At 68.1% G+C, this 56732-nt stretch carries 52 protein-coding genes, 2 tRNA genes and 3 pseudogenes (1 of these 57 running past the window's edge); 29 read left to right on the top strand and 28 right to left on the bottom strand.

Annotation, left to right across the window (positions count from 1 at the left end; all coding sequences use genetic code 11):
* The 10 genes from E1295_RS14765 to E1295_RS14725 all read left to right on the top strand — a co-directional run.
* Nucleotides 1-910, top strand: the 3' portion of a protein-coding gene (locus E1295_RS14765) for a phytanoyl-CoA dioxygenase family protein (RefSeq protein ID WP_132630835.1). It extends 206 nt beyond the left edge of the window; the window shows 910 of its 1116 coding nt (coding positions 207-1116); its start codon lies off the left edge, out of view; the stop codon is at nucleotides 908-910.
* 109 nt (nucleotides 911-1019) lie between these two features.
* Nucleotides 1020-1148 (top strand): hypothetical protein, encoded by a 129-nt coding sequence (locus tag E1295_RS51830; protein WP_281284741.1) that lies wholly within the window; start codon nucleotides 1020-1022, stop codon nucleotides 1146-1148.
* An 85-nt stretch (nucleotides 1149-1233) separates the two neighbouring features.
* The gene (locus E1295_RS14760; RefSeq protein ID WP_132630834.1) at nucleotides 1234-2568 is read left to right on the top strand and encodes an MFS transporter; all 1335 of its coding nucleotides are present in this window, start codon (nucleotides 1234-1236) and stop codon (nucleotides 2566-2568) included.
* A gap of 2 nt (nucleotides 2569-2570) precedes the next feature.
* Nucleotides 2571-3908 carry a tetratricopeptide repeat protein gene (locus E1295_RS14755; RefSeq protein WP_132630833.1) on the top strand — a complete coding sequence of 446 codons (1338 nt, stop codon included), beginning with the start codon at nucleotides 2571-2573 and terminating at the stop codon, nucleotides 3906-3908.
* Nucleotides 3905-5182: a tetratricopeptide repeat protein gene (locus E1295_RS14750; protein ID WP_166427232.1), complete on the top strand. Its 1278-nt coding sequence runs from the start codon at nucleotides 3905-3907 to the stop codon at nucleotides 5180-5182. The genes E1295_RS14755 and E1295_RS14750 overlap by 4 nt, the downstream gene beginning before the upstream one ends.
* 88 nt (nucleotides 5183-5270) lie before the next feature.
* Nucleotides 5271-6392 carry an aKG-HExxH-type peptide beta-hydroxylase gene (locus tag E1295_RS14745; RefSeq protein ID WP_166427231.1) on the top strand — a complete coding sequence of 374 codons (1122 nt, stop codon included), beginning with the start codon at nucleotides 5271-5273 and terminating at the stop codon, nucleotides 6390-6392.
* A gap of 1 nt (nucleotide 6393) precedes the next feature.
* Nucleotides 6394-7629, top strand: coding sequence for an aKG-HExxH-type peptide beta-hydroxylase (locus E1295_RS14740; protein ID WP_166427230.1), 1236 nt, complete (start codon nucleotides 6394-6396; stop codon nucleotides 7627-7629).
* Nucleotides 7630-7645: 16 nt separating this feature from the next.
* Nucleotides 7646-8740: a HesA/MoeB/ThiF family protein gene (locus E1295_RS14735; RefSeq protein ID WP_132630829.1), complete on the top strand. Its 1095-nt coding sequence runs from the start codon at nucleotides 7646-7648 to the stop codon at nucleotides 8738-8740.
* A complete protein-coding gene (locus E1295_RS14730) occupies nucleotides 8737-11397 on the top strand; it encodes a hypothetical protein (RefSeq protein ID WP_132630828.1) in 2661 nt (886 codons plus the stop codon). Before E1295_RS14735 ends, E1295_RS14730 begins: the two co-directional genes overlap by 4 nt.
* A 196-nt stretch (nucleotides 11398-11593) precedes the next feature.
* Nucleotides 11594-12106 carry a flavin reductase family protein gene (locus E1295_RS14725; protein WP_132630827.1) on the top strand — a complete coding sequence of 171 codons (513 nt, stop codon included), beginning with the start codon at nucleotides 11594-11596 and terminating at the stop codon, nucleotides 12104-12106.
* A 424-nt stretch (nucleotides 12107-12530) separates the two neighbouring features.
* Here the strand turns inward: E1295_RS14725 and E1295_RS14715 are convergent, their stop codons facing one another.
* The 6 genes from E1295_RS14715 to E1295_RS14685 all read right to left on the bottom strand — a co-directional run bounded on the left by E1295_RS14715 (nucleotide 12531) and on the right by E1295_RS14685 (nucleotide 16896).
* Nucleotides 12531-13463: a hypothetical protein gene (locus E1295_RS14715; RefSeq protein ID WP_132630826.1), complete on the bottom strand. Its 933-nt coding sequence runs from the start codon at nucleotides 13461-13463 to the stop codon at nucleotides 12531-12533.
* A 103-nt stretch (nucleotides 13464-13566) separates the two neighbouring features.
* Complete coding sequence (locus tag E1295_RS14710) at nucleotides 13567-13788, bottom strand: hypothetical protein (RefSeq protein WP_132630825.1); 222 nt, start codon at nucleotides 13786-13788, stop codon at nucleotides 13567-13569.
* A gap of 203 nt (nucleotides 13789-13991) precedes the next feature.
* On the bottom strand, nucleotides 13992-14729 hold the full coding sequence (gene istB / locus E1295_RS14705; protein ID WP_281284740.1) for an IS21-like element helper ATPase IstB: 738 nt from the start codon (nucleotides 14727-14729) through the stop codon (nucleotides 13992-13994).
* Nucleotides 14730-15092: 363 nt separating this feature from the next.
* Complete coding sequence (locus E1295_RS14695) at nucleotides 15093-15554, bottom strand: SRPBCC family protein (protein WP_132630824.1); 462 nt, start codon at nucleotides 15552-15554, stop codon at nucleotides 15093-15095.
* 13 nt (nucleotides 15555-15567) lie between these two features.
* Nucleotides 15568-15960, bottom strand: a complete 393-nt coding sequence (locus tag E1295_RS14690; protein WP_132630823.1) for a VOC family protein — start codon at nucleotides 15958-15960, stop codon at nucleotides 15568-15570.
* A gap of 258 nt (nucleotides 15961-16218) precedes the next feature.
* Nucleotides 16219-16896: a TetR/AcrR family transcriptional regulator gene (locus E1295_RS14685; RefSeq protein ID WP_166427228.1), complete on the bottom strand. Its 678-nt coding sequence runs from the start codon at nucleotides 16894-16896 to the stop codon at nucleotides 16219-16221.
* Nucleotides 16897-17062: 166 nt separating this feature from the next.
* On the opposite strand from E1295_RS14685, the gene E1295_RS14680 reads away from it, so the two are divergent.
* The gene (locus tag E1295_RS14680; protein ID WP_132630821.1) at nucleotides 17063-18241 is read left to right on the top strand and encodes a cytochrome P450; all 1179 of its coding nucleotides are present in this window, start codon (nucleotides 17063-17065) and stop codon (nucleotides 18239-18241) included.
* Nucleotides 18242-18653: 412 nt separating this feature from the next.
* On the opposite strand, the gene E1295_RS48695 is transcribed toward E1295_RS14680, so the two are convergent.
* Nucleotides 18654-18947: an acyl-CoA-like ligand-binding transcription factor gene (locus tag E1295_RS48695; protein ID WP_281284743.1), complete on the bottom strand. Its 294-nt coding sequence runs from the start codon at nucleotides 18945-18947 to the stop codon at nucleotides 18654-18656.
* A 154-nt stretch (nucleotides 18948-19101) separates the two neighbouring features.
* A pseudogene (locus E1295_RS52425) lies at nucleotides 19102-19215 on the bottom strand (TetR family transcriptional regulator); the annotation flags it as partial.
* A 44-nt stretch (nucleotides 19216-19259) separates the two neighbouring features.
* Here E1295_RS52425 and E1295_RS51825 point away from each other — a divergent pair.
* Nucleotides 19260-19715: an SDR family NAD(P)-dependent oxidoreductase gene (locus E1295_RS51825; protein WP_181957994.1), complete on the top strand. Its 456-nt coding sequence runs from the start codon at nucleotides 19260-19262 to the stop codon at nucleotides 19713-19715.
* Nucleotides 19716-19752: 37 nt separating this feature from the next.
* On the opposite strand, the gene E1295_RS14665 is transcribed toward E1295_RS51825, so the two are convergent.
* Nucleotides 19753-20961, bottom strand: a complete 1209-nt coding sequence (locus tag E1295_RS14665; protein ID WP_132630818.1) for a cytochrome P450 — start codon at nucleotides 20959-20961, stop codon at nucleotides 19753-19755.
* 327 nt (nucleotides 20962-21288) lie between these two features.
* A complete protein-coding gene (locus E1295_RS14660) occupies nucleotides 21289-22410 on the bottom strand; it encodes a hypothetical protein (protein WP_132630817.1) in 1122 nt (373 codons plus the stop codon).
* Between the two features lie 291 nt (nucleotides 22411-22701).
* Between E1295_RS14660 and E1295_RS14655 the strand changes: the two genes are divergently transcribed.
* On the top strand, nucleotides 22702-23358 hold the full coding sequence (locus E1295_RS14655) for a TetR/AcrR family transcriptional regulator (RefSeq protein ID WP_166427226.1): 657 nt from the start codon (nucleotides 22702-22704) through the stop codon (nucleotides 23356-23358).
* A 67-nt stretch (nucleotides 23359-23425) separates the two neighbouring features.
* On the opposite strand, the gene E1295_RS14650 is transcribed toward E1295_RS14655, so the two are convergent.
* Nucleotides 23426-23803: a transposase gene (locus E1295_RS14650; RefSeq protein WP_342775870.1), complete on the bottom strand. Its 378-nt coding sequence runs from the start codon at nucleotides 23801-23803 to the stop codon at nucleotides 23426-23428.
* A gap of 42 nt (nucleotides 23804-23845) precedes the next feature.
* Nucleotides 23846-24202 carry a winged helix-turn-helix transcriptional regulator gene (locus E1295_RS14645; protein ID WP_132630814.1) on the bottom strand — a complete coding sequence of 119 codons (357 nt, stop codon included), beginning with the start codon at nucleotides 24200-24202 and terminating at the stop codon, nucleotides 23846-23848.
* Nucleotides 24203-24354: 152 nt separating this feature from the next.
* Here E1295_RS14645 and E1295_RS14640 point away from each other — a divergent pair, with 152 nt between their 5' ends.
* Nucleotides 24355-25245 carry an NAD(P)-dependent oxidoreductase gene (locus E1295_RS14640; RefSeq protein ID WP_132630813.1) on the top strand — a complete coding sequence of 297 codons (891 nt, stop codon included), beginning with the start codon at nucleotides 24355-24357 and terminating at the stop codon, nucleotides 25243-25245.
* 11 nt (nucleotides 25246-25256) lie between these two features.
* Here the strand turns inward: E1295_RS14640 and E1295_RS14635 are convergent, their stop codons facing one another.
* Nucleotides 25257-25838, bottom strand: a complete 582-nt coding sequence (locus E1295_RS14635) for a TetR/AcrR family transcriptional regulator (RefSeq protein ID WP_132630812.1) — start codon at nucleotides 25836-25838, stop codon at nucleotides 25257-25259.
* A 91-nt stretch (nucleotides 25839-25929) separates the two neighbouring features.
* Here E1295_RS14635 and E1295_RS14630 point away from each other — a divergent pair, with 91 nt between their 5' ends.
* The gene (locus E1295_RS14630; RefSeq protein WP_132630811.1) at nucleotides 25930-26790 is read left to right on the top strand and encodes an NAD(P)-dependent oxidoreductase; all 861 of its coding nucleotides are present in this window, start codon (nucleotides 25930-25932) and stop codon (nucleotides 26788-26790) included.
* Nucleotides 26791-27233: 443 nt separating this feature from the next.
* Here E1295_RS14630 and E1295_RS14625 read toward each other — a convergent pair whose 3' ends face one another.
* From E1295_RS14625 to E1295_RS14615, 3 genes are all read right to left on the bottom strand, one after another.
* Complete coding sequence (locus E1295_RS14625) at nucleotides 27234-28007, bottom strand: hypothetical protein (RefSeq protein ID WP_132630810.1); 774 nt, start codon at nucleotides 28005-28007, stop codon at nucleotides 27234-27236.
* A 285-nt stretch (nucleotides 28008-28292) separates the two neighbouring features.
* Nucleotides 28293-28607: a PIN-like domain-containing protein gene (locus E1295_RS14620; protein WP_281284742.1), complete on the bottom strand. Its 315-nt coding sequence runs from the start codon at nucleotides 28605-28607 to the stop codon at nucleotides 28293-28295.
* Nucleotides 28608-28683: 76 nt separating this feature from the next.
* Nucleotides 28684-29385, bottom strand: a complete 702-nt coding sequence (locus E1295_RS14615) for a DUF433 domain-containing protein (RefSeq protein ID WP_132630809.1) — start codon at nucleotides 29383-29385, stop codon at nucleotides 28684-28686.
* A 169-nt stretch (nucleotides 29386-29554) separates the two neighbouring features.
* On the opposite strand from E1295_RS14615, the gene E1295_RS14610 reads away from it, so the two are divergent.
* Nucleotides 29555-30823, top strand: coding sequence for a recombinase family protein (locus E1295_RS14610; RefSeq protein ID WP_220448715.1), 1269 nt, complete (start codon nucleotides 29555-29557; stop codon nucleotides 30821-30823).
* Between the two features lie 26 nt (nucleotides 30824-30849).
* Here E1295_RS14610 and E1295_RS14605 read toward each other — a convergent pair.
* Nucleotides 30850-30935: transfer RNA gene (locus tag E1295_RS14605), tRNA-Leu, on the bottom strand.
* Between the two features lie 770 nt (nucleotides 30936-31705).
* On the opposite strand from E1295_RS14605, the gene E1295_RS49655 reads away from it, so the two are divergent.
* Nucleotides 31706-32077, top strand: coding sequence for a hypothetical protein (locus E1295_RS49655; RefSeq protein ID WP_181957993.1), 372 nt, complete (start codon nucleotides 31706-31708; stop codon nucleotides 32075-32077).
* A gap of 247 nt (nucleotides 32078-32324) precedes the next feature.
* On the top strand, nucleotides 32325-34217 hold the full coding sequence (locus E1295_RS50885; RefSeq protein ID WP_181957992.1) for a chaplin family protein: 1893 nt from the start codon (nucleotides 32325-32327) through the stop codon (nucleotides 34215-34217).
* Between the two features lie 225 nt (nucleotides 34218-34442).
* On the opposite strand, the gene E1295_RS14575 is transcribed toward E1295_RS50885, so the two are convergent.
* Nucleotides 34443-34628, bottom strand: coding sequence for a DUF5703 family protein (locus E1295_RS14575; RefSeq protein WP_132630807.1), 186 nt, complete (start codon nucleotides 34626-34628; stop codon nucleotides 34443-34445).
* A 190-nt stretch (nucleotides 34629-34818) separates the two neighbouring features.
* On the opposite strand from E1295_RS14575, the gene topA reads away from it, so the two are divergent.
* The 9 genes from topA (at nucleotide 34819) to E1295_RS14530 (ending at nucleotide 45397) form a co-directional block, all read left to right on the top strand.
* Nucleotides 34819-37497 (top strand): type I DNA topoisomerase, encoded by a 2679-nt coding sequence (topA, locus tag E1295_RS14570; RefSeq protein WP_132630806.1) that lies wholly within the window; start codon nucleotides 34819-34821, stop codon nucleotides 37495-37497.
* Between the two features lie 13 nt (nucleotides 37498-37510).
* Nucleotides 37511-38740: a metallophosphoesterase gene (locus tag E1295_RS14565; RefSeq protein WP_220448714.1), complete on the top strand. Its 1230-nt coding sequence runs from the start codon at nucleotides 37511-37513 to the stop codon at nucleotides 38738-38740.
* Nucleotides 38741-38815: 75 nt separating this feature from the next.
* The gene (locus E1295_RS14560) at nucleotides 38816-39373 is read left to right on the top strand and encodes a helix-turn-helix transcriptional regulator (RefSeq protein WP_132630805.1); all 558 of its coding nucleotides are present in this window, start codon (nucleotides 38816-38818) and stop codon (nucleotides 39371-39373) included.
* 141 nt (nucleotides 39374-39514) lie between these two features.
* On the top strand, nucleotides 39515-41557 hold the full coding sequence (gene tmk, locus E1295_RS14555; protein ID WP_132630804.1) for a dTMP kinase: 2043 nt from the start codon (nucleotides 39515-39517) through the stop codon (nucleotides 41555-41557).
* Nucleotides 41558-41566: 9 nt separating this feature from the next.
* Nucleotides 41567-42739 (top strand): DNA polymerase III subunit delta', encoded by a 1173-nt coding sequence (locus E1295_RS14550; protein ID WP_132630803.1) that lies wholly within the window; start codon nucleotides 41567-41569, stop codon nucleotides 42737-42739.
* Between the two features lie 51 nt (nucleotides 42740-42790).
* Nucleotides 42791-43318, top strand: a complete 528-nt coding sequence (locus E1295_RS14545) for a SigE family RNA polymerase sigma factor (RefSeq protein WP_246080040.1) — start codon at nucleotides 42791-42793, stop codon at nucleotides 43316-43318.
* Nucleotides 43315-44352: a permease-like cell division protein FtsX gene (locus E1295_RS14540; RefSeq protein WP_132630802.1), complete on the top strand. Its 1038-nt coding sequence runs from the start codon at nucleotides 43315-43317 to the stop codon at nucleotides 44350-44352. Before E1295_RS14545 ends, E1295_RS14540 begins: the two co-directional genes overlap by 4 nt.
* Nucleotides 44353-44433: 81 nt before the next feature.
* Nucleotides 44434-45267 carry a PSP1 domain-containing protein gene (locus E1295_RS14535; protein WP_425465341.1) on the top strand — a complete coding sequence of 278 codons (834 nt, stop codon included), beginning with the start codon at nucleotides 44434-44436 and terminating at the stop codon, nucleotides 45265-45267.
* A 53-nt stretch (nucleotides 45268-45320) separates the two neighbouring features.
* Nucleotides 45321-45397, top strand: a tRNA-Thr gene (locus E1295_RS14530).
* A gap of 92 nt (nucleotides 45398-45489) precedes the next feature.
* On the opposite strand, the gene E1295_RS14525 is transcribed toward E1295_RS14530, so the two are convergent.
* From E1295_RS14525 to E1295_RS14495, 7 genes and pseudogenes are all read right to left on the bottom strand, one after another.
* Entirely contained in the window at nucleotides 45490-46545 is a 1056-nt protein-coding gene (locus E1295_RS14525; RefSeq protein WP_132630801.1) for a WD40 repeat domain-containing protein, read from the bottom strand.
* 239 nt (nucleotides 46546-46784) lie between these two features.
* Complete coding sequence (locus E1295_RS14520) at nucleotides 46785-47132, bottom strand: hypothetical protein (RefSeq protein ID WP_132630800.1); 348 nt, start codon at nucleotides 47130-47132, stop codon at nucleotides 46785-46787.
* A 4-nt stretch (nucleotides 47133-47136) separates the two neighbouring features.
* Entirely contained in the window at nucleotides 47137-47589 is a 453-nt protein-coding gene (locus E1295_RS14515) for a hypothetical protein (protein ID WP_132630799.1), read from the bottom strand.
* An 84-nt stretch (nucleotides 47590-47673) separates the two neighbouring features.
* Nucleotides 47674-48021, bottom strand: a pseudogene (locus tag E1295_RS14510) (integrase core domain-containing protein); the annotation flags it as partial.
* A 511-nt stretch (nucleotides 48022-48532) separates the two neighbouring features.
* Entirely contained in the window at nucleotides 48533-50455 is a 1923-nt protein-coding gene (locus tag E1295_RS14505; protein ID WP_246080039.1) for a glycoside hydrolase family 71 protein, read from the bottom strand.
* Nucleotides 50456-51387: 932 nt separating this feature from the next.
* Complete coding sequence (locus tag E1295_RS14500) at nucleotides 51388-53505, bottom strand: NACHT domain-containing protein (RefSeq protein ID WP_132630796.1); 2118 nt, start codon at nucleotides 53503-53505, stop codon at nucleotides 51388-51390.
* Nucleotides 53506-53718: 213 nt separating this feature from the next.
* Nucleotides 53719-54033, bottom strand: a complete 315-nt coding sequence (locus tag E1295_RS14495) for a winged helix-turn-helix transcriptional regulator (protein WP_132630795.1) — start codon at nucleotides 54031-54033, stop codon at nucleotides 53719-53721.
* A 38-nt stretch (nucleotides 54034-54071) separates the two neighbouring features.
* On the opposite strand from E1295_RS14495, the pseudogene E1295_RS14490 reads away from it, so the two are divergent.
* Nucleotides 54072-54389: pseudogene (locus E1295_RS14490) on the top strand (SDR family NAD(P)-dependent oxidoreductase); the annotation flags it as partial.
* A 42-nt stretch (nucleotides 54390-54431) separates the two neighbouring features.
* Here E1295_RS14490 and E1295_RS14485 read toward each other — a convergent pair.
* The 3 genes from E1295_RS14485 to E1295_RS14475 all read right to left on the bottom strand — a co-directional run bounded on the left by E1295_RS14485 (nucleotide 54432) and on the right by E1295_RS14475 (nucleotide 56013).
* Nucleotides 54432-54836, bottom strand: coding sequence for a hypothetical protein (locus tag E1295_RS14485; RefSeq protein WP_132630793.1), 405 nt, complete (start codon nucleotides 54834-54836; stop codon nucleotides 54432-54434).
* Between the two features lie 37 nt (nucleotides 54837-54873).
* The gene (locus E1295_RS14480; RefSeq protein WP_132630792.1) at nucleotides 54874-55317 is read right to left on the bottom strand and encodes a hypothetical protein; all 444 of its coding nucleotides are present in this window, start codon (nucleotides 55315-55317) and stop codon (nucleotides 54874-54876) included.
* Nucleotides 55318-55524: 207 nt separating this feature from the next.
* On the bottom strand, nucleotides 55525-56013 hold the full coding sequence (locus E1295_RS14475; protein WP_132630791.1) for an SRPBCC family protein: 489 nt from the start codon (nucleotides 56011-56013) through the stop codon (nucleotides 55525-55527).
* Nucleotides 56014-56076: 63 nt separating this feature from the next.
* Here E1295_RS14475 and E1295_RS14470 point away from each other — a divergent pair, with 63 nt between their 5' ends.
* Complete coding sequence (locus E1295_RS14470; protein WP_132630790.1) at nucleotides 56077-56667, top strand: TetR/AcrR family transcriptional regulator; 591 nt, start codon at nucleotides 56077-56079, stop codon at nucleotides 56665-56667.
* The last annotated feature ends 65 nt before the right edge of the window (nucleotides 56668-56732 follow it).

Below are 56732 nucleotides of genomic sequence, written 5' to 3'. Positions count from 1 at the left end.
CTCGGACGCCGACCGGCGGATGTACAGCGACCTGTTCATGTGGAAGTACAGTGACGCCTTCCGCGACTTCGCCTACCAATCCCCGGCGGCCAGGATCGCCGCCCAGGTGATGCACACGGAGCGGGTCAACTTCCTCGGCGACCACATGTTCAGAAAGGACGCCGGCTGCGAGATCTTGACGAACTGGCACACGGACGAAATCGCCTGGCCGGTCGCGGGAAAGCAGGCCATGAACATCTGGCTGGCCTGTGACGAGGCCACGGCTCACAGTAGCGCCCTGCAGTTCATCCGCGGCTCGCACCTGTGGGAGTCCGCCCGCGCGACCCGCCTGTCCGGGACCATCGGTGACGACCGGGTCAAGGCCGCCCTTGAAAAGCTGGGCTGGAAGCCGTCGGAAGGGCTGGACCTTTCGCAGGTCGAGCAGCCCGTGACGATGCGGTCGGTCATCCGGGCCGCCTTCCACGGCGTCCATCGCCGACTGGAGGAGGAGATGTCGTGCGCGCCGCTGTCGAACGGCCAGACCGGATGGGTCTCGATCGAGGCCCATCGCGACGAGCTCCCGATCGTGAGCTGGGACGTGGAGCCAGGTGATGCGCTGATCTTCAGCCTGCGGACGCTGCACTACTCGACGGGGAACGCCAGCGAGACGGGAACCCGGCGCGCGCTCGCCACGCGTTGGCTGGGTGACGACGCCCGGTACGCCCCGACCATGGGCAACCTGCCCTTCTTCTGGAGGCATGGCCTGCGGCCGGGTGACAAGTTCAGCGGGCCGCTCTTCCCGCGAATCCTGCCCGGCGTGATTCCGGGCGAGGGCGCTGACCGGTTCGCGGGCCCGGAGGAGGCCGACCCGCAGGTCGCCTTTGAGGACCTGCAGGCCCGTGCCGAGTGGGAGAACGAGGCTTCGGCCTGACGCACGCGTCGACCCTCTGGGGCGATGCGGCCACGGACACCGGCACCCCCGTGCTAGCCGGTGCGTGTCGGTTGCATGAAAGAAAGTCCCGACAACAAAGGAGAAACACATGGATCAGGGCGCTCTCAGCACCAAGACGGAGATCGCGACCGAGGCCGCGCTGACCTCCTCCGAGGAGCAGCTTCTCGAGGAGTTCGGCACGTTGCTCTCGGCCGAGTACAACTACATGACGCTCTGACGCTGAGCCGGCGCGGGCGGCCTGTCCGCCGCCCGCGCCGGTCCGAGCCCCGTCCCTCTCCCTCCACCCTCGCGAGGACGTGCGAATGACATCGCCTTCACAGAAATCCGAAGCCGAGCCCGGCTCGGAGGCCGCCGGGCAGACAGGGCAGGAAAGCCTGAACGGGCAGGGAGGGCTGGGCGAGGTTTCGTACCGCAAGCTTCTGCGTAACGTCCCCTTCGTCCTGTTGTGGTTGACGCTGGCGCAGTCTGCGCTCGGCGACCAGTTCTTCAAGGTGGGTGTGCCTTGGCACACGACGCAGCAGTTCGGGGATGTGTTCGATGGCGCGCTCGTCGGGATGGCAATGGCCCTGCCGCTCACGATCTTCGGCCTGTGCAGCGGTGTCCTGGTCGACCGCTTCAACCGCTTCGGGCTCCTGCTCGGGGCCGACCTCGTGCGCATGACGATCACCGGCGCCATCGCGGCCTTCATGGCCGCCTCCATGCTGGACCTGCCGGGGTTGCTCGCCGGCGTCATCCTGCTGACCGTGCCGAGCACGCTCTACATGCCCGCTGTGCAGACCATCGTGCCTCGGCTGGCCGGGGGTCACGTGCCGACCATCGCGCGCATGGATGCGTTGCTGCTGGGCAGCGCAACGACGATGACGGTGCTCGGCCCTTCGATCACGGGCCTGGCGTTGACCGTTGTACCACTCTCGGCCCTGCTCGGGATCGACGCCGCCACCTTTGGGATCGCTGCTCTTTTGATCGTGGCCATTCGCGTGAAGGCCGGCGGCGAGGTGCTCCGCCCGACGGCCGCCAAGCCGTCGCGTTCGCTGAAGGGCATCCTGTCCGCCGTCCGCGAAGGGTTGCGGTTCATCATGACGGAACCGGCGCTACGGGCCCAGTTCCTTGTCTATCCAGCGCTCGACGGCGCCCAGTACAGCATCGTGTTCATCCTGCCCGGGTTCCTGCTTTCGTACGGGGACGGCGGGACCGTACTGTTCGGCGTGGCCGTGGCGGCGATCGGCATCGGCCGGGTCGTCGGGATGTTCACCGTCACCCACACTTTCCTGCTCCGCAGACGCGGGCTCGTCTTCGTCGGCAACTTCTTCGTCCAGGGACTGGCGATCCTCGTGATGTGCCTCGGGTCCGATGCGTGGCTGGCGCCGCCGGCCATGTTCTTCGTGGGGTTGCCCGCGGGCATGGCGACGGTGTCGATCAGCACGTACGTGCAGAGTGTCGTGCCAGAACAGATGCGGGGCCGGGTCTTCGCCTCGATCGCCTCGCTGAGCAGCGCCGCGATGCCGGTCGCGCCGCTCCTGTTCGGACTGGTGGCCACGTCGGCGTCGGCGAGCGTGTCCCTGATGTGCATCGCCGCGACGTTCATCCTCGGCTCCGTTTATTTGATGACCCAGCGCAAAGTACGGGAGGTGCTCTGATCATGGCGGCCGTTCCCGCGAGACCGACGTACTTCACGGTTTCCGGCGGCGCGGAACCCGAGGTGCCGGGCCTGCCGACCAGGTGGGACCTGTGGCTGCTCAGCCCGTACTTCGGTTTGCACCGCCCCGGTGCCTGTTCCCTGCACACGGCCGGCGTGCTCGAGGCGTACGACGACCTCGATCGCGACGCTCCCGCCTCCCCTCTCCAACTCCATACCCCTCGAGGATTTCGTAGGGCCATTGCCCGCGGCGCCGGGCGGCCCGACCTCGATCACGATGACCCGTGCGGACTACCGCGTGACCATTGGACCTCTGACTGGTCCCGCCTGGTGAACCTGTACGGAAACGTGCCAGAGCTGAGCGGCGAACAGCGCTTCCGGCTGGGAGTACTGTTGTGCGCGCTGGACCTGGACGCGGCGGCGCTGCGCATGCTCCCGTCGCCCGATGCCGCAAGCGTCACCACCGATCCCCTCGCGGCCAAGACGGCCATGAAACGCGGCCATGCCCTGTCGAGAGCGCGGCCGGGACCGGAGACGGAGAACGCCGATCGCCGGATCCTCGCGTCGATCGCCCGGTCCACCGCCCTGCCGGCCCGCATATGCCTGACCGCCACCCTCACGCTGCTCGTGAAGGCGGCACGGGGCAGGGCACCGGACCTGGACGCCGTCCAGGAACTGCGCGAGCTGTCGGCGACGCACGTCGGCGCGCTCGACCGGGACGACACTCCCATGGGCCTGCTGCTGCGCAGCACCTATTGGCGGGCGGTCAGCTACGAGCCGTTCCTGCGTGGCAACCACGCGCGTACCGCACACGAACTGGACGCGGCCGAGGAATTCGCCCGCCAGGGAGTGGAAGAACGTCCCGGCATGCTCTTGTTCCGCCAGAATTTGCACCCGCTGCTGGAGACCAGGAGCCGTGCCGCCCGTGAGCGCGGTGATCTGGACGTGGCCGTGGCGTACGCGACCGAGCTCACAGAACTCGACCCCTACGACGGCAAGGTGCACTACAACCTTGGCACGACCCGCCGGGCGTGCGGCGATCACGAAGGCGCGCTCACGGCCTTCCGTCACGCCGTGACACTTGGCCTGCCATACGCCCATCGTGCGCGCGTGGCCGTCGCACAGTGTCTGGAGGCGCTCGGCGACCTCCCGTCCGCACTCGCGGAGTACGTCGAGGCCGTAAGGGCCAATCCCGCCGACCACCGGGCGGCTGACGGGGCCAGGCGCCTGGCCTCCCGTACCGGGCGGCCGGAGGTCCTGGACTGGCATCACGGATGGCTTATGGCCTGGCGTCGGCGACTGGCCCAGGGGAACCCCCACGTTTCCGGGAGGAGCGCGTGACGGTGATCGACCTCGACCTCATCCCGACCGTGCACCCGGTCCGCGCGTACCTGGACCTCGGCGGTTCCGGGGGCGCCCTGCACAACCGCATCCTGGCCCACCTCGCCGCGGCGACGGCCGCGGGTGAGCAGGTCACGGCAGTATTCCAGAGCAACCCTGTCGCAGGGCTGCGCGAGCGGGTCGTGCGCGAGAGCAGGCTGGACGCGTACGCGGCGCGGACTCCTGAACGGCTGGTGGAGGAGCTGCGGAGCCCGCGCTGGCAGCGGCTGTGCGAGCGTCTGGCCGGCTGGGACGACCATCCCCCGCACCTCCGATCGCTGCTGGTGAACGTGCTCATCCGGCTGGGCTTCTACGGCGAGGCGGACAAACGCCTGCGCGATCTTCCGCTCGACAGGCCGCTCGACGACGTGGAGGTGTCGCTGGTCCTGCAGAGGGCCATCGCCGTCTACAAGAGTGACAGGGGGGCGGACGAGCGTGCTCTCGGCCTGCTCCGCCACGCCTACGAACAGGCCGTTTCACCGCGTTCCCGGCTCGTGGCGGCGATGGCGATCACGGTCCATCACGCACGGGTGGACCGCGACGCGCGGGCGGTAGGCCATTGGGCCGGCCGGGCGCTGACGGACCTGGCCGCGTTCGACGGGGCCGAGGGCGACGACGTGATCCTGCGCAGCGCGGCGCTGCGCGCGTGCAGCTTCGCGCCGTTCTTCGACCGTCGGCTCGATGAGGCGACCGAGATGCTCGCGCGGTGTGAGGAACTCGCGAGATCCGCGCCCGGCGATACCGTCGAACGCCGCCTGGCCAGAGACGAGAATCTGCGCGCGGTGCTGGAGACCCGCAGCAGGGAGGCGGCCGGTCGGGGTGAGACCGAGTTGTCCCTGCAACGCATGCACGACCTCATCGCGCTCGACCCCGCCGACAGCAGGGCGCACCGCGACCTCGGCTACGCCCTGTTCAAGCTGGAGCGCTTCGCGCAGGCGCTGGTCTCGTTCCGTACCGCGGCCCGGCTCGGATCCCCCTTCGCGGCGGTCTCATGGACGCTCGTGGCCCACTGCCACCTGCGCCTGGACGACACCGACGCGGCCCTGGACGCGCTGATGACCGCGATTGACATCGACCCGTGCTCCATCACCGCGCTGCGGGGCGTCCTGCGCGTCACCGAACGGCATGGTGACGGTCATTTGCGGGCCTGGGCGTGCGAGCGGCTGAACCGGCTGCCCGATCCACCGTCTCCCGACAGTTTCAGTATGTCGATCAAGGAAGAGAGCCATGTATAACGCCGGGCCATCAGTACTGTCCTGCGTCACCGACGGCGATCACCACCAGCATGCGGCCTGGGACAAACGGCGCACAGCCCTCACGTCCGTGACCAGGGCGCTGAGCGCGCGCCTGCCGGCCGGCGCCGGCGAACGCCTGATGCTGTCGATCACCCTGTTCGACCAGCTTTCCCCCGAGGGGCAGCGTGACGTCGTCAAGGCGCCGCTCTTCGGCTACTGGTGGCATCGCCTGTCCGTGCTCTATCGGGAGGCACGGTGGGAGCCGCTTGAGCGATGGTCCGCGCACCTGCCGCGCTTCCTCATACGCCCGCTGCTGACCGAGCGGATCCCCTTCAGCGGTGTCGTCCTCCCGGCCGGAGACGACGGCCACCTCTGGCTGCCGGGCATGTACTGGCGGATACGCGTGGACGCACCTACGGTCATCGCCTCCTCGCACGCCGGTCGCCTGGAACTGGCCGGCGGCGTCCGCGTCACCCGCCTGGCGTTGGCCGAGACACCTCCGGACGCCGAGCCCCTGGAACGGCTGCCCGGCGACATCCTGGTGTCGGGTGATGACCCGTGGGTCGCCGACTACCTCCACCGGGCCAACGCGAACAGCTCTGCCGAGGGCGGGCTGGGTGACGTGTCCGTGGCCAAGGCGTCCGAGGCGGTGTCCGACCTGGCCGACGCCATGGCCAGGGTCGACAGCGTGTGGCCGGAGATGGCGGGGGAGATCCGCGCCATCGTCCAGCAGATCGTCCCGATCCACAGCCAGGACACCATGGCCTTCAGCAACACGGCGCTGGACGGGCTGCTGTTCATCAGGACCGACCTGGCGGACCCTGTCGTGGCGACCGAGCGCCTGATCCACGAGACGAGCCACCTGCGGCTCAACGCCGTGTTCACGCTGAGCCCCTTCCACGACCACCCGCCGTCCGACCGGCTGCACTCGCCGTACAGGAAAACCCCCAGGCCCGTGGACGGCCTGGTGCACGGCGCGTTCGTCTTCGCCCGCATAGCGGAGTTTCATGATCGGGCGCGACGCGTGTCCGACAGCCCTGCCTGGTCACGGCGATTGCGCGAGGTCCTGGAACTGCAGGCGGAAGCGCTCGACCTGATCGACTCGTCGGTCCGGCTCACGCCGTTCGGCCGGGCGCAGTGTGATGACTTCCGCCGTTCCGCGGACACGATCACGTCCGCTCTCACTTCCGACCAGGAGATTGGACTATGACATGTCAGTGACGTCTCACACCACGACGGACCTGCTCGCGGTGAACGACTTCGAAGGCCGTGACCTCCTCGGCGCCTACCATGACCGGCTTGCCACCGGTGTGATGCGGGTGCTGCCGAAACTTCTCGACCGGGTCAGCGAGCGCGGTGCCGCGGGCATCGATCTGTGGTGGGAGATTTTCCACCAGCTGCCGGAGGAGACGCGGGCCTCGATCGTCGGCGGCCCGCTGTTCTCCAGCTGGTGGAGCAAGGTGCGCGCCGCCGTGGCGGCTCGCCGTACGGGTGAGCTCGAAGACCTCCTGGAGCATTTCGGGCGCTTCCTGTGTGTCGCGGCTATCCGCCAGAACACTCTCCCCGACCAGCCGGTACGCCTGCCGCTCCTCGGCCACGGTGAGCTCCGCCTCCCCGGTCACCCCGGGCATTTCACGCTCCCAGGAGAACCGGCGACACACGTGACCGTGACGCACGAGGGCTCCTCCATCCGGCTCACGGCTGGCGGCACCACCTCGGACGTGGCCACCGCGCCCTTCCTCGCCGGAGTCGGAGAGGCGTCGCTGTCCTTCCACCCGCACGTCGTGCTGCGCCACGGGACGGAGGTGGACGCCACCGATCCCTGGCTGACGCGCTTCATGGAGTCCCAGAACGCCAAGAGCGCCATCCCTGGCTACCCGCAGCGCGACCTGGCCCCCTTCGACCCGGTGGACACGGCCACCAGGGACGCCCTCGACCGCGCCGTGGACCTGCTCGACGATGTCTGTGACGCGTTCGCCTCCGAGTTCCGCCGGTACATCGCCCTCGTGGTCCCCATACGCAGCAACCTGGTCTCGACCTTCACCGACACGGGCTTCTTCGGTGCGCTGTTCATGAGCGAGCACATCGCGCCGTTCTCCGACCCCCTGATCACCGCCGAACACATCCTGCACGAGACCAGCCATCACCGCCTAACCCTCCTCCTGGAGCAGGATCCGGTCATGGCGCAGGCAGATGAGGGCCTGGTCGACTCGCCGTGGCGTGAGGATCCCCGTCCCATGCACCAGATTCTGCACGGCACGTTCGTGTTCGCCAGGATCGCCCAGTTTCACCGGCGGTTAGCCGATCATGACGAGCGCGCCGCCCGCCGCTACCAGGTAGTGCTCGGCGACCTCAGGAAGGGGATCGACCTCCTGCTCGCCCGGACGACACCGACATCGCGTGGCGAGCGGCTTTACAGCGAGATGTGCAGGATCGCCGCAGCGTAGGAGGGCGTACGCGATCATGACAACAGGGAATACGACCGCGTGGCGGCTCCGAGGACGCGTGCAACTGCTGCCGATGCCGGAGTCGCTGGTCCTGCGCCTGGGCCAGAGGACGCTCCGCATCGCCCCGTTCGCCGAGCGGGAAGAGCAGATCATGCACCTGCTGGCCGAAGGCGTCACGGACGGTGAACACCGGCTGTCCGGTGACGGTGGCCGGGCACAGGAGATATTCAACCTGTGCCGGGACGCGGGATTTCTCGAGACCGCTCCGAGCGACACCGGTCTCACTGACGCCGACCTGGCGCGGTACGACCGCACCCTGCACTACTTCTCCGAGTTCGAAACGGCCTGCGGGCCCTCACGCCACGAGCGCCTGCGGGGCCTCCTCGGCGCCCGCGTCGTCGTCGTCGGCTCCGGCGGTATGGGCAGCTGGCTTCTGTACGGCCTGGCCTGCTGCGGCGTGGGTGAACTGGTCGTCGTCGATCCGGATGTGGTGGAGGCGTCCAATCTCAACCGATCGATCCTGTTCGACGAGGCGGACATCGGCCGGCCGAAGGTGGAGGCTGCGCAGGAACGGCTGCGCCGGTTCGCCCCTCGCTGCCGGGTCCGTCCCGTACAGGCCACCGTCACGGACGCGGGCTCGATCGCCGGGCTGGTCGCGGAGGCGGACCTTGTCGTCGGCGCCGCCGACCAACCAGTATGGCTCATCCGGCAGTGGCTCGCCGAGGCCTGCCGCGCGGCGGGCCGGCCGCTCCTGCACCCCAGCGGCCTGCGGGTTGGCCCCTTCTACCTACCAGGTCAGAGCGCCTGCCCCATGTGCGAATGGGCCGTGCAGGCCGAGGCCAGCCCCGACTTCCCCTCCGTCGTGGAACGGCTGCGGCGTCTGCCCCGGGGCACCTCCGGCAGCCTCGCGCCGTGGGCCAGCGTGACGGCCAGTGTGGCGACCATGGAAGTCCTCCGCTATCTGGGCCGGCTCGGCCCGCCCGTCACCGTGAACGCCTTGTGGGAGTGGAGGCCGGACAGCACCTCCGCCATCCGGCCGCTGCGGCCGCACCCCGGCTGCCCCGTCTGCGGTGGTGAAGGCCGTGACGGCACTGGTCAGGAGGACTTGTGAGTGCCGCGCAATCACGGGGGTTCACGCTCCAGGCCGCCCGCGCCCTACCCGCCGGAACTGTCGCGCTCTACACGCATGCGGCCACCGGCCTGCGGCACGTCCACGTGAACACCCCGGCCGACGGTTTCGCGGTGGCACTGGCCTTCGCCACGCCAACCGATGAACACGCCGGTGTGCCGCACATGCTGGAGCACTGGATGGGCTGCGGCTCGCGCGACCACCCCGACCGGCACCTGTTCCCGTCGCTGCTGGCCGCGGGAAACGTCTCCTTCCTCAACGCGTTCACCGGCCCTGATCACCTGTGCCTGATGGCCGCCACGCCGTCGCGGGAGATGGCCGGAGTCCTGGCCTCCGTACTGACGGACAGCGCCTTCCGCCCTCTCCTCGACGACCACGCGTTCGCCGAGGAGGCGATCTCGGTCGATGGCGGGGCGGTGAGGGGTGTCGTCTGGGCTGAGGCGAACGCGCGGGCCGGCGATCCTCGTCCGACCACGGTGGACGCCGCGGCCCGCGTCCTGTACGCGCCTGCCGCTTTCCGAGCGCTGCGCGCCCAGGGCAACGATCCTCATGAACTCCTCCAAGTCAGAGCGGAGGACGCCCGCCGCTACCACGCCGCGTACATCCGGCCGGAGCGGGCCTGGCTCCTCACCGTGGGTTCGATCTCCGCATCGTGCTTCCACCGAACTGTGATCCTCGATCGGCCCGCGAACTCGGGCCCGCTCCCGCCCGCCGTGCCCCCGGTACCCGAGCTGGCGCCCCGGATCCGCCGCAGAGACACGGGCACGGCCCCGCACGCCGTGGTGGCCGTGCCGCTGGAGCGGACGGCGGACGAGGGTTCTGTCATGCGGGCCCAGATCCTCGCCCAGACGATGATCCGCGACGACCGCTCGGACCTGCGCGGCGTGTTCGCCCGTCACGGCGGGGTCGGCATCTCGCCCGCCACCGGCGTGCACACGCACTACCCGCACACCATCTTGACGGCTGGCGCGATCTGCCCTCAGAGAATGGAGCCCATGCCGGTCCTGTCCGACCTCGCAGAGGTCCTGGCAGGGTCGCCCTTCGGCCCGGACGCGATTCGCGCGACGGCCCGCGCTGTCCTGCTTGACCTGCGGGACAGAAGCGGCAGGACGAGCCCGCCGGAGCCGTGGGAGGTACGACTAGTACTCGACGCGGTGGGCCCGATCGTCCACGGCGCGGACGTTCTCGGCGCGGTCGACAGAGAACGCCACGTCCAAGAGGTGATCGACGACCCCGACCGGGTTCTCGCGCTCCTGCCCGGTGACGCGTCACGCTTCGCTCGCCTGACTCCCGCCGGCCACACGAGCCCACCCGCGCCCCGCCACACGAGCTCGCCCGCGACCGGCCGTGCGAGCCTGCCCGCGCCCCGCCACACGAGCCTGCCCGCGACCGGCCGTGCGAGTCCGCCTGAGCCAGACTGGGCGACCCCGTCCGCGCGCGCCCGGGCGACGGCCGGGGCCTCCTTGACACGGCTGCTGACGATGGTAACCGAGGCGCCGGCACCGTGCGGGCCAAGCCGCGTTGACGACGAGCTTGACGTGTGGAACTGGCGGACAGACACCCAGGGCGTCGACCACGCCGTGATTGACATCGTGCTCAACGGGCTGCCGGACACCATGCTCCCGACGGTGAAGAGCGTCGGTGCCCTGTTCGCGGCACAGCGCTGGCGTAGTGTGGTCGAACCAGTCGTGCGCGCGGCGGGCGGTGACGTGGACCGGTACGACGCGCGGTTGCGCATCACCGTCACCCACCACGCGGAAGACGCCTCGGACGTCCGCGCGTGGGTGCGGCAACGGCTGTCGTACTTGGAGAACGCCCCCGATCAGGCAGTCCAGGCATGTCAACGGGCAGGGCGGCGGGCCGGCGGGCCGGCGGCGGCGCGGCGCCCGCACGACGCGGCCGTGGCTCAGGTGTCGGGCTCGGCCGCCGCGCTATACCTGGTCCGCCACGCGCCCGCCGCCGTTGATCAGGACACCGTCGCGGAACTGCTGAGATACCTGGCGACGCAGCCCCGTACGATCGTCATCACCGGTGACCTGACCGGACCGGACGAGAGGGAAGCGTGGAGGGAACTCGGCACCACCTGCCGCGCCCTGCCGCCGGACCGGCTCGATCCGCTGAAACCAGACGACACCGTAGTGATGGCTCCGGGCGGCGCGGTGCTCGCCTTTGAAGGAGCGGAGGCCGTGCAGCGCGGATCCGCGGCGGAGATCGTCACCGCCTGCCTTCTCCGCCGCCGCCTCTACGGCACCGTTCGGGCCCTCGGCGCGCACGGGAGCCGCGTCGAACCGATCTGGTGGCTCGGCGCCATGACGATCGCGTACGTGGGCACCCCAGACGCGCACCGCGCGCTCGCCCAGGTGATGGACGCCGTCAAATGCGCGGCTGAACCCAGCGGGTCCGAGATAAGCGCCGCGAGATCCGCGGCGTGCAACGCACTAGTACGCACCCCGCCCCTGGCCACCAGGGCGGCCGACGCCTTGGCGGACGACGAAAGCCGCGCGGCGCTCGCGACCGGCATCGACGCGGTGGGCACAGGCGAGGTCCGCGCCTGCCTGACCCGCTGGTCGGCGAGCCGGCCCGCGATCGTCATCGGGGCGCCGGGTGGCCAGGCCAAGGAACCCTCGGAGAGCAGATGATCCTGACCGAAAGACTTCCGCGTGTAGGAAAACGCGTTCGGTACCGCCCTGCTGGACGACCTGCGGGATCAGATGGCAGGGCTGACCGGTCGCGCGCTGATCAAGGTCAGTCCCGACGCCGTCCATCGCGGGGGACCAGGGCTTACCTGGCATCGCCGGCTCATCTCCTACGCCAGATCGCAGACAGGTTCGCCTCATGACCAGCGCTCTCGAGATGGGGGCGGCGGGCCGGGGGAGCTGTCCCAGTGAGGCGGTCAAATCCGCCTTCTCTCGCCTACCCAGCGGGGTCTGCGTGGTGACAGCGAAAGCCGGGGGTGCTCTGGCCGGGATGACGATGACCTCGATCACCCCGCTCACCTTGTCCCCTCCGCGATTAGCCCTATGCTTCGGCGACGGCTCGGGGACGTTCGCAGTCATCAGGTCAGGCGCCCGTTTCGCGGTGAACGTGCTCACGTCCGACCAGCGGGAGACGGCGAGCACGTTCGCGGGCACGGGACGGGAGAAGTTCGAAGATGCGGAGCTGGCCGAGGTGGAGGGCTGTCCGGTGCTGGCCCACGCCCACGCCGTTTTTCTGTGCACATTGGAGAACCACATGCGGGTGGGGGACCACACCATCGTGGTCGCCCTCGTGCAGGTCGCGCTCGGCGGCAATGGCGAGCCGCTGCTCCGTCACAACCGGCGTTACGGCACCTTCCTGGCCGGCCGCTGATCGGAGGCAGGCGGGACATCCCGCATATAAGGCAGATCGTGGCAGCGATCGAAACCGCCGTCCGTGTGATTTTGCTGGTGAGTAGCAGCAGCGTTTGTCGGTCAGTTTGGGCAGCACTCGGGGGCTGATCGGGTTTGGAATGTCGGTGAGAAGTAGCAGCACCCCGGAGGCTCGACGGCGACCCGAGCAAGCCATAGTGCCGGGCCCGCCCAGTCGGGCGCGGCGGCGTCTTCCCAGCCGGTGCGGACGGCGTCCGAGGCGGGGGATGAGCCCTAGGTCGGGGGATGAGGCGAGCTGCTGGGCGAACCCTTCGGAGGAGCCCGGCCAGCGACCCTCCTCGACCAAAGCGGCCGGCGGGCGCCTGTTCGGGGGCGGGTTGGTGAAGAGCGGTCAGGAAGACGGCCCGCCCGTTTTTCTTCCCGGTTCAGTCGTGGGGGAAGCAGACTCTGGAGTGAAGGCGAAGGGGGCGGCCGGGTGGGAGAGGCGGTTTCAGCAACTCGTCCACTGGGACGCCGGTCCAGTCGATGGACGTGGTCTCGGGGTTCTCGTGGAGACGAGCGTTCAGGTCGTACTTGGCAATGGGGTGGCCGGGGCGGTGGATGTGCAGGGTCAGCTCCGCACCCTCATCGTCCAGGTCTTCACCGGTCAGGCAGTCGGATCGGGAGCCGGTGTTGGGGCCGGGGCCGAGGGCGGCGGCCAGGTGCGTGCGAACGTCGGCGACGGAGGTGAACAGGACGAGGGCGTCCTCCCATTCGTTGTTGTTGATCCAGTAGGCGCTGCGCAGTAGCGCGAAGGCGTGGCGGGGGTGGCTCGTCTCGCTCTGAGGCCCTTCAGCGGGCGGAGCATGAAGGTAGGAGAGGGCGGAACGGGCGCAATGGTCGTCGGGTGCGCGGTGTAGGGCTTCCTGGTAGGCGGCGATTGCGGCGTTCTGGTCGCCCGTCCAGGTGAGGGCATGACCCAGGTAGAGCGGCATGAGGGCGTCGTGGGGGTCCGCAGTAAGGGCCGCCTGTGCGGTAAGGACGGCTTCCTCGGCGAGCGGACGGCTCACGCCTTTGCTGTCATGCATTCCCAACCCGTTGAGCAGCGTTCCGTCGTCATCGTCGAAATCGCAGCACACGTCCGACAGCACCACCTGCCGAAGGGCGAAGGTCGAGGCCACCGCACGCAGGATCGCAAGAGTGGCGGCAGTCTCGGCGTCTTCGTGCGGTCCCTGCTCGGCCTGGTCGCAGTGGTGGCGAGCCTGGGCGATCAGACCAGGGACCGCCTGTTCGCCGCTGAACTGCCGAAGCAGGAACTCGCATTCGGCGAGCGACCGGCCGGCCTGCAGCAGGTGGATGCGCGGATCTTGTGCGGGCATGGGACGAATTCTGCCATCGAGAGTCGTAGCGATTCCCGGTGAACGCTACGACTCGGTGTCCTGGTCATCGGGCTGCCCCACTGAAACCAGGCACTTAAGGCTTTCAGATCAGGAGGCCCAGGGTTTCGGGCGCTTCCCAGGCCGTCAGCTGCCGCTCAGGGTCGGTTTCCTCCTGCGCGTACTGGTTGATCAGTTCGACGAGGGCTTGCCGGTCCTGCTTGGGGAGGTCCTGCAGGAGAGTGATCAACGGCTGGAGCATCTTCATCGTGGCCTCCGGCGCGATGGCATCGTCTTCACTGAGATCAAGCCCGATAACGATCTCCATGAGGGCCGTGGCGCGGGTGCGTTTCGAGCGTGGTCATGGTGGGTTCCTGGCTGGTTGTGGGCGCTTCCTCGACGCTGCGACGATCGCCGCGGCTCGTCCCGCGTCAAGATCGTTCGCCCTCGGCTTCGCCTGCGGGCGCTGCGTCTTGACCCGCTCCTCCTAGCGGCAGGGCCAGGCGTTGTCGAGGAAGAGTCAGGAAAGGGTCAGCCGGTGGCCTTGCCCGCGACGGTGGCGGCGGTGGCCTGGGCGCGGGTCTGGGCCAGCCGGTAGGACTCGGTGCCGGTCTCGATGATGTTGCCGCCGTAGGTCAGGCGATCGACGATGGCCGCGCAGAGCCGCGGCTCGGTGAATGTCTTAGTCCATCCCGAAAACGACTCATTTGAGGCGATCGCGACACTGTTGGTCTCCTCCCTTTCGGTGAGAACCTGGAACAGCAGTTCGGCTCCGTGACGATCAAGCTCCATGTAGCCCAGCTCATCACTACAAAGCAGATCGACGCGGCCGTAGCGGGCAATGGTCTTGGTCAGCACCTTCTCATCGGCGGCCTCGACCAGCTCGTTGACCAGCTTGGCGGCAAGCGTGTACTTGACCTCGAACCCGGCCAACGCGGCCTCGGTGCCCAGCGCGATGAGCAGGTGCGACTTGCCCGTCCCGGAGTCGCCGATCAAACACCGCGGCAGGTGCTTGCGCACCCAATCGCAGGTCGCCAGAGAGTGGATGACGGCCGGGTCGACGTTGGGGTTGACCTCGAAATCGAACTCCCGCAGTGACTTCTGCCTCGGAAAGCTCGCCGCCTTGATCCGCCGCTCCGACGCTTTGCGAGCCCGGTAATCACATTCGGCCATCAGCAACTCGGCCAGGAAACCGAGATAGCTCATCTGATCGCGCGGGGCAGCAGCGGCCAGCTCGACGAACTGGGAGCGGATGGCCGGCAGCCGCAACCGCTGACAGGTTTGGTAGATCGAGGCTTCGGCCGCTTCCTAGGTCAGGGCACGGCGGTGAAAGGTGGTCATGGCAGCTCTCCCTCGGATGCGGGCCGGCCGCCCGGGCCGACGGCAGCGGCCGGGTATCGGGCGGCAGCTGGGCCAGCCGCCGGGTGGTCAGCGACACCACCGCAGGCTCATCCAGCCAGGCCAGCCGTTCCGGCCGGGGCGGCGGCGGACCTGGCTCCGGACTGTCGTCGGCCTGAGCGATCTTGCGGGCCTCCAGCGCGACGGCATCGGCGGTCAGCGCGCCCACTTTCAACGCGGCCTCCATCCCCGCCACCACGTGCCGATACTTTCATGCCCGGCCGGGATCTGGAATCAGGTGACGCGGTGTTCCAGGTAGTACTTGGCCTGCCGGACCTCGTCTTGCACGTCGTTGATCAGCCAGCGGCGCAGGAGTGGTTCCGCGATCCAGCGGATCCAGGGGCGGAAGTGAAAGCGCAACGTCCTGACCAGTTCGGTCCCGCCCTGGGTCGGGGTGCACACGAAGCTGGCGTCGAAGTCCGACAACAGCCGTGTCAAGCGGTTGGCCGGCGGTGGGGCCAGGACGATGTCGACCCGACGCCCGGGCGTAAGCTGCATTCGGGACACCGCGGGGGGAGCCGGCAGACCGGCCAGCCCAGGGCGGAAGCCGAATTCGCAGACGTTGTCATTGCGGTGGACCCATGTCACCGGTCGGATCTTGCGATCCACTTCGGCGTACTTCTCCGGGTCCATGACGAAGGACAGCAGGTCATCGGGGGCACAGTTGATGGTTTCCGTGACTTGCGCGATCAGCATGACTTCTCACTGTTCAGTGTGCGGGCGCGTCGCCGTAGGGGACGGTCATCAATTCCAGATTGTGGCCGTCGGGATCGACGAAGTACACACCACGACCGCCGAAGTCGTGGTTGATCTCGTTCGGCTGCTCGTGGAACGGGTCGGCGTAGTAGGCGATCTCGGCCTCGCGGATGCGCGCGAAGGCGGAGTCGAAGTGCTCGTCACTGATCAGGAACGCGTAGTGCTGGGGCTGGATCTCGTTCTCCCCGACGTCCACGTAGTCCAGGGTGACCCCGTTGGTCAGCCTTAGTGGCAGGAACGGGCCCCAGGAAGCGCCGACGGGCAGGTCCAGAATTCTCGCCAAGAACGCAGCTGATACGCCCTTGTCGCGGGCGTGCACGATGGTGTGGTTCAACTCGACGCTCATGCTCGTCCTTTCACTCCACAGTTGTTCGGATGCCAGGCCTACTGGATGTCGACGTCGCGTTCACCCACGGGCCTTATATAAACCGACTGCTGGTTTATCATACGGCATATGGCGGGCCGCGCCACAACCTCCCCACGCACGGGACAGAACACGAAGGCGGCCTCAGTACGTCGACGACCACGCTTCTCCACACGGCTTCCCAAACCTGATCAATCTGGGCTTGGGCGTCGAGACAGCGCGAGTGAGGAGAACTGGGTGTCATGTGTCGAAGGTGGCGAGCCAACCCGTAAGAATTGCGTTGTCCATCAACTGCAGGGATCCGGCCGGGGCACCTAGGGCGCGTTCAAGCACGTCACTGTAGGCGGCGAAGGTGCGCTCGATCTCCTGCCCGCCCGCTCCTTCCAGCATCATGAGGCCACCGATCTCGGTGAGGTCCTGAATCAGGGTGAGGACCACGAGGCCGGCCCGGTCGGGATAGGGCGTGCTGAACACGCCCTCCGCTACCCCGCTGCGCACGATGTCATCGAGGAGCGGGGCGAATCTGGCCGTGCCCGCCATCCGGGACTTCTGCCGTACCACGGCGTTGTCGTCGGAATACATCACCGGCAGGACCGAGGCGAGGAACTGCTGGTCCTCACCTTTCACCCGATCGAACGCTGACAGAAGTCGCTGGAGCCGCCGCAACGCCGGTCCTTCGGCCGCGGCGTCCGTCAGCACCTGCTCCCAGCGCGTCATCATTCGCTCCACCAACGCTTCGAGCAGCGCAGGCTTGGAGTCGAAGTAGTGATACAGGGCTCCCTTGGAGATGCCGAGGCCGTTCAGCACGTCCTGGATGGTCATCTGCTGGTAGCCCTTGGTGCATACCAGACGATGGGCCTCGTGGAGTATGGCCTCACGCCGCGCGGCGTAGTCCTCTTCGTTGACTGTACGTGCCACGTCACCCTCCATCAGCGAACCGACTGCCGGTTGATTTTACGCGGCGTCTGATCGGCGACGGTTGCCGTCCACCGGTCACCTCCACTAAACATAGACCGACCGAAGGTTTATTTTTAGGTGAGATTGCCGCCTTGACGACGCGGCTCTCGAGGCAGGAGACGATTCGATGAGGCCTGAGGGGACGGCCACCACGTTGCCCACGGCACGTACCGATCCTTTCGATCCGCCCGACGGGCTCGGCGGGCTGCGCCCGTTGACCAGGCTCGAGTACCCGGACGGGCACCTCGGCTGGCTGGCCGTCGGCTACACAGCGGTGCGTGCGGTGCTGTCCGACCCGCGCTTCAGCACCCGGCCCGAGCTGAAACACGAGCCCGTGACCTCAGGGCTTGGTCAGCTGGGAGCAGGTCTGGCACAGCCGGGAATGTTCGTGCACATGGACCCGCCGCGGCACACCCGCTATCGGCGGCTGCTCACCGGGCAGTTCACGCTCGCGCGGATGCGCCGGTTGCAGCCCAGGATAGAAAAGCTCACCGAAGAGCAGCTCGACGTGCTGGCGCGGCACGGATCTCCGGCGGACCTCGTAATCGGGTTCGCGGTGCCGATCCCGTCACTGGTCATCTGCGAGTTGCTCGGCGTGCCGTACGCCGATCGCGAGCGGTTCCAGCGCGACTCGGCGATCATGATGCGTGGCACGTCGGCAAGCGAGGACGTGATAAGCGCCTACACCTCCATGTACGCCTTCCTCGGCGAACTTCTCACCGCCAAGCGCGCTGCGCCGACCGGCGACCTGATCAGCGACCTGCTGGCCACTGAGGAACTGACCGACGAAGAGCTGATCAACCTCTGTCTGCTGCTCCTAGTCGCGGGGCATGAGACCACCACGGACATGATCGCGCTAGGCGCCTACTGCCTGCTGACCAAGCCCGACCAGCTAAGTCACCTGCACGCCGACCCGGAAGCGGCGGTCGAGGAACTGCTGCGGTACCTGTCGATCCCGCACATCGGACCAATCCGGGTGGCGCTGGAGGACATCGAACTCGAGGGTCAGATCATCAAGGCCGGGGAGTCGGTCACCGTGTCCCTGCCCGCGGCCAACCGCGACCCGAACAAGTTCCAGCACCCGAACCGGCTCGACCTCACACGGCACGCACCAGGACAGCTCGCCTTCGGCCACGGTATCCACCAGTGCCTGGGGCAACAACTCGCCCGAATCGAGTTGCGGCTGGCATACAGCGCACTGTTCAGCCGCTTCCCCAAGCTACGCCTAGCGGTCCCGCCAGAAGAGGTGCCGCTGCGTACGGACATGCTGGTGTACGGCGTGCACCGACTCCCGGTCGCCTGGTGACCAGCCGCACAGCACGAAGTGTTGCGCTCGTCTTCCTGCGACCGGAATGGAGGAGGCATTGACGTATGAACAACACTGCGATCACCATCGGGAGCACGCATCAAGGCCGCGACGGCGAGGCGGTGGCTCGCTGAGTGCAGGACCTCGCAACCCTTCGCGAGGGCACCCGATTGGAGGTGGTGGACCTCAAGGGCTGCGGCCCACCGTACGTGGACGAGGCGATGCCGCCCGCAATACGGAGCGCTCCGTCACCGCCATGCTGGCGGAGGTTGCCACCTTGGGTGCTGCGCTGAAGACGCTGAGAGACGGCCTGCCGTCCGCCCGCGCCTGATCAACCGAACTGCGGTCACAGCACGAGGTCTCCGACGGAGATCGTGGCGCGTCCCTTCCCCACCACGATAGATCCGAGCCGTCAGGGGATCGCATCCATGGCGGTGGCCGCGGCGCGGGTGACGACCTCCGGCATGGGCCGGGCCGCCTCCCCGCGCCGGAGGTTGGCCATGGCGGCGGCGATCACCGCGCCCGTCACCGAGCCGACGACCGCGTTCGCCTCCAGGTCGTCGAGCTCGTCGGGGAAGGCCGCAGCGAGGGCCTGGGCCCACTGACCCTGGATGTCGAACAGCCGCCGCAGCGCCACTGCGCGTAGCGCGGGCACGGTGGCGATGAGCCGGGCTCGGACCGCGACGAGGGGATCGTCCGGGGCGATGCTCCACGACCCGCATGAGCACCTCGCGCACGGATTCGCCGGGCCGGCGCCCGGCCAGCAACTCGCTGACCGTCTTCACCTGATCGGGTTGATCGGCGAAGACCAGGTCCTCCTTGGCGGGAAAGTAGGTGAAGAACGTCGCCTGGGAGATCTCGGCCGCCGCACAGATGTCGGCGACGGTGGTTGCCTCGAAGCCCTCCTTATCGAACAGCCGCAGCCCGGTCTCGATCAGCGTGCGGCGCGTACGCAGCTTCTTGCGTTCCCGCAACTCCGTGCCCGTATTTTGGAGAGACAATGGATATTTCCGCTGGCATGACCGCCTTCATCACAGGCGGATCCCAGATCGGACTGGGCATCGCCCGCGCCCTCGCCCGGCAGGGACTCAAGGTGGCACTGGCCGACATCGACACCGCCGCACTGGCGCAGGCGGCAGAAGAACTGGCCTCCGTCACCGAAGTGGCCGCGATCGAACTCGACGTACGCGACCGCGCCGCCTTCGCCAACGCCGCCGACCAAGTGGAACGCCGGCTCGGCACAGTGTCCGTGCTGGTCAACAACGCCGAGCGCGGCGCGCGCCACCACGTCGCGTTCGGGTTCGGGCCGCACCACTGTCTGGGCCAGAACCTGGCTCGGATGGAGCTACAGATCGTGTTCGACACGCTGTTCCGCCGCGTCCCCAGCCTGGAGCTCGCGGTGGATGTCGACGAGCTGCCGTTCAAGGACGACGCGAACATCTACGGCCTCTACCAGCTCCCTGTGGCCTGGTAGAGGCCGAACTGCCATCCCCACCTCAGGAGGAGAGCCCTCACATATCAGCGGAGTGCCAGGTGACCGGCAGCTCGTACAGTCCAAAAGCGCCGTCGTTCTTGAGCGGCAGTGCCTCGACTGGCACAGCCAGGCGCAGGGTAGGAATGCGTTGGAAGAGCGTGCTGAACACCACCTCCAGCTCCATACGAGCCAGGTTCTGACCGAGGCATTGGTGTACGCCGTGGCCGAAGGCGATGTGGTGGCGGCCGTCGCGGCGGGGATCGAGCACGTCCGGGTCAGAGAACGCCACCGGGTCGGCGTTGGCTGCGGCCAGTAGGGGCATGACGCCATCGCCCGCGCGAATGAAAGTGCCGCCGATCTCGATGTCCTTGGTTGCAACTCGGGCGGGCCCGAGGTCGGCGATGCTGAACACACGCAGCATCTCCTCGATCGTTGGCGGTAGTACCTCCGGGTCCTCCTGGACGGAGGTGAGGAGCGCGCGATCCTGCAGGAGGGCCAAGGTGCCCAGCGCGATCATGTTGGCAGTGGTCTCGTGCCCGGCTTGGAGGAGTAGGGTGCACATCTTTAGTACGGTCTGCCGGCTCAGCTGTCCGGCTGGTTCCATGTGGGTGCTGATCAATCGGCCCATGAGGTCGTCGGTGGGCTCGGCCTGCTTTGTGCCGATCAGTTCGTTCATGTAGCTGAACAGCTCCAGCGCCGCGGTGCTGAACTGCTCGGAGGTTGTCGAACGGCCCAGCATGGTACGGGTGCGCGATTCGAAGAAGGCGTGGTCGGCGTACGGGACGCCGAGGAGGCGGCAGATCACCAGTGACGGCACCGGCAGCGCGAAGACCTCGACCAGATCGACCGGCGGCGTGGCGCGCAGGAGGTCGTCGATGAGGGTGTCGACGGTGGCCTGAATGCCGGGGCGTAGGGCCTTCATCCGTTTGACGGTGAATTCTTGAATCAGGGTGCGTCGCTCGAGGGTGTGCTGGGGCGGGTCCTTGCGGACGAAGGGCGGGTCGTCGAAGAGTTGCCGCAGTTCAGGCTGCATTGCGGGGAAGCCTGGACGGCGGGCGTCGGAGCTGAAGTCGGTGTCGGACAGAATCGCGCGCACGTCGTCGTAGCGGGTGATCAGCCACGCCGTGCCGCCGTCCGGGGTGACGACGGGGGAGACGGGCTGCTCGATGCGCAAGCGGGCGTACTCGTCCGGCGGGCCAAACGGGCAGCGGCGGGAGAATGGGAAGGAGGACTGAGCGTCGGTCATAGAGTGCTCCCGTTATGTGAGCTTAAGCGAAGGAGATCCCTCCACTTAATGCAGCAGCCAAAGTAGCACAGGTGGAGGGAAAAGTTCCAGTTTCGAGAACCGATCTCAGGCGGCCCATTACGTCCGGCGTCGCCGTTGAGTGCCCGCCTCAACCACACCCAGATCGTTCCCACCCTGTGCCGGCGCTTCGAGACACACTGGTCAGGCCGGCGTGCCATTGCGGGAGTGCGCTAGGCGGCGCCCGCTCGGCAGGCCCGGTGCCGACAGCCAGGAGTCCCACGCCGGGAGCCGCGATGGGACAGAGGGTCAACCGAGCGCCGGGCGGCTTCATCGGCTGGCGATCTTGGAGTGCCGGGTTAGCGCGATGACAACGAGTCCGGCCAGGAGGAAGGTGCCGAGCACGCCGTAGGCAAGCGCGGTCGATTGCTGCGGGGCGAACAACTGGGCCCGGGTTTCGTCGACCGTAATGCGTAGCGGACTCCACGACCACGCCAGCAAGCGGTACACGGGTGCCAGCAGCTCCGGTGGCTGTGTCGCCATCGGAGCGCCAATCAGGTAAAGCAGGCCGATGAGGGGTAGGCTCGCCCAGCCGAGCAATCGGGCAAGAGCCCCATGGAACGCAGCGAACGCGGTCGCGGTCAGAAATGTCATAGCGACCGCTCCCGCGGTCCATGCGACCCCGTCTCCCCATGACCCGACTGTGGCAAGCAACGCCGCGGGAGCTGCGAGCCCGAAGGCGATGACCATACCGATGCCACCTTCGGGCGCGCGAGCTCCCGTGCGGCGCCGAAGCAGACGTGCCACAACCGTGCTTATCATGCCGCCGATCCAGAGCGCCGACACCAGGGCAAGCGGCGCGATCCGGCCTACTGGTGAAACGGGGTGGACAACCGTGGCGGCCACGGGGGCGGCGGACGGCGTCGTGGCTGCGACGATACCTGTCGCGGCCTGTCTGAGGATTTGTTCGGCTGCCACCGTGGCATTCGGATGAGTCTGCCCGCTGGTGGTGGACGTCGCCTCGACGCTGCCGTTCACGCCGATCGACACCGTGAGATAGCCCACGATCGCGCCGGCGGCAAGTGCGTCGTTCGCCTCGTTCGAGCCGAGCGGATGCCACAACACCGTCTCGCCACTTGAGGCGGCCAGCTGATCGGTGACCCTGGAGGGCTCCGGGCCCGAGATCACGATACCCAGTGGCACCTCGCGCGGTGCAACGGTGGCTTGCACGCCGAACGTGAGGATTGCCACCACCGCAGCCGTCAGTGCCGCGACGAGGCCGGCCCCGATGTCCATGGTGGCGGGACGGCGAGGACGGGCCGTTGGTGAGTTGGACAGCGTTCGCAGGGCGGTTGTCTTGCCGCCGGGCAGTTGTCTTTGATTCATGGCCTTCTCGTTCGAGTTGAAGTAAGTGGAGGATGAGCCTACACTTATGCCACGGTGGCGCAGCATGCAATGTCCATCCGTATGGCTGTCGGGCAGGGCCCGCGGTCCCGCGCCTGCTTCGCGCGAATCGGCTTCGGCGCACGGCGCGAGCTATCGCGATGACGAGGAGCTCATCCGGTGATCCCGGCGTCCTGCGTTCCCGTCGATTGGTGGTCATGATCCGGCGACGGAAAGATGGATCTTCGAAGAAGATGGGTGAGGTGCCACGCGAGGCGGTGAGCTCCCTGGACTCTTGACTTCGGGCTAGGCTGGGCGCATGTGGAGGTACAGCCTCCGCGCTGTAGGGAGGATAAGCACGTGGTCGACAGCGCTCCTCGGCTGCGTGCCGACGCCCGTCGCAATCGTGAGCAGGTCATCACCGCTGCTCGCCAGGTCTTCGTCGAACAGGGTGCGGACGCATCGCTGGAGGAAGTTGCGCGGCGCGCCGGTGTCGGCATCGCAACCCTGTACCGACGCTTTCCTGACCGCGGCGCGCTGATCCGGGCCGTCGTGCTGGACAACATGGAGCTGGTCACAGAGGAGTTCGAACGCGCCGAGGCGATCGAACCGGACGCATGGAGCGTGATCGTCCGGCTCCTGCGCTTCGTGGTGCGTCGCCGCATCGGCGCCCTAGCCCTGCTCCTGCTGCCGGGCCTGCAGGCGGATCAGGTCACGAGACAGCAGGTGGGGGAAGCCAGGCAGCGGATACTCGGGCGGCTTCGCCCGCTGGTACGCGCCGCCCAGCGCGAGGGCGGGCTCCGCACCGACATCACTGTCACCGACCTAGCTCTCGGGCTGGTCAAGCTGGCTCGTCCGGTGCCCATGCTCCCCACGGGGCACAACGACTCGGCGACCGAGCGCCAGCTTGAGCTGTTCATCGACGCCCTGCGGGCTGGCTCCGCCACAGGCAGAGGCCTGCCCGGACGACCGGCGATCCCGGCCGAACTCGACGGCGACCTCGGGCTTCCGCTGTGACGCCGCCCATCACTCTGGCAATTCAACGCCTGAGTGCGTGTTTGAGAAGATCGTTTGCAGCAGGATTTCAGTCGCAGATGTAGCGCGATTGGCGTTGGGCGGGGCTTCCTCGGGTGAGGCGGCGAGCCATGCCGGCGATAGCGGCCCAGCGGATAATCGCCTCGGAGACAGCCGGGTCCCGCTCGTAGTCACGAGCCAATCGGCGGCAGGCGGTCAGCCAGGCCAGCGTCCGCTCCACCACCAAACGGCGGGAGATGACGCTGAAGCCGCGCTGGTCAGCGGGCTTGCGTACGATTTCCAGGGTGGTGCGCAGGGTGTCGCGGGCCCAGTCCACCAGGCGTCCGGCGAAGCCCTGGTCGGCGAAGAAGTACCGGATCGCGGTGGTCAGGTAGGCCGACAGCAGGGCGGTCTTGGCGCCGTCGCGGTCCTGCCAGCTGGCCGCCAGCGCTGTGACGGTGATGAGGTCTGCCGATCCATCCGCGCAAGTTCACCCCACCTGATCCCACGGGATGGCCTCGATGCGCTCGACGTGCTCTTCGCCCCACTCTCCGAGCGGCGCCATCGCGGTGTTCAGCGAATGACCGAACTCGGTGAGTGAGTACTCCACCTTCGGCGGGACCTGGTGATAGGCCTCGCGATGCAGCAGCCCGGTGGTCTCCATCTCCCGCAACTGCAGGATCAGCACCCGCTCGCTGATGCCGGGCACCGCGCGCCGTAGCTCCCCGAAGCGCAGGGGACCCTCCTGGAGGGCGAACAGAATCAGTCCCTTCCACTTGCCTCCCATGACGGCGATGGCAGCGTCGAGACCGCAGGTGAACGTCCGCTTCTTCGTCGTTTTCACCATTCCATACTTACATCTATGTCAGTACCAGGCAATAATGTGAGTACTTGATAAAATGTGAGCGCTGCAGCCAGCATTAACCAGGCCGCTTCAAGACCACAACGGTCTCCAAGACGGCGTGCCCGTTTCCTTATCTCTGTGGCTGGAGTATGCATATGACTGCGAAGAACATGACACCGGTAACCGTCATCGGACTGGGCTCGATGGGCACAGCACTGGCCGAGGCCTTCGTCAAGGCCGGACACCCGACCACGGTCTGGAACAGAACCGCCGCCAAGGCCGGGCCTCTCATCGACATGGGAGCCAGGCATGCGGAGGCCGTCGAAGACGCGGTGGCGGCAAGTCCTCTGGTCATCACCTGCCTGACCACCTTCGAAGACACCCGGCTGGCACTGCGGCCCGCCGTCGCGTCGCTGCATGGGCGGGCCCTGGTCACCCTCAGCAGCGGATCCCCTGCCGGCGCTCGCGAGACGGCCGCCTGGGCCATCGACCATGGCGCCCGGTTCCTGGCCGGCGCGGTCAAGAACGTGCCCGCGGCGGTGGGTGCACCAGACACCCTGCTGTACTACAGCGGCGACAAGGAGGTCTTCGAGGAGTTCGAGGCGACCCTGAAGGTGCTGGGCGGCGACACCGTCCACCTCGGCGAGGAAGGCGATCTCGCCGCCCTGTATGAGATGGCGGTGGGCGCAACCCTGCTACCTGCCCTCGTCGGCTTCTTCCAGGGTGCTGCCGCGCTCCAGGCGCGTGGACTGGAGGTGCATACGATGGTGCGCTTCGCGGGCAAGTGGCTTGACATGATCAAGTCACTGCTGCCGATCTACGCCAAGGAGATCGACAGCGGTGACTACACCGACGGCGCCTCCTCTGTGAACCTCTTCCTGTCCGGGGCGGCCCACGACGAGGACCTGACCAGGGAGACGAACGTCGACACCGACTGGCTCGCTCCGCTCCATGATCTGGTGAGGCGAGCGGCTGAGGCAGGCCATGGCGAGCACAGCATCTCGGCCCTCACTGAGGTGCTCAGAAAGCCGGCGCGACAGCAGTAAGCGGGCTGCGCTCATCGATAGGAGTCGACAAGCCGTGCGAGATGCCTGCCGGCGATCTTCAGCGGCGCCTCGCTCTGGGACATTTGCGCCGACAGTTCCGCGCCTTCCAGCATGTTGATCACGCTGTAGGCGAGGTCATGCGCCACGTCGTCGGCGAAGCCGGAGCGGCTGAGCTTGTCGCGGACCAGCGTGCGCCAGTTCTCGTAGGCGTTCTCTGCGGCCTGCTGGATCTCGGGCACTCGGCCCGCGCTCTCCAAGGCCGCGGTGGTGACAGGACAACCGTCCAGCCAGCCGGACGCCCTCAGCCCCTTGGCGAGGTCGCGGCTGCAGGCGACGATTGCCGCGGCCGGATCGTCTTCCGAGTCGAACGACGCGCGTATGAACTGCGCGAACTCTCTGTCCCCGTGGCGGACCGCCTCGACCGCCAGTTCCCGCTTGCCGCCCGGGAAGAAGTGGTAGATCGAGCCCAGCGTGGCTTGGGCCTCCTGGGAAATCTGTTTAAGCCCTGTCGCCTCGTACCCCTGCCGCTGCATCAGTCGAGAGGTGGTGCGGACGATCCGCTCTCGGGTGCCGATCTCGTGCTGGGGCCGCATGGCTCCATCGTACTTGGTAGAGCGTTCGTTCTAGCTACGTGCTAGCCTCGCTCTAAATAAAGCGTTCGTTCTAGTCGTAAGGAATGTACGGATGAAGTCTGTGACGATGATCGGGCTGGGCCCTATGGGGCAGGCCATGGCGGGTGCCTATCTCGACAGCGGCTACGAGGTGACCGTCTGGAACCGAACGCCCGCCAGGGCGGGTCACCTGGTGGCGCGGGGCGCGAGGAGAGCTGAGTCCGTCGAGGCGGCGCTCGCCGCCAACGAGTTGGTGGTGGTGAGCCTGATCGACTACGACGCGATGGACGCCGTCTTGGCGCAGGCCTCGAGGGCCGTCCTGGGCGGACATACCCTCGTCAACCTTACCTCCGACACCCCGGACAGGGCACGTCAGGCGGCCGCGTGGCTGGCCGAGCGCGGGGCCGTGCAGATCAGCGGTGGTGTGCAGGTGCCGCCTCCGGGCATCGGCACGCCTGACGCCATGACCTACTACAGCGGTCCGCAGGACACGATCGAGCGGCACAGGTCCGCCCTGGAAGTGCTGACCGGGATCGAGTACCTCGGTGAGGACCCCGGACTGGCGGCGCTGTACTACCAGATCGGGATCGACATGTTCTGGACGGCGCTGGCAGGCTACCTGCACGGTCAGGCCGTGGCGGAGGCCAACGGGATCTCGGCACAGGACTTCCTGCCGCACGCGGTGAAGTCCATGGACCTCCGCTATTTCGTACAGTTCTACGCGCCGCGCATCACAGCGGGCAACCACGCGGGGGAAGTCGACCGGATCTCCATGGGCGTGGCGAGCCTGGAACACGTGCTGCACACCACCCAGGCATCCGGCGTGGACGGCTCACTTCCGGCCGCCGTTTTGAAGATCTTCCGCGCAGGCGTAACCGCCGGTCACGGCCAGGACAGCCTCACGAGCTTGGTCGACGTGCTGAAGCGGCGTTGACCTATCTCTGATCCGCGCCAGGAGAGGGCCTCGACGTTTCCATGCGCGCGCTTGCCTGCTCGCCGGACGGGGGCGTCAGCTTGCCCCCGGCCGCGCAGGCTCGTGGGCCTGCTGGGCCGCATCGCCCAAGATCTCCTCTACGGTCTCCCGCGTGATCACCAGCCGGGACAACCGGCCCTGCTCATCCTCCAGCTGTGACCCCAGTGCGGCGATCTGCTCCCGGATCTCCTCGACCCGCTGCCGGGCCACGGACTCCCGCCGCGCCAGTCCTCTAGCAACGAATCCACGACCGGGGTGATCCAGCGGGGGGCGAGGCCGCGCTGATCGAGGGCGTAGGCCACCCACCGGCGTAGGACGTCGGGAAGGGCCGCACGCTGGGCGGCATCGAGAACGGCCTTGCGGGGCAGCCAGTCGGTGAGCAGCAGCATGACCTCGTCCGGGCTTCAGGCCAGCGGGCCGGAGATCACGTAGCCCTCACCGTAGTCCAGGAACAGCTCGGCCAGTGACCTGCTCACGTCGTCGTCCAGATGGTTGGCGGTGGTGAACTCCTGGATCAGGCGGTGGCGTTCGGCTTCGGGCAGGCTGTCTTGTTCGGGCCAGGCGGGCAGGTGGTCGCGGCAGCGGGACCAGGCCAGTGCCCGACTGTCGACAAAGTCCTCGTCGTCGTTGCGCGGCCAGGTGATATCGGTGGTGCGCAACGCATCGGCCAGGTCAGCGAGCACCTCGGGCACCGGAGCCTGGCTGATCGGCATGGGAACCTCGTCGGATTCGTGTCGTTGGTCCCACTGTGCGGCGGCGCCGGGTTCCAGGACCGCGATCTTGCCGATCATCAGCCCACCGGGCTTGCCACCCTGGGCCATCAACGTGTGGGGATGCGGGCCGTCGTAATCGACGAGCAGCACCTGTTCGCTGTCCCACACGTCCACCGCTCGCCACGCCGACGCCGCGCCCCATGCCGCCGTCCGCGGACATGGCGGTGGACCAGGGGGCAGCGGCTGGGTCTCGGCCAGGATGTCGATCGTCTCGGCCAGCATGGTGATGTCGGTGGCGAGTGCGACCCGCGCCGGCGCGGCGATCGCGGCCAAGCCGTGCGGTGAGGGCGTGGTGCATGCCCGGCCGGTCACCTCCATGCACAACCGATGCTCGGCCTCGCGTTCGCTCAGCTCCGCGGTCACCCACGCTTGACCGAGCCAACTGGTGGCCCAGATCTCGGCCACCAGTGGATCGGCCAGGCCGGTGAGCTGCCGTGCGTCACGCAGCAGCAGGTCAGATCGGCGCGGTGGCAGGGGCGAACGACGGCTTGCTGCTGGTGGCCTTGCGGCGGCCGCGGCTCTTGGGCATGCTCCAGTCCACCACAGCCGGTGACCGAGCCGCATCCTGACCAAGGCGGCCGGCTGGGTCGCACGATCGAGGTTCGCCGCCATGGTCGGATTCAATGAACTTATGTACGCCCTGTCATCCTGGTGGCGATGAACAGCAGGATCCGGAAGCAAGTGCGGGAATCAGTGATGCGGGGGATACAGACGCTCCAGCCGGTCGGCGTGGGCGGCGAATATGAAGGGCCCAGGAGTGGCGGAGGCGAGAAAGATGGCTTGTTGGTTGGTGATGAAGCGTTCGGCGTAGGCGGCGGATGTGAGATCGCCGCGGGTGATGACGAAGCAGCGGGCCTGGTGTCCGATGACGGCGTCGATCTCTGCTTGCCGGTAGCGGATGCGTTTGTCCTTCATGAGGACGGCCCACCCGAGCTTGGCGCTGTCTTCGATCCAGCGGGTGTCTTCGATGGTCTCGTCTTGGGGGACGCCGTAGTGTTCGGCCAGGGTGATGAGGTCCTATCCGGCTTCGCGCAGTAGTTTGGGGACGGCGACCCGGCCGAGACTGCGGTCGATGAAGAACCTACGCGGCTGTTCGGGTGGCGACACGCAGGACATCCTCGATCTCGTCGCGGGTGAGTCCGTACTCCTCGGCTACGACATCGACGGGCTCTCCGGCCTGGAACAGGTCGATCGCGTCCTCGATCTTGGCGCCTCCGCGGGCGAATCGGGGCCGGCCGAAGGCGTGGCGGGCATCTATCGTGACCTCGGCGACGCGGTATTGCGGAAGGGTGATCACTTCGGCGTATCCGTCGTGTGCGAAGTGCACGCGGCGCAGGTAGTTCTGCACGATCTCGGTGAAGACTCGTTGGTTGTTGCGGACGACGACCAGCTCGCGGGCCGAGTCGTCGCCGACGTGCTCGGCGTAGTCGTAGAGGACTTCGGCGCCGTCGGTGAAGAGCCGGCGGCTGGCCAGGGCGTGTTCCAGGCCGAGTTCCCGCTGCAATGCGTCGATTGCCGGCCGGATGCGCTGCAGTGGTACGCCGGCCTGCCGGAACGCGGCCATGGCATAGCCCTCGGCCAAGCCGATGAACGGCACGGATGCTTCGTTCGGCCGCTCTGCCCGGGTGGCGGTGATGACCGGCTCAGCGCGGATCGCGCGGCCGTCGTGCTGACGGCGTTGGTAGCCGAAGGCCCAGTTGGTGAAGGTGGAGGCGGGGATCGCGAGGTAGCCGGCAGCTTCGGCGATGCCGTACAGCGGCGTGGTGAACCGATCGATGGCCATGCTCACCTCCCGGGATCACGTCGTTGAGCCTCTCCATGATGCCTCATGACGTGGCGTCACAGGCGGCGCATTCCTGCGTCAACTAGGTATGTCCTCTTTGTTCGACAGCTGGGTCCAGCACAAGGTCATCAGTCCGCGATCTTCTCGTCGTCATTCGAAGGACGGGCCGTTGCGGTTCGCCCTCTACGCGCGGACCTCCACCGAGGATTTCCAGGACCCGGTCTCCTCGTGTGGGTGGCAGCGTGAGGCGGCGCAGATCCTGGTCACGGGCCTGGGCGTGATCGTGGCCGAGTTCGTGGATGTCGGATATTCGCGGCGGTTACCATGGAAAGAGCGGCCGCAGTCCGCCGAACTGCTGATGGCTCTGACCGATCCGGACCGTGGCTGGGACGCGATCGTGGTTGGCGAGTACGAAAGAGCGTTCTGCGGGGATCAGCTCGCGCAGCTTCTGCCGCTCCTTCAGTCCTATGGCGTCCAGCTGTGGCTGCCGGAGGCAGGTGGGCCGGTAGATCCAGCAAGCCCGATGCATCAGGCGTTGATGCTGTTGCTGGGCGGGCAATCACAGCGGGAGGTGCTGCGTGCCCGCTACCGCGTGCTGGCCGCGATGCGCAATCAGGCTACCGACCAGGGACGGTTTCTCGGTGGGCGGCCGCCGTACGGCTACCGCTTGGTCGACGCGGGTCCGCATCCGAACCGGACGCACGCCCGTTGGGGGCGCCGTCTGCACCAGCTTGACGCCGACCCGGCCACGGCACCGCACGTACGGTGGATGTTCGCGCAGCGGCTGTCGGGCGTCAGCGTGGCGGGGATCGCCCGGATGCTGAACGAACGCGGCGTACCGTGCCCCTCGGACGCGGATCGCGAGCGCAACCCGCACCGGTCTGGACATGCTTGGACGCTACGGACCGTTGCCGCTATCCTCGGCAATCCGCGTTATACCGGTCGCCAGGTCTGGAACCGCCAGAACAGCGGCGTCACCGACGCAATGGCGCGCGGCTGGAACGCTCCTCAGGAGTGGGCGATCTCGACGAAGCGGAGCCATCCAGCACTGGTCAGCGACGACGACTTCGTCGCAGCGCAGGCCATCCGAGCCGCTCGACCCGCCCAGGACGGCAGTCCGCGCGTCTATCTGCTCGCGGGCCTGCTGAAGTGCGGCTTCTGCGGGCGCCGTCTGGATTCGCATTGGGCGAACGGACGTCCCGGCTATCGATGCCGCCACGGCTACACCAGCGCCAGACCTCGCGAGGCGTCCAGCCCGAAGTATCTGTATATACGTGAGGACCGACTGCTGGCAGAGTTATCAGCGCACGTCGGTGGCAGAGGACGGAAGGAGCCGGCAGAGATCGTTTCTGCGTTACGAGCCAATGGCCTGGTCATCATCTGCCACGCGGCGACCCGTGTGGTGACTGAGCTCAACACAGAAGAGCCCATCCCTTAGGGCAGGCTCTTCATGGGGTAATCCTGTGTCCGAGGGGGGACTTGAACCCCCATGCCCATCACTGGGCACTAGCACCTCAAGCTAGCGCGTCTGCCTATTCCGCCACCCGGACTTGGTGCCTGCACGCTGGACCGTCATCCCGCGTCGGCTCCGTAAGGCTAGCAAACTCTGAGGGGTGAGTCATACCGAGAATCCAGCCTCTCTCCGAAAGGTGGCTTCGGGAGTGCGGGTATGCCGGGTGATGGCGCGTGGCGGGGGGCCTGATGGGGTGCTCATGACGTACGGCAGAGGGCATTGGGGCAGTTGGGGGTGGTTTGGGCTGTGTGGTGTTGGTGAATTTCTGGGGCTGCGGTGAAAAGGCCTTGCGACAACCTTGAGTGCTGCTACGGTTACGGAACGTTGAGGGGTGAGTCCACGGACCAGCCTCGCAACGTTGGGCAGGGTTCTGGGAATACGGGAGGTCACGTGGCGCGCGCGGCGATGCATCAGCCGGGGGAGAGGTCCCTCGCTGTGTGTCGCCTGTCCGTGGCCTCCCCAGAACAGGACACGGCCACCGATCGGGTCGACCGGATGGCGCGGTTCGCGGCCGGTGCCCGTCGGCTCGTCATGCGGGCAACCGCTGTCGGTTCCCTCGTGGCCGCTGGATGGTTGCTCGCTGTTCTGTTCGGCATGCTCACCGCTGCTCCGGCGGCTGCGGACTCCACCGCGGCGACTGGAGCGTTCCACCCAACGCCGGTCGCGGGGCTTCCCGCGTCCGGAACACCGGCTGCGGAGCTTGCCGCGTCCGGAACGCCGGTCGCGGGGGTTCCCGCGTCCGGAACGTCGGACGCGGACCAGTCCGTGTCCGCAACGGCCGCGGACTTGTACGAGTCTGCAACGGCCATGGGCACGCCAGTGTCCGAGACGGCCGCGGTCCCCTCCGCGGTCTCAGAAGTCGGCGCGTCGGCCGCCTCCCTCGGCCCCGGTCACGTCTCGGCGTCGGACAACGCCGAAGCCATGGCGGGGCGCACGGTCGACGGCCTCAACAGCCAGCAGGATCCTGGCCTGCCGACACCGTCCACCGCCGGCAAGATCCTGGACACCAACGGCTTGGTGCCCAACGGCGGTGGCAGCGGACCGTTCGGGTCCGCCACCGGGGACGTCGCGAGGTCAGTGTTCGACCCGCGGCTCGAGGCACGGCGCTCACCTCCGGCGTACGTGCTGCCCCCCGTCGTCCGCACAGCGGCGGACGACCCTTCTTTCTCGCCTGACTGATCCCCGCCCGGGCGCCGGCCGGTCGTGCGCGACGGAGTACGTCGCAGGCATCTCGACCCCCGCCGGGCCTTTCTGTGCACAAATGCGGCGGAGCGCGGCATTGATCCCCTCCGCCGGCGGGTGAACACGTCAGCAGTTCAGCTGGTTCGCGAATCCGAGGTCTCCGCTGTGCGCGAAACCTCGCACGGCCTCGGGCTGTCCGCGAACCGTTCAGGTAATCCCCCCAAGAACCACAAGGAGCATCGATATGCGTACGTGGGCGAAGGCATCGACCCCCGCGGCCCTTCTCGCGGTGGCCGTCATGTCGTTCGGCGGCAGCGGCACCGCGCTGGCCGACACCTCGGGCGACGCGTCCATCGGCGGCGGCAACCAGGTCGACCTGCCGATCTCGCTGCCCATCGACATCAGCGGCAACTCCGTCGCCGCGATCGGCTCGTCGGAGGCCTCCTCGCAGGGCGGCGCCGAGGTCGTCAACAACCGCGGCGGCGGGGGCAACTCCAACCGCACGTCGGGCAACGCCAGCATCCTCGGCGGCAACCAGGTCGAGGCGCCGATCAGCGCGCCGGTCAACGCCTGCGGCAACGCGGTCTCGCTGATCGGCAGGTCCGACGCGGGCTGCAAGGGCGGGGCCGAGGTACGCAACCAGGGCAGGCGCGGTACGGGCGGCAACCGTACGTCGGGTGATGCGAGCATCCTCGGCGGCAACCAGGTCGAGGCGCCGATCAGCGCCCCGATCAACGCCTGCGGCAACGCGGTGGCGATCTTCGGCGGCGCGACGGCGGGCTGCAAGGGCGGCGCCACGGTGAAGAACTCCGGCAAGGGCGGCCCCGGCGGCAACCGTACGTCGGGCCGGGCGAGCGTTCTCGGTGGCAACCAGGTCGTCGCCCCGATCAGCGCGCCGATCAACATCTGCGGCAACTCGGTCGCGGTCGTGGGGCGGGCGTTCTCCGGCTGCAAGGGCGGTTCGTCGGTCACCAACGGCGGCCCCAAGAAGGGCTACCACCACGGTGGGCGCGTGGGCTCGCGCGGCAACGACACCGACGGCCGGTTCGGGGTCGGCAGCGGCAACCAGGTCGTGGCCCCGATCAGCCTGCCGATCAATGTCTGCGGCAACGCCGTGGGCAACGCCACGGCCGGGTGCGCGGGTGGCGCGACGGTGCACAACTCGGGCAAGGGCGCGGGCGGCAACCGTACGTCGGGCCGGGCGAGCGTTCTCGGTGGCAACCAGGTCGTCGCGCCGATCACCGCGCCCATCAACGTCTGCGGCAACGCGGTGGCGCTGGTCGGGCGGGCGTTCGCCGGCTGCAAGGGCGGCGCGCACGTGAAGGACCCGGGCAGGGGCGCGGGGGGCAACCGTACGTCGGGCCGGGCGAGCGTTCTCGGTGGCAACCAGGTCGTCGCGCCGATCACCGCGCCGGTCAACGTCTGCGGCAACGCCGTGGCCGTCCTGGGTGATGCCGCCGCCGGGTGCCTCGGCGGGGCGCGCGTCGGCAAGCCGGGCCACGGAGGCCACAGCGGCTACGAGCACTTCGGCCGCACCAGGACCGCGGCGGCCAAGAGCGGCGTGCTGCCCGCAGTCCCGGCCGTGCCGGCCCTGGGCGGTACGCCCGACTTCGGCGGGGTCGGCGACGTCGCCAAGCTGCAGGGCGCCGGCCTGACCCAGGTGCCCATCGTCGAGGACGCCTCCCGCACGCTGGGCCTGCCGAGCCTGCCCGGCCTGCCGGGGCTGCCCACTCAGGCGAAGACACCGGCCAAGCCCGGTCAGGCGAAGACCCCCGCCAAGCCCAGGCGGACCGCCGTGACCCCGGCCAAGCCCAAGCGCACCGTGGCGACCCCGAAGCGGACCGCCGCCTCCGCCGCGCCGGCCGACAGGGCGGGGCGCGCCCAGCACTCCGGCGCCGCTTCGCCGCTCGCTCCGGCGACGTCGCTGGTCGCCTCGACCCCGGTCGGCGGCGCGGTGACCTCCGCCACCCGCGGGCTGCCCGTCGGGAAGCTGGGCCTGATGAGCGCCGAGCAGCCGGCCGGCGTGACCGGGATGAACTCCAGCTCCCTGCTCGCCCTCATGCTGGGCGGCCTGTTCGCCGCCTCGGCGACCCTGTTCGCGACCGCCCGCCGGTTCCGTCCGAGCCGCAAGCACTGAGCAGGACGCCGTAAGCGGCATGAGCAGGACGCCGCAGGCAACTGAGCAGGACGCCGTAAACGGCATGAGCAGGACGCCGTAAACGGCTGAGCAGGACAGCGCAGGCGCCTGACCGCGCCTGACCAGATCGGCTGACGCTCGCGTCCGGCGAGCGGTCGGCGAGAGATGCTTTGCCCGTTCCGGGGGCGCGGCCCGGGGCGGGCAAAGCCATGTCCGCGGTCAGGTTCAGAAGGTGCGCCGGACCCGCATGATCTTCCGGCGCAGGCGTACGTGCCGGCTCCCGTCGGGGTGTACGCGCACGCGCGCGAGCTCCCACTGACCGTACTCTGCGTGTTCGGTCAGCAGTTGACGTGCTGCTTCGCGAGTGAGGTCGCGCGGAATGAAGATATCCATGTAGGAGTAGTCGAGCACAACGATTAGTCTCCAGAGTGGGTCAGGGCGCCATGCCGCTCGATGAGCCTTATTCTGCGTGCTTGTGGGTGGACCCGGAAGCCAGTGGGTAGCCCGGGGGGAAGGAAATTTCCGCGAGTCGGGTTACCTTTTCAGTCTGTGCCGACTCCCGGCAGGGGGATAGCTAGCGAACAGCGAGGTAGGAAGCAGCGTGCCAGCCAAGAACGGCAGCGACGGCGGAACACGCCTGGTGATAGTCGAGTCGCCCGCCAAGGCGAAGACCATCGCGGGCTACCTCGGGCGCGGCTACATCGTCGAATCGAGCATCGGCCACATCCGCGATCTGCCGGAGAAGGCCGACGACATCCCGGAGAAGTACAAGGGGGCGCCCTGGGCACGGCTCGGGGTGAACGTCGAGCACGAGTTCGAGCCGCTGTACGTCGTCAACCCCGACAAACGATCGCAGGTCAACAAGCTGCGGCAGCTGCTGAAGGACGCCGACGAGCTCTATCTCGCCACTGACGAGGACCGCGAGGGCGAGGCGATCGCCTGGCACCTGCGCGAGGTGCTCAAGCCCAAGGTCCCCGTGCACCGCATGGTCTTCCACGAGATCACCCAGCAGGCGATCCGGGACGCCGTGGCCAACCCTCGCGACCTCAACCTGCGCCTGGTGGACGCCCAGGAGACGCGCCGCATCCTCGACCGGCTCTACGGCTACGAGGTCAGTCCCGTCCTGTGGAAGAAGGTCAAGCCGCGTCTGTCGGCGGGCCGCGTGCAGTCGGTGGCGACGCGCCTGGTGGTGGAGCGCGAGCGCGACCGCATGGCGTTCACGCCTGCCCACTACTGGGATCTGCAGGCGTTGTTCGACACCGGCAAGGCGGAGGAGCGGCCGCGCGACTTCACCGCGACGCTGACCGTGGTCGACGGCAAGCGGGTGGCGCAGGGGCGTGACTTCGCCAGCACCGGCCGGCTGAAGAACGCCGACGTGCTGCACCTGTCGGAGGCGGCCGCGGGTGAGCTGGCGGGCCGGCTGCGGGATTCGTCGTTCGCGGTCAAGTCGGTCGAGCGCAAGCCGTACACCCGCAAGCCCTACGCCCCGTTCAGGACGACCACGCTGCAGCAGGAGGCCAGCAGGAAGCTGGGGTTCTCCGCGAAATACACGATGCAGGTGGCGCAGCGGCTCTACGAGAACGGCTTCATCACCTATATGCGTACCGACAGCATCACGCTGTCGGAGACGGCGGTGGCGGCCGCGCGGTCACAGGCGATCAAGCTGTACGGCGCCGCGTACGTCCCTGACAAGCCCCGCGTCTACGCCAGCAAGGTGAAGAGCGCGCAGGAGGCGCACGAGGCGATCAGGCCGTCGGGCGAGGAGTTCCGCACGCCGGGCGAGACCGGGCTGTCGGGCGACATGTTCCGGCTGTACGAACTGATCTGGCAGCGTACGGTGTCGTCGCAGATGAAGGACGCGGTCGGCGAGTCGATCACGGTCAAGGTGGCCGGCCGGTCGTCGGGGGGCGAGGACGTCGAGTTCAGCGCCTCGGGCCGGACGATCACGTTCTACGGGTTCCTCAAGGCGTACGTCGAGGGGGCGGACGACCCGTCGACCGACCGCGACGACTCGGAGAAGCGGCTGCCCAACCTGGCCGAGGGCGACGCGCTCACCGCGTCCCGGCTCGACGTGGCCGGCCACTCGACCAAGCCGCCCGCCCGCTACACCGAGGCGTCGCTGGTCAAAGAGCTGGAGGACCGCGAGATCGGGCGGCCGTCGACGTACGCCTCGATCATCGGCACGATCCTCGACCGCGGCTACGTGTTCAAGAAGGGCACGGCCCTGGTGCCGTCGTTCCTGGCGTTCGCGGTGGTCAACCTGCTGGAGCAGCATTTCGGCAACCTGGTCGACTACGACTTCACGGCCGAGATGGAGAAGGTGCTCGACGACATAGCGAACGACCGGGCGGAGCGGGTGCCCGAGCTGCAGCGCTTCTATTACGGCGTCGACGGTGACGAGGGCCTGAAGGAGATGGTCACCGACCTCGGCGACATCGACGCCAAGGAGATCAGCTCGTTCCCGGTGAAGGGCACCGACATCGTGCTGCGGGTCGGGCGCTACGGCCCCTATCTCGACCGCGACGGTCAGCGGGTCAACGTGCCCGAGGACATGACGCCCGACGAGCTGACGGCGGAGAAGGCGGAGGAGCTGTTCTCGCGGCCGACGGGCGACAGGGAACTGGGCAAGGACCCGGCGACCGGTCACACGATCGTGGCGAAGGACGGCCGTTACGGGCCGTACGTGACGGAGGTCCTGCCCGAGCCGGCGGAGGACGAGGCGCCGAAGAAGCGGAAGAAGGCCGACGCGCCGAAGCCGCGTACGAGTTCGTTGTTCAAGTCGATGTCGCTCGACACCATCACGCTGGAGGACGCTCTCAAGCTGCTGTCCATCCCGAGGTCGGTGGGCGAGCTCGACGGCGAGGAGGTCGTGGCCTACAACGGCAAGTTCGGCCCCTACCTGAAGAAGGGCACCGACTCCCGTTCGCTGGCCGGCGAGGAAGACCTGCTGACGGTCACCATCGAGCAGGCCAAGGAGCTGTTCGCGCAGCCGAAGCAGCGCGGCCGGCGGGCCGCTGCCGCGGCGCCGCTGCGTGAGCTGGGCGACGACCCCAACTCGAAGAAGCCTGTCGTGGTGAAGGAGGGCAGGTTCGGCCCGTACGTCACCGACGGCGAGACCAACGCCTCCCTGCGCAAGGGCGACACGGTCGAGGACATCACGATCGAGCGGGCGGCGGAGTTGCTGGCCGAGCGGCGTGAGCGGGCTCCGGCGCCGAAGAAGTCGTCGAGGAAGGCGCCCGCGAAGAAGGCCACCGCGAAGAAGCCGGCGACCAAATCGTAAGTAGCATCAGGATGTGTTCGTCCTGATGTTTCTGGGCGTCGTCGGGCTCGCGCATGTCTATCTGTGGCATCGGATGGTGCGTTCGACGACGGGCCCCGGGCGGTTGCGCAAGACGCTGACCTGGGGCCTGGTGGGTTTGGTGCTGCTCGTCGTGGCGGCGTTCGTCGGCTCGCGGGTGCAGTGGGGGCACTGGCTCGCCTGGCCGGGCTACCTCTGGGTGGCGGTGATGTTCTACCTGGTGGTCTTCCTGGTCGTGCTCGAGATCCCGCGGGCCGTGGCGGCGCGGTTGCTGCGCCGGGCCGCGCCGCGGGGCGCGACTCCCGAGCCTGAGCCGGTTCCGGTGCTCGCCGGGGCCGGCGGTCCCGCCGAGGACGAGCCGGTCACGCCGCCCGCGCCGCGGGTGACCCCGATGAGCAGGCGGCTGTTCCTGGGGCGGGCCACCGCCGCCGTGGCCGGCGTGGGTGCGCTGGGCACGGTCGCGTACGGCATGACGACCGCTCTGGGCGACCCCGTGACCGAGCGGGTCAGGGTCGCGCTGCCGAAGCTGGATCCCCGGCTCAGCGGCCTGCGGTTCGCCGTGGTGAGCGACGTGCACCTGGGGCCGCTGACGGGGCTGCGGCACACCGAGCGCATCGTCCGCATGATCAACGGCCTGGAGGCCGACGTGGTGGCGATCGTGGGTGACCTGGTGGACGGGCCGGTCGCCGAGCTGGGGCCGCTGGCCCGGCCGCTCAAGAACCTTGAGTCCCGCTACGGGGCCTATTTCGTGACCGGCAACCACGAGTACTACGTGTCCGGAGGCCCCGGCGAGTGGATCGAGGAGCTCGCGGAGCTCGGCGTACGCTCTCTGCGCAACGAACGGGTGGAGATCCGGCACCAGGGCGCCGTGCTCGACCTGGCCGGCGTCAACGACGTCGGCGGGGCGGACGCGGGCGACCCCCCGGACTTCGACAAGGCGCTCGGCGGGCGCGCGGCGGGCAGGAACACCGTGCTGCTCGCCCACCAGCCCATCCAGGTCGCCGAGGCCGCCCGTCACGGCGTCGACCTGCAGTTGTCAGGGCACACGCACGGCGGCCAGCTCGCACCGTTCAACCTGGTGGTGGGGCTGCAGCAGCCGGTGGTGTCGGGGCTGGCCACGGTCGGCGGCGTGCCCGTTTATGTGACCAGGGGCGCCGGGTTCTGGGGGCCGCCGGTGCGTGTGGGGGCTCCGCCCGAGATCACGATGCTGGAGTTGCGCACCTGACTTTGCGCAATCCACTGGTCACGTAGTGCCATGATGGCGTACAGTATCCGACCGGATACGAATCGGAGGTGCGCCATGGGCTCGTCGCCGGTGGAGCAGGCGCTGCGGCAGGAGGTGGCGCACTGGGCCGAGCGCGGCGGCCTGCTGTTCAGGCAGGCCAGGCAGGCCGCGAGCCTCAACCAGAAGGCCCTGGCAGGCGTGAGCGGCACGTCGCGCACGACGTTGTCGGCCTACGAGCACGGCAGGAAGTCGCCGACGCTCGAGACGGCCGGGCGCATTCTGGACGCCGCGGGGTTCCGGCTGACGCTGGAGGCGAAGGTCGAGTTCGCCGCCCGCGTGACCGGCGACGGGCGCACCTTCCACGTGCCGAGCCGGCTGTGGCGGCTGCCGGTCGCGGCGGCGCTCGGCGTCGTACGGGTGCGCGGGCGGGTGCACGACCTGGCCGACCGCGGCGAGCGGCGGGCCGCCTACACCGCGCTGTTGTGCGAGGGCGGTCCGCAGGAGCTGCTCGACCACGTCGACGGTGTGCTGCTCGTCGAACTGTTCGGCGAGCTGGACCTACCGCCCGACGTCCGCGCCGCATGGCGGCCACTGGTGGAGGCGTCGCGACAAGAGGCCGGAGTTGTCACGTGATGATGGATTTGGAGCCCCTTTCGACGCGCGAAACCTGCGCGCCGGCCCGCGGACGTAATACTCTCAGCCACGAGCAGCCGGGCATTTCCGGCTCCTCCCCTGACTGCCCCCTTCCGGTCAACACCTGGATACGCTGAAATCATGACTGCCCCTGGCCGACGCCGCCCGGCTCACGTGCTGGCCAACGCGCCTTTCCGGCGGCTGTGGACCGCCATGTCGGTGTGCAGTCTCGGCGACTGGCTCAACATCCTGGCGCTCACCGCGCTGGCCGGAAACCTGATGCGCGACGACTACCGCGTGCAGTCGCTGGCCATCGGCGGCGTGTTCGTGGCCAAGATGTTGCCCGCGATCCTGCTCGGGCCGCTCGCGGGCGTGTTCGCCGACAGGTTCGACCGGCGGCTGACGATGTTCGCGGCCGACCTCGCCCGGTTCGCGATCGTGTTGTCGATCCCGTTCGTGCACAGCTACCAGTGGGTGATCATCGCGACCGTCCTGGTCGAGTGCATCAACCTGTTCTGGGTCCCGGCCAAGGACGCCACCGTCCCCAACCTGGTGCCCAAGGAGCAGCTCGAGTCGGCCAACCAGCTCAACCTGCTGGTCACCTACGGCACGGCGCCGATCGCCGCCATGCTCTTCGCGGCGTTGTCCGTGGTGGGCGACCTGGCCACCAGCACGGTGCCGTTCCTGGCCGGCAGGGACGCCACGGGGCTGGCGCTCATCGTCAACGCCTGCGCCTACCTCGTGTCGGCGTTCCTGATCTTCACGCTGCGGGGCATCCCCAAGCGTGACGGCGCCATCTCCACGCCGTCTGTGCTCAAGCAGGTCATCGAGGGCTGGCGCTACGTCGGCGGCCACCGCATGGTGCGCGGCCTCATCATCGGGATGCTGGGGGCGTTCGCCGCGGGCGGGGCCGTGGTCGGCGTCGCCAAGATCTACGTCGGCGCGCTCGGCGGCGGCGACGCGGCCTACGGCGTCGTGTTCGGCGCGGTCTTCGTCGGCATGGCGCTGGGCATGTTCTTCGGGCCCCGGCTGCTGCGCCAGCTGTCACGCCGGCGGCTGTTCGGCCTGTCCATCACCGTGGCCGGGCTGGTGCTGGTCACGATCGCGCTGGTGCACAACCTGCCGATCGTGGTCATGCTGACCGTCGTGCTCGGCGCGTGCGCGGGCATCGCCTGGATCATCGGCTACACGCTGATCGGGCTCGAGGTCGAAGACGGTCTGCGCGGCCGTACGTTCTCGTTCCTGCAGTCGACCGCCCGCGTGACGCTGCTGCTCGTGGTCGCCGTGGCCAACCCGGTGGCCGCGATCTTCGGCGTGCACGTGCTGGAGCTGGGCGAGTTCGCCTACCAGTTCGACGGGTCCAATCTGGTGCTGGTGATCGGCGGCGTGCTCGCGACCGCCGTCGGCATCCTGGCCCTGCGCCACATGGACGACAGGAAGGGTGTGCCGTTCACCGCCGACCTGCTCGCCGCGGTGCGCGGCGAGCGGCTGGGCACCGAGCGGGCCGAGCACGTGCCGGGCCTGTTCGTGGCGTTCGAGGGCGGCGAGGGGTCGGGCAAGACCACCCAGGCGCGGCTGACCGCCATCTGGCTGCGTGACCAGGGCTACGACGTCGTGCAGACGCGCGAGCCCGGGTCCACCAAGGTCGGCATGCGGCTGCGCGCGATCCTGCTCGACGCGGCCGAGCGCGGTTTGTCGGCCCGCGCCGAGGCCCTGCTCTACGCCGCCGACCGGGCCGAGCACGTGGAGAAGGTGATCAGGCCCGCTCTCTACCGGGGCGCGCTCGTGGTCACCGACCGCTACGTCGACTCGTCGCTGGCCTACCAGGGCGCCGGGCGGGCGCTCGACCCGGCCGACGTGTCCAAGATCAACGCCTGGGCGACGGGCGGGCTGGTGCCGCACCTGACCGTGCTCATCGACACGCCGCCCCAGGTGGGGCTCACGAGGCTGGGCGGCGCGGCCGACCGCATCGAGGCCGAGCCGCTGGAGTTCCACGAGCGGGTGCGCAAGGAGTTCCGCGCGCTGGCCGCCGCGGCGCCCGAGCGCTACCTCGTGGTCGACGGCACCCAGCCGCCCGAGGTGCTCACCCGCCAGATCCAGGACCGCATCCACGAGATCCTTCCCGACCCGGTGCCGAGGGAGTCAGAAGACGCCACGGGCACGATGCCCGCCATCCGCGACTAGCCTTGCCTCGTGACGGTTTTCGATGACCTGGTCGGGCAGGACCAAGCCACTGCCGTGCTGACGCGGGCCGCTGCGGCGGCCGGCGAGGTCATCGGGGGCGGGCGCGGCGCGGGCATGACGCACGCCTGGCTGTTCACCGGCCCGCCGGGCTCGGGCCGGGAAGAGGCCGCCCGCGCCTTCACCGCGGCCCTGCTGTGCCCCGACGCCGGCTGCGGCCACTGCGACCAGTGCCACCAGGTGCTGATCGGCTCGCACCCCGACCTGGAGTCCGTACGCCCCGAAGGGCTGTCCTACAGCGTCAAGCAGACCCGCGAGCTCATCCTGCGCGCGGCCGGCGCGCCCACGCAGGGCCGGTGGCGGGTCATCCTGTTCGAAGACGCCGACCGGGCCACGGAGTCGGCGGCCAACGCCCTGCTCAAGGCCATCGAGGAGCCGCCGCCCCGCACGGTGTGGCTGCTGTGCGCCCCCGCCCCCGACGACCTCATGGTCACCATCAGGTCCCGCTGCCGGCAGGTCACCCTCACCACCCCCGCCACCGAGGCCGTCGCCCACGTGCTGGCCACCAGCGACAGCGTGCCACCCGACCTCGCCAGGTTCGCCGCCAGAGCCGCCCAGGGGCACATCAGCAGGGCGCGGGCGCTCGCACTCGACGAGGGGGCCAGGACGCGCCGCGAGGCCGTGCTGGGCATCCCACGCACGCTGACGGGGGTCGGCGAGTGCGTCGCCGCGGCCGAACGGCTGGTGAAGACGGCCGAGGAAGAGGCCGCCGCCGCCACCGCCGCGCTCAACGACAACGAGACCTCCGAGCTGCGCAGGATCTACGGCGAGGGCTCCACGGGCAAGGGGCTCAACCGAGGGCTCGTACGCGGCGGAGCGGGCGCGCTGAAGGAACTGGAGGACCGGCAGAAGTCCCGGGCCACCCGCATCAAACGCGATTCGCTCGACTCGGCGCTGCTGGAGCTGGTGTCCTACTACCGCGACGTGCTGGCCATGCAGTTCGGCGCCGCCGTCGAACTGGCCAACGACGACCTCCGCTTCGACCTCGACCAGCTGGCCAAGGCGTCCACGCCCGAGGAGACGCTGCGGCGGATCGACGCGATCATGCAGTGCAGGGAACGCCTGGCGGCCAACGTCAACCCGCAGATCGCGGTCGAGGCGATGATGCTGGCGCTGCGCCCATGAGATGACCGGGTGACAGAAGCAGCAGACGGGGCCGACAGGCGTCTCTGTTACGTGGAAGTCGAACTACTCACCCAACAGGAAGCCCTCGCCCGGCAGCGCGTGGACGTGGCCTCCATCTTCGCCGAGCACCACGTCGGCCTCGTACGGCTGGCTCTGATCATGCTCGGTGACCAGGCGAGCGCCGAGGACGTCGTACAGGAGGCGTTCGCCCGCACCCACGCCGGCCGGAGCAGGCTGCGCGACCCCGGCAAGGCGCTCACCTACGTGCGGTCCGCGGTGCTGAACGGGTGCCGGTCGGTGTTGCGCCGGCGGGCGACCGTGCTGCGGCGGGCGGTGCCGTACGAACCGCCTGTCTGGTCGGCGGAGAGCGCCGCGATGCTCGGGGAGGAGCGGCGGGAGGTGCTGCTGGCGCTGCGCGAGCTGCCGCGCCGGCAGCGCGAGGCCCTCACCCTGCGCTACTACTTCGACCTCACCGACCAGGAGGTCGCCGACACCATGCGGATCAGCGCCGGTACGGCGCGGTCCACGATCGCGCGGGGACTCGCCGCGCTCGGCCGGGCACTAGGGGAGGAATCATGAACCACAGCTCGACGGAGGACCGGCTGCGCACGGCGCTCACGGAGGCGGGCGCGACGCTCGACCCCGGCACGCTCAGGCCGCTGCGGGCGCCGGAGCGGCGCTTCCGGCCGAACTACCGGCTGGTGGCGGCGGCCGCGGCGGTCCTGCTCGGGGGGACGGCGACGGCAGTCGTGCTGGGCGGGCCGGGCGAGGGTGACAACATCGTCGCGACCCCCGCGCAGACACTTTCCGACGAGGAGACGGATCTGGCGGTCTTCCTGTGTACGGAGTCGGCGCGCAAAGACCCGTGCCGGGGGCGGGCGGCCGATCCGGAGCAGATGCGGACGATCGAGGAGACGATCCGGCGGTCGCCGGGCGTCGAGGTGATGGCCTTCGAAAGCCAGGAGGTCGCCTACGGCAAGTTCCGGCAGGAGTACGCGGAGAGCAAGGAGGTGCTGGCCGCGGTCAAGCCCGCCGACATGCCCCCGTCGTTCAGGGTGAAGGTCAAGGAAGGGACCGATCTGCGGCAGACATTCCGGGTCCTTCCGACGTTGCCCGGCGTGGCGCGGCTCTCCGAGCCGGCGAGGCTCTCCGAGCTTCCGACCATGCACGAAAAGGTGCTGCGGATCGCGGTCTTCCTCTGCCTGAAGGGCACGCACATACCGGCGTGCGGGGGAGAGGGCATCAACGGAAGCGGCACCAAGCAGGGCAAGGCGGCGACGGAGGCTGAGTTGAAGGCCATCGAGGAACTGATCGCGAAAATGCCTGAGGTCGAGTCGTACGTCTTCGAGGACCAGGAGGCGGCGTACAAGAACTTCCGTAGCGCGTACAAGTCCAACGAGAAGCTTCTCGAAAGCGCCAAGGTGGAGGACATGCCCCGGTCGTTCAGGCTGACGTTGCGTTCCGGGGCCGACCGGGTCCGTGTGGTCGGCAAGCTCGAGGGGCAACCAGGGGTGGCTCAGATCATCGACGGGACGTGCGTGCAGGAGCAGGCCGCGATGGCGAAGTACGGCCTGGACCTGCCGGAAGTCGACGCGTGCTCCAAGGGCAGCTAACTTCCGGCGCGGATGGGCACGTAATGTGGCAACGGAAGGCCGCACTGTCCCCCTAGGCCGTCAGGAGGCGAGCTCGAGCCCATGGGAATGATCATGGCCGTGAGCTTCACCCGCTACGGAAGGCTCTACTACCTCGACCCGGGCGGGCACAGCCCCAAGGTGGGCGACAAAGTGCTCGTACCCACCGACTCGGGCCCAGAGGTGGCGGAGTGCGTATGGGCGCCTCAATGGAGCAGCGAGGACATCGACGGACTACCCGTGTGCGCGGGGCCGGCCGAGGAGGAACACCTCGCCCGCGACGAATCCAACAAACGCCGCAGAGCCGAGGCCCGCAGCGTGGCCAAACGCCTCATCAAACGGCACACCCTGCCCATGAAGGTCGTCGGCGTGGACTACCTCGACGAGGAGAACGTCTACACCGTCTACTTCTCGGCCCCCCACCGGGTCGACTTCCGCGCCCTCGTCCGCGACCTGGCCCGCAACCTGCGGGCCAGGGTCGAACTGCGGCAGATCGGCCCCAGGGACGAGGCGCGCCTCCAGGGCGGCATCGGGCCCTGCGGGCGCGACCTGTGCTGCGCCACGTTCCTCAAGGACTTCGAGCCGGTGTCCGTACGCATGGCCAAGGACCAGGACCTCCCCGTCAACCCGCTGCGCATCGCGGGGGCCTGCGGGCGGCTCATGTGCTGCCTCAAGTACGAACACCCCCTCTACCAGGAGTTCCGCGCCTCGGCCCCCCGGGTCGGGACGAACGTGGAAACCCCGGAAGGCGCCGGCACCGTGGTGGGACACAACGTGCCGTCCGACTCGGTGGTGGTGCGGCTCAACGACGGAGGACGGCGGTGCGCCTGCTCGAAGGCGAGCGTGTGCGGGCCGCGGAAGGCGTACGACTCTACGTACGGGGAGCAGGGGGGTTAGGTGGGAGCGAGAACCCTCCGGGCTCCTGTAGACTCTGTCACGCCGTACGGCACGCCGCCTTAGCTCAGTCGGCCAGAGCACTTCACTCGTAATGAAGGGGTCTGGGGTTCGAATCCCCAAGGCGGCTCCAGGTCAGAAGCCCTCCGCAAGATCGCGGAGGGCTTCTGCGTGACGATGAGGTCTTCCATGGTGGTGCCGGCTTCACCGGGCACGCCGTCAGCTTCATTCGAGGTTCCACACGAGTACCCGGCCGTCCTCCCCTGCCGTGATGGCCACCGTGCGACCGTCCCAATCGGTGACGCGGACGCCGACAACCTTCCTGCCGTGGTGTTCGTCGAACGGCCCATGGACGAGGCGGCGCTCCGCCAGCGACCACACGCACACCCGACCGTCCTCCGAACCTGTGACCGCGACCGGACGGCCGCCCATGACGCCGACATCCATGCAGGAAACAGAGTTCTCCTTCTCCCCTTCGTCCTCCTCGTCGAACTCTGTGTCAAACTCGATCGAATCCTCATCGATCGGCCCTTCCCACTCCCATGCCCCGGTGTCAAGGTCCCCCAGGATCACCCGGTCCTCGCCGGCCGCCACCACCCGGAGGCGGCCGTCCACCGTCGCCAGACCGACGTCCGCCACGGGCAAGGGGCAGGGAAACTCTCTGACAACGCTCTGGGTGTCGACGCCCCACACCACCACACTGTCGTCGCAGGAGCCGAAGATCACGACCGGGCGGCCGTTCAGCGTGCCAGCTGCGATCCCGGTGACGGTGTCCCGGTTTCCATAGAGCACGGCTGGTTCGACGTCCGAAGCACCGTTGGAGTCTGTACGTGCCGCATCCCACATGTATGTACGGTCGCTACAGCTGATGAAGAACGGTCGCCCGTTCAGCCGCACAGTCGCTACTTTCCCCGTACCGCCGTGGTTGAGACGCCCATGCACGCGGAGAGCTCCGCTCGCCAGATCCCACTGCGCGAAGGACTCCCGGTACTCGGCCCCACCGACCACGATCCGACCGTCCACGACGGCGGCGCAGACGCTAGTGAACAGCCCGGCGTCCTTGTCATTGTCGGTCGGGAGGTGCCCGACCATCGCGCGGAAGTCGTCGGGACGGTACGGCATGTCCAGCCGGTACTGCGTCCATCGGTCCATGGACGGCTCCCAAACCCACGCTGGCGGCTCGACGGCGCAGACGACGAGGAGACGACCGTCGATGGTGACAAGGTCGAGGTCCCAGAGGCGCCTGGCTGGGAGTTGGCTGGAGAGAATAGGTGCAGTCATGCGCCCGAAGTATAGGGATCAGGTCTGACAGACCGCCAAATAGGCAGCCTGACCGCGGCGTCGCGCAGGTGTTGTCGGTTGAGAAATGTCGGCAGTCGCGATGCGCCATATGCGCACTATGTTTTGTTCGAGTGCGAGGATGGGCCCGCTCATTGGCAGGTCGGTAGCGTCGCTCTGGTCTTATGCAGTGTTATTTTCGAGTGCTACAACTTTGAATGCCTCGATCGCTTTGCGGCGGATCATATGCTGATATAAGTGTTTGTCGTCCCGGAAGTCTCATCCCGCGACTTCGTGCAGGTCGATAGCAGTTTTATGCCATTTGGTGAGCCATTCGCCTCCCTCTCGAACAACCATCGATCCGCCGACAACCGCCGGCAGGATCCAAAATCCCGTTCCCACGCCGCACACTCCTTGCGTGGATCACCACTGCCGCTGATACGGACCATGACGTCGAGCTCGCTCTGCCGGTGCTTGGCGTAGTCGAGCGCCAAGACGTCGTCGGCGATGGTCCACACACCAGCCAGGGTGCGTCCCGGGACCTTGTCAGGCACTGCCAGCGGAAGAGGTTCGTTGTAGGAGGCGATCAAGTCCTTACGATGCTGCTGATTCCTGGCCTCCATCCGTCTCTGCTCGATCGTCGTCGTCATGATCACGCATGTGCAGACGACCACAACTGCGAATGACCCGGGGCAACAGCGACGCCGTACTCAACAATCCGGCGGCGCTCGCATAACTCACCACGGCCAGCCAGGTGAATCCGAACCAGGCCAGAAGGGGACGGGGACTTGGCACAGCCAGATCCACCGCGTTGTGTAACACCAGCAACAACACGGGCGCGAGCAACGCGTTTCGGATCGGATGCACAATCCTCAGCACCACGGAGAGCAGCACACCGGCGGGGATGGCCAGCAATACTCCCACAAGCACCCCGGGCAGGACGGTGTACGCCTCTATGTCCTCCTCGTACAGCCGCGACACCGGATACCCGAGTCCGAGACCTACCACCAGCCCCACACCAGCGCCCCGGACAAGATCCTTCCCCATGAGCCAACGATGACATCAACCGATGTAGGGCACAGTCGAACCGCTCAAATAGTGCCTTGTCCGCAGGCTGGGCGGGGTGGGGTTGCGGCGGAATCGTCCGGGGTTGGCGGCGTAGGCGGCCCGGAGCGTCCGGGCTCGCTCGGCCCGGATCTGACCGACGGTGCTCAGATGGACCGAGGCCGGGGTGTGCAGGCCGATGCCGGAGTGCCGGTGCTCGTGGTTGTAGTAGGTGAAGAATTGTCGGCAGAAGGCGCGGGCGTGGGCGATCGAGCCGAAGCGCTCGGGGAAGGCCGGGCAGTACTTCAGCGTCCGGAACTGCGCTTCGGAGTAAGGGTTGTCGTTGGATTCGCGGGGCCGGCTGTGGCTTTGGGCGATGTTCAGGTCGGCCAGCAGTGCGGCGACAGGCTTGGAGGTCATCGAGGTGCCGCGCTCCACGGCGGGTGTCCCTGCTGTCCCTGAACAGCCCCAAGATCTGAACGCAGCGCGCCTACTAGCAGTGCGGCATCGACACCGTGACCGCCATCCAGGGCGGTATGCAACTGGGGGAGGTCCCGAAGCCCAGCGACCCGCACTGGCACGAATGGCTCGACGCGCAGCGCGCCAACGGCGGCGGCGACTGATGCAGGAGAAAGGGAGCTGTCACCACGTTGGTAGAGATCTTCTGCTGCACGCTGTCATTATGTTAAGTGTGCGATCAGTTGCAAATTGTGACTGTGTTCAGGATCGCCTCGAGAGAAGGGCGACAGGATGCATCGGATGATCACAGCAGCAACGGTTCTCGTCCTCGCTGCTGGAGGTGCTGTGGCCACCATGTCGGCCCCGGCCGCCGCCGCGGCTTGATTGAGCCGCGAGGCAGCCACGGCACGCTGCAACGTCAGGCCACCCCACAACGACATCGCTTCCCTGATCGGTGAGGAACCACATCGCCTCAGCAGCCGTCGCGTCAGCGTTCGCTGGAGGCCGCGCGGTAGTGCAGGTCCTGCACGTACGGCGTCGCGCTGATCGCGTACGGCGAGACGACCTTCGCGATCACGGCGGAGTTCCTGGTGATCGTGGCCGAAGCGGCGCCCGGCTTCAGCGGGAACGTCTTGGCGGATACCCCTACGGGTGCGTCGTAGGTCTGCGTCGTGCCGCCGATCGTGACGGACACCTTGCCCGCCGCGGTCAGCATGGTGAGCACCTCGACGGTGTCGCGGGCCGCGGTGCTGCCGGTGCGCAGCTTCATGAGCTTGGTCTGCGTGTACGTCGGCTGGGCCGCGACCGGCTGGATCCTGTGGGTCAGGTACGCCGTGTCGTTGGTGATCTTTGGGCAGCCGAGCTTGTAGCAGGTCAGGTAGTAGGCGTTGATGTCCAGATAGGTCCAGCCCGCGTTCCTGGAGGGGGCGAACTGGGTGTTCTCCGAGTAGTCGTTCCAGGTGGTGAGTTGCACCCAGTCCGCCTTGCCGTCGATCGCCCCTCTCCAGGTGGCCCGGAGGTTCTCGGTGTTGCCGGCCTCGTCGAAGATGCCCTGGTTGGGACGCTCGTCCTGGACGGACACCGGCTGCATCCAGATCTTGCCCATGCTGTGGGCGCGGTCGATGTTGGTGTCCAGGCTGGCATTGGCCGCGGGATTGCGGTTGCCCCAGTTCGAGAAGCCGTAGCTGATCGAGGCGAAGGCGTCGCGGTACTTGTTGAAATCGAGGAAGCAGGGCACCAGGGCGACCTTGATCCCGTGCGTCGTCTCCATGGTCTTCATCCAGTCGGACCACCACGCGGCGGTCCGGCCTTCGGCCTTGAAGGGGGCGACGACCAGGCGGTTGTCGGCGAGCCGGTAGACCGACTTCGACGCGGCGAGCGTGGCCATGGCCGCGGCGAGGGTGGCGCTGTCCACCGAGGCCAGCCCGTTCATGTCCGGCATGAGCACGATCTTGAAGCCCGGATCGACAGCCTCGGCGGCCTTGATGAGGTTCTGCACCCGCGTCCAGTGCGCGCTGGTCACGGAGAGGATGTCGACGGTGAAGCCGTCCAGTCCCGCGGCGATGGCCTGCTTCACCTCGGTCTTCAAGTCCGCCACCGCGTAGTCACCAGCGATCGGGTCGCGCCCCAGCGGCCGGTCGCGGAGCAGCCCGCCGTACGCGGCGTGCTTGCCGCTCTCGCCTTCCGGCTTCAGGTAGTTCCTGGCATAGTAGTCACTCGCGGGCGCCTGGTTGTCAAGCGAGATCGGGTACGGGGTGAAGTAGTGCGCGAACACCTTCTTCGCCGAGGCCCGCAGCGCTGCCGTGCCCGCCAGGGTGAAGGGCAGCGGCCCGTCGGTCTGCTCCCCTCCGGTTCCCTCGGCGTAGGTAACCGTGAGTTTCGGCCCCCGGTTCCCGCTCTCGCGTGAGGACATCAGCACGGTCGTGGTGGCGTCGGTCCCGGTGAGGGCGAACGCGTATGTGCCGTCGCCCTCGACGGCCGATGAGACGTCCAGCTTGGCGGTCCGGCCGGCGGTGAAGCCGGTGTGGGAGCTGAGGGTCGGAGTGCCGAGCGCGGGACGGGTGTTCCAGGTGGTGGCGGCCTCGGTCCAGGCGCCTGTCACCGGGCGGACGGAGACGGTGGTGTCTGTCGTTCTGGCCGAGACCAGGTCCAGCGTGGCCTTAACGTTCTCCGCGTCCTGCGGGATGCCGGTTATCTTGAAGCGGGTCAGGGCGATGCGCTGCCCTGTGGTGGCGCTGCCGCACCCGGTGCCGCAGACGCTCAGCCAGGTCGCGGTCGCGAAGCTCTTGGCTGGCTCGGCCTGGCTGACGAACACGTCCTCCGCTGCGGCGAACGTCTTGCTGACGGAGGCGACGGCGGACGCCTGCACCGGGGCGACCGCGGAGGTCGCCAGCGTTGCGATGCTCGCCACGAGCACCCATAACGTTCGATATCTGTTACCCATGAAACTTCCTTGTCTTACGGCACGGTGCGCTGTCTGGCGGTCGGCCGCCAGACAGCGCACCCTCAAGAAGCGCGTCAAGCACATGCACGAGTTCGGTCTGTCCGACGGGGACATCGGGAATCTGCGGGGCCTGATCCAGCAGCGCATGCAGCAGATCCGCACCAATGCCAATGACGAGGCCGTCAGGTCTTCGAGGGTTTGTCGTCGGTCCTTCCCGCCTTGATCAGCGCGACGGAGTTCGACATCGTACCGGGCTCGAAGCCGGTCTGGAATACGCGCGGCTTCACCACGACGTACTCGCTCGCCAGGGCCCGTGCGGTCGCCTCGTAGATGATCGGCCGACCCTCCGCGACGCCGTCGCCGAGGCGTCGTCCTGGACGCGGTGACGGTGCCGTAGAGCAGCGGCGCACAGGGCGGGAGGGGCAGGCCGGCTCGTCAGCCGCCCGGAGGTGTTCAAGGGCAGCCCGCCTGCGGCGGCCTGCCGCGTCGGGCGGTCCCTGGCCGCGCTGCGGCTCTCCGGCCGGTCGCGGCCAGCACCGCCCGCGCGCTCAGGTGATCGTGCGGGGACTGAAGGACGATGATGGATGGATCAGCTTCTGCAAGGTGGGGTTGAACATCCGTCGGGGCGGCGGCATGGAACGGGGCACTCTGTTCGCCGCCAAGACTGAACTGAAGGGTTGAACCCCAACGGGGTCCACTCATGAGCATCAACGGTGCTGTGCGCCGCAACCCGGCCATGGGCTTGCCGTCCACCAGGCATGCGGCCTGGGAGGGATCGGGTCGGCGCCCGGCTCCAGGTACATCCGCTGGTCACGCCACGTCTCGCAGCACCGGTTGACTCGTCCGACGGGTCGCCACGTGGGGCGGTGCGGTCGACGACGATCGGCCGGTTGTCGACCTCATGGCAGGGCAGGGCTGCGCTCGTGAAGTGACGGTACGGGGTGCGCGGCGAGATAGTCCTGAAGTTCGCGGTGCCGGAACTGGTAGGCCGTTCCGGAAATCCGCAGTAGCCCCGCGCCGTAGCACCGGTCCAGGAACCGGCCGAGCCGCCACGGCAGCCGTCCTCGGGTGGACAGGAGAAGCCCCAGGTAATGGTGCGACAGCCGCAGTGACATGGATGAGCCGAAAGCCGAGCCGTACAGCGCGCCTGCGGTGAGCCCCGCTGTGAGCGAGAGCCCTTCCAGCTGCAGGGAGAACATCGCCCCGAGCATCAGTCCGAATGCGGGGCCGTGAGTGAGGGCGACCATGAATATCGAGATGACCTCGTTGCGGATTACCGCTTTCGGGTCGGTGTCATCGCGGCGGGAACGGAAATGTTTGCTCTGCTCATGTGTCATCCCGATGCCGAGCAGGAGGCCGAAAACGACCGGTGCCCACGGCGGGAGTTCGCCGCCGAATTCCGGTATGAGAACGACTGCCAGCAGGGTGCCGGCCGCGACCAGGAGTACGCCTGACACCGCCGTACTCATGCGATCGCGGGTGTTTCGAACTCGGCCGGAGCTGACCACGTCCGCCTTGGGCCACACCTCTTTTCGGGCGTTGACAGCGTCCATCAGCACGCCCAAGGTCGCCACACCCGGCAGCCAGAGAAGAAGGAACGCGACTACATCCCGTGCGGGTATGCGGGCATTCAAAATTTCCATCTGCGAGAACGTCAGGACGACGACGCCGGCGTAGAGGGCGACCATGGGAAGGGCGAGGGCCAGGGTCACCAGCGCGCCGATGAACCGAGGGCGATCTCCCGCCAGCGGCCACAACTGGTGCGGCACGAGATCGGTGCTGGACAGCATGCGGCCGTGGAACGGCGGCCGGCTCGCGTTCGTCCGCAGATAGCCGGCCAGTACGGCCAGCCAGGCATGGGTCTGCTCAGCGGTCGGCCCTTTCCCGGCCGGATCCGCGGCGGCCAGGCGGGCGGGGATGAACAGGCTGAAGAGGTGCTCTCGTACGGACGATTCGTCGGCGAACTCCGTGAGGGCCGCAGGGGAGCGGACGTAGCGCCCGGTGTGCGGGTCACGTTCCTCGTAGACGCTGGCCGCCAGCGTAAGCCGCCAGGGCGTGTTCAGAGCGGCGGCCAGGACGTGACCGCCGGAGGTGAGCGCGTCCAGCACCGGCAGCCAGCGGTCCGGGTCTTCCTGGTCGGTGATGGCCTGGATGAATTGCCACGCCTTGTCCCCCGTCACCTCGTCCAGGTTGACGCGGGCGACGCCACGGGGGGTGGCCCGGTCGGCGACCAGGGCGTCGTACTGGTCACTGCGGCAGGTCATCACCAGACTGCAGCGATTCAGTCCGTGTTCGTAGTCCTCCAGCGCACGCAGTACCCGGGCGGCCCGTGACCCGTAGCCTGGCTCGTCGCTTTCATCCATCTCGTCCAGCCCGTCGACGACGGGCAGGATCCGCTCAGCGGCCACGAGCAGTTGGGCGGTCACCGGCTTGAGACCGTAGGTGGTGATCAAGTGCCGGTAGAGCATCTTCGCAGTGGGCACGTCCGCGTCCAGGCTCGCCCCCGAGATGCGTACCGGGACGGGATCGTCCGGTGGCCTGTTGTGGAGGAGTTCCAGGATCAACTCGATCGCGAGGACGGTCTTGCCCGCCCCTGCCACGCCGGTGATCGCGAGTCGTCGGGGTGCCGGCAGGCTGCGGAAGTAGTCGGCCACCTCTGCCAAGGTGCCTGCCGGTGGAGCTGGGGCGGAACTGCCGGTGGGGTCGGTGGAGAAGCCGACATCGATGACGGCGTCCTTGCCCTTGCGGCCCAGCAACTGCGCCCGCTGGGCCTTCTCCGCGGCCAGCACCCGCCTGGCGAGCAATATCGTCGCCGCCTGGACGTCGGTGTCGGCCGGCCGCTGCGCCTGCCACCATGACAGCCCGGCGATGGCGATCCCGATGAGCGCCAGCACCGCACTGACGGGGTCCACCTCGCCGGGGTGTCGCATCCACAGCCGGAGTGCGCCGGCGACCAGCAGGACGATCCCGATCGCGAGCCCCGCACCGAACCACCATGTCCTCGCCCGCCGGTTCATGGCTCCAGCATTCCAAGCGAATACCTGGCGTGCGGCGATTTTCAGGGGTTCGCCCGCTCTGCGTCGGCCCGAGAGTGTGGACCGACGCCGCGGCCAACAAGAGCCCGGTCAGGAGTGACACACGGCCGGATCAGCGCGCCCACCGTGCATACGGCTTTTGGTGCGCGTTGTCGCAGCTCAGGACCGAGGCGTGGAGGAAGGTTGGGTGCTGCCTCAGGAACGGTTGGCGCGGATCTCGTCGTGGTGGTCGGCCACCCAGCCGATCATGTGCTTGACGATCTCGTACAGGCCGCCGCCGAGCGGGGTGAGCGCGTACTCGACGCGTGGTGGCACTTCGGCGTAGGCGGTACGGCTGAGCAACCCGTCCTCTGTGAGCTGGCGAAGGGTGTGGGTCAGCATGCGCTGGGAGATGCCCGGGATCTGGCGCTGCAGGTCGGTGTAGCGCATCGGGCCGCTTGCCAGGGCGGCGACGATCCGCATGCTCCATTTGTCGCCCACCCGGTCGAGCACCTGGCGGATGAAATCCATGGGCTCGGCCGGGATGCTCGCGCGCCGGGTTCCCTGCGGACGTCCTCGACCGCGGCTCTCTGACCGATGCCCTCAACGAGGCCAAAGCCCGCTTCGGTGCCATCGACGTGCTGGAGTACTCGCCGGCCCCGCACTCCCCGGTGCCCGGCCTCACTCCGGCCGTACCCTCGGAGGTCACGGTGGACAATCTGCAGCCGATGATCGACTACAACGTGTACGGTGCCATCACGGCGGCCCAGGCGGTCCTGCCCGCGATGCGCGAGGCGGACGCCGGGGCCCTGCTGTTCAGCACCGGTGGCGGTTCCGTGGACCCGGTGCCGATGTTCGGCAACGTCATCTCGGACGAGCGACGCTGAACGGCCCGGTGCTCATCGGCCGGCCGCTGCAGGACCGCACCGCTATGAGACCATGCAATCCCATTTGATGTAGTGATCATTTCCGATGATGTCGTGAAACTGCATCCGCGTGCACCATTCCTGGTTGCCTTTGGGATTTCGTTTCTGCCCGGTGCTGCCGCTGCAATACCGGTTTCGGGGGCACTTCTCCGTGGTGGAGGCCACCTTTTTGTTGTTGCGGTAGAGCTTCACGACCAGCCGCCCGGATGTCTCGCCCTTGCAGCGGACACCGCCACCGCCATAGACGGATCCGCGTTGGTCGACCCGGTCCGCCAGGGCCCAGGAGGTGCAGAAGGCTGCCGCTTCTGCTGTCGTCGCTGTGGCGGTGCTCGCGGTTGTCGTGGCGTTGGCGGAGCCCATTGGGGCGAGCGCCGATCCAGCCGCTACGGTGATGGTGAGTACGCTCATTCCTCGGAACATGTGCGACACGGCTCCTTGTTGTTGATCAATGCTTGATGGAGTTCGTGGTGAAGCTCTTGCTGCCGCTGTCCCAGGAGGCGTTGACCTTGCCGTACCACCGCTGTTTGCCCGGTTTCCTGTCGGTCACCGCCACGGAGGCGTCGCAATACCGGCCGTGAGTCCCCGTCTCACATATTCCGGTGTCGACGAGTGTGCCGGATCGGTACAGCCGAATGCGCAGCTTCATCGGTGTCCAGCTCGGAGCCGCGCAACTGATCCAAGCCCCGGCAGAGACTTTGTTCGGAGAGCTGTCGTGGGTGTCGGTGACGCCGCCGACTGAGCAGCGGATCATGGCATTCGCCGAGATGGCGGGCGCCGTGGCGGCGTGTGCCGATCCGGATGGCGCAACACTCAGCGAGGTCGCGATGGCAGCAATGCTGACGACGGTCAGGCGCCTTTTTCGCACGCCGGCGATCGGATTGAGATTCATGAGTCCTCCGGCAGGTGGGATTGTGTGAACGTCCGCCGGTCGCCGGCCGGCTTGACGGACAGGGCGACATCGACACATGCGGCTGGCAACCCTTCTGTTTCGGTGTTGCAAGCCGATCCTGGACGCCGCCCGGCGTTCGGGTGAACCTGTCAGCTGCCAGGGGACTGGTCTTCTGTCAAGATCCGGGGCTTACCCCGTTGCTCTTCGTCAGGTGGGTGGAGCCAGTCGGAGGCGCAGCCGGCGGACCGTGCCGCTCCAGCGTGCGGGCCGGGCGACGGCGCCGGTGACCGCGTGCTCGGCGCGGTCGAAGCTGTCCTCGATCAGCGCGTCGTGCAGCGGCCGGAAGATCAATGGCCAGGTCAGACGTGCCGGTCCGTGCGTGGACATGGCGAGCGTGTGGCCGAGCACGGTGTGGTCATGCTCGGCCGACACGGCGTACTCGTGGAAGCCGTCGAAACCGCGCGGGCCGGTGAAGGCGAACCGGATCCAGCGGCCGGGCACGTAGTGGCTGACGACGTACCTGACGGGGCCGTGACCCCCGACCGCTCCGGTGCCCAGTGGCCGGTCGAATCGCATGGCCGGCCAAGTGGAGTGCGGCCACAGCAGGTCGGTCGGGCCGGCGAGCGTGTCGATCAGCCGGCCGACCTCGTCGAGCGAGGCCGGCAGCGCGCGCTGGTGGATGTTGAGCACGGCCATGGCTGACACCTCCGTATTAGCGAGACCTCTCTAGAACAGATAATAGAGAGTACTCTCTATTACGTGCCCAGACCGCCCCGTTATGACGTCGACGACCTGCTCGACGCCGCCCTCGCGCTGACGGTCGCGAAGACGCCGACCGGCGTGTCGGTGGCCGGACTCGCCCGGCATGCCGGAGTGCCGAGCGGTTCGGTCTACCACCGCTTTCCCAGCCGCACGGTGCTGCTCGGCGAACTGTGGCTGCGTACCGTTGACCGGTTCCAGGAGGGCTTTCTCGCCTGTCTCGCCGACCGGGACGCCTGCCGGGGCGCCCGTACCGCGGCCCGGTACGTGGTCGACTGGTCCCGCGCCCATCCCGACAGCGCGCGCCTGCTGCTGTATTCGCGCCGGGACTTCGTACCCGAGGAATGGCCGGCCGAGCAGACCGCACGCGCCGCGGCCCAGGACCGTCGGTTGCGTGCCGCGCTGCGTGCCCTCGCCGGCAGGCTCGAAGTAGACCTCGAGCGCCTCGCGATCGCTGTGGTGGACCTGCCGTACGCCGTGGTGCGCAGGCACCTCGCCGACGGCGGTGCCATCGCGTCCAGCGTCGCCGACACGGTCGAGAACTGCGCCGACACCCTGCTCCGCGCCTGGCTGTCGGGGCCGCAGAGATAGCGCCCGACCCGGATGATCTCGACGGCGGCTGATGACGATCGCCCCCGACCGCCGCCGCCCCTGAC

The sequence above is a fragment of the Nonomuraea mesophila genome, assembly GCF_004352805.1.
GTDB lineage: Bacteria > Actinomycetota > Actinomycetes > Streptosporangiales > Streptosporangiaceae > Nonomuraea > Nonomuraea longispora.
Note: the sequence above shows the minus strand (reverse complement) of the source record. Positions and strands in the feature narration are given on the sequence as shown.

What these genes read in the sequence shown, in the direction of transcription:
- E1295_RS51830 (WP_281284741.1), top strand. Translation starts at nt 1,020, where the DNA reads ATGGATCAGGGCGCTCTCAGCACCAAGACGGAGATCGCGACCGAGGCC.
- E1295_RS14760 (WP_132630834.1), top strand. Translation starts at nt 1,234, where the DNA reads ATGACATCGCCTTCACAGAAATCCGAAGCCGAGCCCGGCTCGGAGGCC.
- E1295_RS14755 (WP_132630833.1), top strand. Translation starts at nt 2,571, where the DNA reads ATGGCGGCCGTTCCCGCGAGACCGACGTACTTCACGGTTTCCGGCGGC.
- E1295_RS14740 (WP_166427230.1), top strand. Translation starts at nt 6,394, where the DNA reads ATGTCAGTGACGTCTCACACCACGACGGACCTGCTCGCGGTGAACGAC.
- E1295_RS14735 (WP_132630829.1), top strand. Translation starts at nt 7,646, where the DNA reads ATGACAACAGGGAATACGACCGCGTGGCGGCTCCGAGGACGCGTGCAA.
- E1295_RS14725 (WP_132630827.1), top strand. Translation starts at nt 11,594, where the DNA reads ATGACCAGCGCTCTCGAGATGGGGGCGGCGGGCCGGGGGAGCTGTCCC.
- E1295_RS14715 (WP_132630826.1), bottom strand. Translation starts at nt 13,463, where the DNA reads ATGCCCGCACAAGATCCGCGCATCCACCTGCTGCAGGCCGGCCGGTCG.
- E1295_RS14710 (WP_132630825.1), bottom strand. Translation starts at nt 13,788, where the DNA reads ATGGAGATCGTTATCGGGCTTGATCTCAGTGAAGACGATGCCATCGCG.
- E1295_RS14695 (WP_132630824.1), bottom strand. Translation starts at nt 15,554, where the DNA reads ATGCTGATCGCGCAAGTCACGGAAACCATCAACTGTGCCCCCGATGAC.
- E1295_RS14690 (WP_132630823.1), bottom strand. Translation starts at nt 15,960, where the DNA reads ATGAGCGTCGAGTTGAACCACACCATCGTGCACGCCCGCGACAAGGGC.
- E1295_RS14680 (WP_132630821.1), top strand. Translation starts at nt 17,063, where the DNA reads ATGAGGCCTGAGGGGACGGCCACCACGTTGCCCACGGCACGTACCGAT.
- E1295_RS51825 (WP_181957994.1), top strand. Translation starts at nt 19,260, where the DNA reads ATGACCGCCTTCATCACAGGCGGATCCCAGATCGGACTGGGCATCGCC.
- E1295_RS14665 (WP_132630818.1), bottom strand. Translation starts at nt 20,961, where the DNA reads ATGACCGACGCTCAGTCCTCCTTCCCATTCTCCCGCCGCTGCCCGTTT.
- E1295_RS14660 (WP_132630817.1), bottom strand. Translation starts at nt 22,410, where the DNA reads ATGCTGCGCCACCGTGGCATAAGTGTAGGCTCATCCTCCACTTACTTC.
- E1295_RS14645 (WP_132630814.1), bottom strand. Translation starts at nt 24,202, where the DNA reads ATGGTGAAAACGACGAAGAAGCGGACGTTCACCTGCGGTCTCGACGCT.
- E1295_RS14640 (WP_132630813.1), top strand. Translation starts at nt 24,355, where the DNA reads ATGACTGCGAAGAACATGACACCGGTAACCGTCATCGGACTGGGCTCG.
- E1295_RS14635 (WP_132630812.1), bottom strand. Translation starts at nt 25,838, where the DNA reads ATGCGGCCCCAGCACGAGATCGGCACCCGAGAGCGGATCGTCCGCACC.
- E1295_RS14630 (WP_132630811.1), top strand. Translation starts at nt 25,930, where the DNA reads ATGAAGTCTGTGACGATGATCGGGCTGGGCCCTATGGGGCAGGCCATG.
- E1295_RS14615 (WP_132630809.1), bottom strand. Translation starts at nt 29,385, where the DNA reads ATGGCCATCGATCGGTTCACCACGCCGCTGTACGGCATCGCCGAAGCT.
- E1295_RS49655 (WP_181957993.1), top strand. Translation starts at nt 31,706, where the DNA reads ATGGGCACGCCAGTGTCCGAGACGGCCGCGGTCCCCTCCGCGGTCTCA.
- E1295_RS50885 (WP_181957992.1), top strand. Translation starts at nt 32,325, where the DNA reads ATGCGTACGTGGGCGAAGGCATCGACCCCCGCGGCCCTTCTCGCGGTG.
- E1295_RS14560 (WP_132630805.1), top strand. Translation starts at nt 38,816, where the DNA reads ATGGGCTCGTCGCCGGTGGAGCAGGCGCTGCGGCAGGAGGTGGCGCAC.
- tmk (WP_132630804.1), top strand. Translation starts at nt 39,515, where the DNA reads ATGACTGCCCCTGGCCGACGCCGCCCGGCTCACGTGCTGGCCAACGCG.
- E1295_RS14540 (WP_132630802.1), top strand. Translation starts at nt 43,315, where the DNA reads ATGAACCACAGCTCGACGGAGGACCGGCTGCGCACGGCGCTCACGGAG.
- E1295_RS14535 (WP_425465341.1), top strand. Translation starts at nt 44,434, where the DNA reads ATGGGAATGATCATGGCCGTGAGCTTCACCCGCTACGGAAGGCTCTAC.
- E1295_RS14525 (WP_132630801.1), bottom strand. Translation starts at nt 46,545, where the DNA reads ATGACTGCACCTATTCTCTCCAGCCAACTCCCAGCCAGGCGCCTCTGG.
- E1295_RS14515 (WP_132630799.1), bottom strand. Translation starts at nt 47,589, where the DNA reads ATGGGGAAGGATCTTGTCCGGGGCGCTGGTGTGGGGCTGGTGGTAGGT.
- E1295_RS14500 (WP_132630796.1), bottom strand. Translation starts at nt 53,505, where the DNA reads ATGAACCGGCGGGCGAGGACATGGTGGTTCGGTGCGGGGCTCGCGATC.
- E1295_RS14495 (WP_132630795.1), bottom strand. Translation starts at nt 54,033, where the DNA reads ATGGATTTCATCCGCCAGGTGCTCGACCGGGTGGGCGACAAATGGAGC.
- E1295_RS14485 (WP_132630793.1), bottom strand. Translation starts at nt 54,836, where the DNA reads ATGAGCGTACTCACCATCACCGTAGCGGCTGGATCGGCGCTCGCCCCA.
- E1295_RS14480 (WP_132630792.1), bottom strand. Translation starts at nt 55,317, where the DNA reads ATGAATCTCAATCCGATCGCCGGCGTGCGAAAAAGGCGCCTGACCGTC.
- E1295_RS14475 (WP_132630791.1), bottom strand. Translation starts at nt 56,013, where the DNA reads ATGGCCGTGCTCAACATCCACCAGCGCGCGCTGCCGGCCTCGCTCGAC.